44 protein-coding genes and 1 pseudogene are annotated in these 57,671 nt (G+C 41.2%); 18 read left to right on the forward strand and 27 right to left on the reverse strand.

What is annotated here, in order from left to right:
- Nucleotides 1-86 precede the first annotated feature (86 nt).
- From L2748_RS09925 to L2748_RS09950, 6 genes are all read right to left on the reverse strand, one after another.
- Nucleotides 87-521 (reverse strand): hypothetical protein, encoded by a 435-nt coding sequence (locus tag L2748_RS09925; RefSeq protein WP_248957691.1) that lies wholly within the window; start codon nucleotides 519-521, stop codon nucleotides 87-89.
- A 129-nt stretch (nucleotides 522-650) separates the two neighbouring features.
- The gene (locus L2748_RS09930) at nucleotides 651-1,520 is read right to left on the reverse strand and encodes a phosphorothioated DNA-binding restriction endonuclease (protein WP_220782642.1); all 870 of its coding nucleotides are present in this window, start codon (nucleotides 1,518-1,520) and stop codon (nucleotides 651-653) included.
- 224 nt (nucleotides 1,521-1,744) lie between these two features.
- Nucleotides 1,745-6,970: a DNA phosphorothioation-dependent restriction protein DptH gene (gene dptH, locus L2748_RS09935; protein WP_220782644.1), complete on the reverse strand. Its 5,226-nt coding sequence runs from the start codon at nucleotides 6,968-6,970 to the stop codon at nucleotides 1,745-1,747.
- The gene (gene dptG / locus L2748_RS09940) at nucleotides 6,951-8,300 is read right to left on the reverse strand and encodes a DNA phosphorothioation-dependent restriction protein DptG (RefSeq protein ID WP_220782645.1); all 1,350 of its coding nucleotides are present in this window, start codon (nucleotides 8,298-8,300) and stop codon (nucleotides 6,951-6,953) included. The genes dptH and dptG overlap by 20 nt, the downstream gene beginning before the upstream one ends.
- A gap of 2 nt (nucleotides 8,301-8,302) precedes the next feature.
- Nucleotides 8,303-9,898, reverse strand: a complete 1,596-nt coding sequence (dptF, locus tag L2748_RS09945; RefSeq protein ID WP_248957692.1) for a DNA phosphorothioation-dependent restriction protein DptF — start codon at nucleotides 9,896-9,898, stop codon at nucleotides 8,303-8,305.
- Nucleotides 9,899-10,510: 612 nt separating this feature from the next.
- A complete protein-coding gene (locus L2748_RS09950) occupies nucleotides 10,511-10,813 on the reverse strand; it encodes a YkgJ family cysteine cluster protein (protein ID WP_220782648.1) in 303 nt (100 codons plus the stop codon).
- A gap of 348 nt (nucleotides 10,814-11,161) precedes the next feature.
- On the opposite strand from L2748_RS09950, the gene L2748_RS09955 reads away from it, so the two are divergent.
- From L2748_RS09955 to L2748_RS09965, 3 genes are all read left to right on the forward strand, one after another.
- Nucleotides 11,162-11,545 carry a VOC family protein gene (locus L2748_RS09955; RefSeq protein ID WP_220782649.1) on the forward strand — a complete coding sequence of 128 codons (384 nt, stop codon included), beginning with the start codon at nucleotides 11,162-11,164 and terminating at the stop codon, nucleotides 11,543-11,545.
- A gap of 216 nt (nucleotides 11,546-11,761) precedes the next feature.
- The gene (locus L2748_RS09960) at nucleotides 11,762-12,238 is read left to right on the forward strand and encodes a GyrI-like domain-containing protein (protein WP_220782651.1); all 477 of its coding nucleotides are present in this window, start codon (nucleotides 11,762-11,764) and stop codon (nucleotides 12,236-12,238) included.
- 179 nt (nucleotides 12,239-12,417) lie between these two features.
- Complete coding sequence (locus L2748_RS09965) at nucleotides 12,418-13,110, forward strand: helix-turn-helix transcriptional regulator (RefSeq protein WP_220782653.1); 693 nt, start codon at nucleotides 12,418-12,420, stop codon at nucleotides 13,108-13,110.
- Between the two features lie 240 nt (nucleotides 13,111-13,350).
- Here the strand turns inward: L2748_RS09965 and prpF are convergent, their stop codons facing one another.
- From prpF to L2748_RS09990, 5 genes are all read right to left on the reverse strand, one after another.
- Nucleotides 13,351-14,586, reverse strand: a complete 1,236-nt coding sequence (gene prpF, locus L2748_RS09970; RefSeq protein ID WP_220782655.1) for a 2-methylaconitate cis-trans isomerase PrpF — start codon at nucleotides 14,584-14,586, stop codon at nucleotides 13,351-13,353.
- Between the two features lie 322 nt (nucleotides 14,587-14,908).
- On the reverse strand, nucleotides 14,909-17,533 hold the full coding sequence (gene acnD, locus L2748_RS09975) for a Fe/S-dependent 2-methylisocitrate dehydratase AcnD (protein ID WP_220782657.1): 2,625 nt from the start codon (nucleotides 17,531-17,533) through the stop codon (nucleotides 14,909-14,911).
- Between the two features lie 166 nt (nucleotides 17,534-17,699).
- Entirely contained in the window at nucleotides 17,700-18,824 is a 1,125-nt protein-coding gene (gene prpC / locus L2748_RS09980) for a bifunctional 2-methylcitrate synthase/citrate synthase (RefSeq protein WP_220782659.1), read from the reverse strand.
- Nucleotides 18,825-19,032: 208 nt separating this feature from the next.
- Nucleotides 19,033-19,911, reverse strand: a complete 879-nt coding sequence (gene prpB, locus L2748_RS09985; RefSeq protein ID WP_220763063.1) for a methylisocitrate lyase — start codon at nucleotides 19,909-19,911, stop codon at nucleotides 19,033-19,035.
- A gap of 97 nt (nucleotides 19,912-20,008) precedes the next feature.
- The gene (locus L2748_RS09990; RefSeq protein ID WP_220782660.1) at nucleotides 20,009-20,671 is read right to left on the reverse strand and encodes a GntR family transcriptional regulator; all 663 of its coding nucleotides are present in this window, start codon (nucleotides 20,669-20,671) and stop codon (nucleotides 20,009-20,011) included.
- Between the two features lie 1,572 nt (nucleotides 20,672-22,243).
- Between L2748_RS09990 and L2748_RS09995 the strand changes: the two genes are divergently transcribed.
- From L2748_RS09995 to L2748_RS10005, 3 genes are all read left to right on the forward strand, one after another.
- A complete protein-coding gene (locus L2748_RS09995; protein WP_220783582.1) occupies nucleotides 22,244-23,041 on the forward strand; it encodes a hypothetical protein in 798 nt (265 codons plus the stop codon).
- A complete protein-coding gene (locus L2748_RS10000) occupies nucleotides 23,019-24,218 on the forward strand; it encodes an EAL domain-containing protein (RefSeq protein ID WP_248957693.1) in 1,200 nt (399 codons plus the stop codon). The genes L2748_RS09995 and L2748_RS10000 overlap by 23 nt, the downstream gene beginning before the upstream one ends.
- 252 nt (nucleotides 24,219-24,470) lie before the next feature.
- The gene (locus L2748_RS10005; protein ID WP_220783363.1) at nucleotides 24,471-27,176 is read left to right on the forward strand and encodes a bifunctional acetate--CoA ligase family protein/GNAT family N-acetyltransferase; all 2,706 of its coding nucleotides are present in this window, start codon (nucleotides 24,471-24,473) and stop codon (nucleotides 27,174-27,176) included.
- A gap of 148 nt (nucleotides 27,177-27,324) precedes the next feature.
- On the opposite strand, the gene L2748_RS10010 is transcribed toward L2748_RS10005, so the two are convergent.
- The 4 genes from L2748_RS10010 to dmeF all read right to left on the reverse strand — a co-directional run bounded on the left by L2748_RS10010 (nucleotide 27,325) and on the right by dmeF (nucleotide 31,841).
- A complete protein-coding gene (locus L2748_RS10010; protein ID WP_220783364.1) occupies nucleotides 27,325-28,377 on the reverse strand; it encodes a GGDEF domain-containing protein in 1,053 nt (350 codons plus the stop codon).
- 89 nt (nucleotides 28,378-28,466) lie between these two features.
- Nucleotides 28,467-30,092: a phosphoethanolamine transferase gene (locus L2748_RS10015; RefSeq protein WP_248957694.1), complete on the reverse strand. Its 1,626-nt coding sequence runs from the start codon at nucleotides 30,090-30,092 to the stop codon at nucleotides 28,467-28,469.
- A gap of 334 nt (nucleotides 30,093-30,426) precedes the next feature.
- Nucleotides 30,427-30,846: a MarR family winged helix-turn-helix transcriptional regulator gene (locus tag L2748_RS10020; protein WP_220782850.1), complete on the reverse strand. Its 420-nt coding sequence runs from the start codon at nucleotides 30,844-30,846 to the stop codon at nucleotides 30,427-30,429.
- 26 nt (nucleotides 30,847-30,872) lie between these two features.
- The gene (dmeF, locus tag L2748_RS10025) at nucleotides 30,873-31,841 is read right to left on the reverse strand and encodes a CDF family Co(II)/Ni(II) efflux transporter DmeF (RefSeq protein ID WP_220782852.1); all 969 of its coding nucleotides are present in this window, start codon (nucleotides 31,839-31,841) and stop codon (nucleotides 30,873-30,875) included.
- Nucleotides 31,842-32,418: 577 nt separating this feature from the next.
- Between dmeF and eco the strand changes: the two genes are divergently transcribed.
- From eco to L2748_RS10045, 4 genes are all read left to right on the forward strand, one after another.
- Nucleotides 32,419-33,000, forward strand: a complete 582-nt coding sequence (gene eco / locus L2748_RS10030; protein ID WP_220782849.1) for a serine protease inhibitor ecotin — start codon at nucleotides 32,419-32,421, stop codon at nucleotides 32,998-33,000.
- A gap of 675 nt (nucleotides 33,001-33,675) precedes the next feature.
- Complete coding sequence (locus tag L2748_RS10035; RefSeq protein ID WP_220782848.1) at nucleotides 33,676-35,610, forward strand: PrkA family serine protein kinase; 1,935 nt, start codon at nucleotides 33,676-33,678, stop codon at nucleotides 35,608-35,610.
- Between the two features lie 48 nt (nucleotides 35,611-35,658).
- Nucleotides 35,659-36,927, forward strand: coding sequence for a YeaH/YhbH family protein (locus L2748_RS10040; RefSeq protein WP_220782847.1), 1,269 nt, complete (start codon nucleotides 35,659-35,661; stop codon nucleotides 36,925-36,927).
- Between the two features lie 8 nt (nucleotides 36,928-36,935).
- Nucleotides 36,936-38,450 carry a SpoVR family protein gene (locus tag L2748_RS10045; RefSeq protein ID WP_220782846.1) on the forward strand — a complete coding sequence of 505 codons (1,515 nt, stop codon included), beginning with the start codon at nucleotides 36,936-36,938 and terminating at the stop codon, nucleotides 38,448-38,450.
- A 58-nt stretch (nucleotides 38,451-38,508) separates the two neighbouring features.
- Here the strand turns inward: L2748_RS10045 and rplY are convergent, their stop codons facing one another.
- From rplY to dapA, 6 genes are all read right to left on the reverse strand, one after another.
- On the reverse strand, nucleotides 38,509-38,796 hold the full coding sequence (rplY, locus tag L2748_RS10050) for a 50S ribosomal protein L25 (protein ID WP_220782845.1): 288 nt from the start codon (nucleotides 38,794-38,796) through the stop codon (nucleotides 38,509-38,511).
- Between the two features lie 153 nt (nucleotides 38,797-38,949).
- Nucleotides 38,950-39,498 carry a peptidoglycan L,D-endopeptidase MepK gene (gene mepK / locus L2748_RS10055; RefSeq protein WP_220782844.1) on the reverse strand — a complete coding sequence of 183 codons (549 nt, stop codon included), beginning with the start codon at nucleotides 39,496-39,498 and terminating at the stop codon, nucleotides 38,950-38,952.
- Between the two features lie 96 nt (nucleotides 39,499-39,594).
- Complete coding sequence (locus tag L2748_RS10060) at nucleotides 39,595-40,989, reverse strand: L,D-transpeptidase family protein (protein WP_220782843.1); 1,395 nt, start codon at nucleotides 40,987-40,989, stop codon at nucleotides 39,595-39,597.
- Nucleotides 40,990-41,149: 160 nt separating this feature from the next.
- Nucleotides 41,150-41,737 (reverse strand): type IV pilin protein, encoded by a 588-nt coding sequence (locus L2748_RS10065; RefSeq protein ID WP_220782842.1) that lies wholly within the window; start codon nucleotides 41,735-41,737, stop codon nucleotides 41,150-41,152.
- Nucleotides 41,738-42,107: 370 nt separating this feature from the next.
- Complete coding sequence (gene bamC / locus L2748_RS10070) at nucleotides 42,108-43,205, reverse strand: outer membrane protein assembly factor BamC (RefSeq protein ID WP_220782841.1); 1,098 nt, start codon at nucleotides 43,203-43,205, stop codon at nucleotides 42,108-42,110.
- 3 nt (nucleotides 43,206-43,208) lie between these two features.
- A complete protein-coding gene (gene dapA, locus L2748_RS10075) occupies nucleotides 43,209-44,093 on the reverse strand; it encodes a 4-hydroxy-tetrahydrodipicolinate synthase (RefSeq protein WP_220782840.1) in 885 nt (294 codons plus the stop codon).
- Between the two features lie 238 nt (nucleotides 44,094-44,331).
- On the opposite strand from dapA, the gene L2748_RS10080 reads away from it, so the two are divergent.
- Both L2748_RS10080 and bcp read left to right on the forward strand, forming a co-directional pair.
- Nucleotides 44,332-44,868: a glycine cleavage system transcriptional repressor gene (locus tag L2748_RS10080; RefSeq protein WP_220782839.1), complete on the forward strand. Its 537-nt coding sequence runs from the start codon at nucleotides 44,332-44,334 to the stop codon at nucleotides 44,866-44,868.
- Between the two features lie 21 nt (nucleotides 44,869-44,889).
- Entirely contained in the window at nucleotides 44,890-45,357 is a 468-nt protein-coding gene (gene bcp, locus L2748_RS10085) for a thioredoxin-dependent thiol peroxidase (RefSeq protein ID WP_220782838.1), read from the forward strand.
- 75 nt (nucleotides 45,358-45,432) lie between these two features.
- On the opposite strand, the gene L2748_RS10090 is transcribed toward bcp, so the two are convergent.
- Nucleotides 45,433-46,047, reverse strand: a complete 615-nt coding sequence (locus tag L2748_RS10090; RefSeq protein ID WP_220782851.1) for a LysE/ArgO family amino acid transporter — start codon at nucleotides 46,045-46,047, stop codon at nucleotides 45,433-45,435.
- Nucleotides 46,048-46,192: 145 nt separating this feature from the next.
- Between L2748_RS10090 and L2748_RS10095 the strand changes: the two genes are divergently transcribed.
- Nucleotides 46,193-47,080, forward strand: a complete 888-nt coding sequence (locus L2748_RS10095) for a LysR family transcriptional regulator ArgP (protein ID WP_220783232.1) — start codon at nucleotides 46,193-46,195, stop codon at nucleotides 47,078-47,080.
- 88 nt (nucleotides 47,081-47,168) lie between these two features.
- On the opposite strand, the gene L2748_RS10100 is transcribed toward L2748_RS10095, so the two are convergent.
- Nucleotides 47,169-48,269, reverse strand: a complete 1,101-nt coding sequence (locus L2748_RS10100; protein ID WP_220783230.1) for an AI-2E family transporter — start codon at nucleotides 48,267-48,269, stop codon at nucleotides 47,169-47,171.
- Between the two features lie 90 nt (nucleotides 48,270-48,359).
- A complete protein-coding gene (locus tag L2748_RS10105) occupies nucleotides 48,360-48,575 on the reverse strand; it encodes a sulfurtransferase TusA family protein (protein ID WP_220783229.1) in 216 nt (71 codons plus the stop codon).
- A gap of 110 nt (nucleotides 48,576-48,685) precedes the next feature.
- On the opposite strand from L2748_RS10105, the gene bepA reads away from it, so the two are divergent.
- From bepA to L2748_RS10125, 4 genes and pseudogenes are all read left to right on the forward strand, one after another.
- Nucleotides 48,686-50,146, forward strand: a complete 1,461-nt coding sequence (gene bepA, locus L2748_RS10110; protein WP_220783228.1) for a beta-barrel assembly-enhancing protease — start codon at nucleotides 48,686-48,688, stop codon at nucleotides 50,144-50,146.
- A 73-nt stretch (nucleotides 50,147-50,219) separates the two neighbouring features.
- Nucleotides 50,220-50,570: an arsenate reductase (glutaredoxin) gene (arsC, locus tag L2748_RS10115; protein WP_220783227.1), complete on the forward strand. Its 351-nt coding sequence runs from the start codon at nucleotides 50,220-50,222 to the stop codon at nucleotides 50,568-50,570.
- 13 nt (nucleotides 50,571-50,583) lie between these two features.
- Nucleotides 50,584-50,952 carry a DUF2069 domain-containing protein gene (locus tag L2748_RS10120; protein ID WP_220783226.1) on the forward strand — a complete coding sequence of 123 codons (369 nt, stop codon included), beginning with the start codon at nucleotides 50,584-50,586 and terminating at the stop codon, nucleotides 50,950-50,952.
- A gap of 168 nt (nucleotides 50,953-51,120) precedes the next feature.
- Nucleotides 51,121-53,073 (forward strand): annotated as a pseudogene (locus tag L2748_RS10125) (PKD domain-containing protein).
- 376 nt (nucleotides 53,074-53,449) lie between these two features.
- Here L2748_RS10125 and hda read toward each other — a convergent pair.
- On the reverse strand, nucleotides 53,450-54,160 hold the full coding sequence (gene hda / locus L2748_RS10130; RefSeq protein WP_220783225.1) for a DnaA inactivator Hda: 711 nt from the start codon (nucleotides 54,158-54,160) through the stop codon (nucleotides 53,450-53,452).
- A gap of 74 nt (nucleotides 54,161-54,234) precedes the next feature.
- Nucleotides 54,235-55,347: a DUF2066 domain-containing protein gene (locus L2748_RS10135; RefSeq protein WP_220783231.1), complete on the reverse strand. Its 1,113-nt coding sequence runs from the start codon at nucleotides 55,345-55,347 to the stop codon at nucleotides 54,235-54,237.
- A 174-nt stretch (nucleotides 55,348-55,521) separates the two neighbouring features.
- Here L2748_RS10135 and L2748_RS10140 point away from each other — a divergent pair, with 174 nt between their 5' ends.
- Nucleotides 55,522-56,778 (forward strand): uracil-xanthine permease family protein, encoded by a 1,257-nt coding sequence (locus tag L2748_RS10140; RefSeq protein ID WP_220782186.1) that lies wholly within the window; start codon nucleotides 55,522-55,524, stop codon nucleotides 56,776-56,778.
- A gap of 98 nt (nucleotides 56,779-56,876) precedes the next feature.
- Here L2748_RS10140 and L2748_RS10145 read toward each other — a convergent pair whose 3' ends face one another.
- Nucleotides 56,877-57,221 carry a Grx4 family monothiol glutaredoxin gene (locus tag L2748_RS10145; protein ID WP_220782185.1) on the reverse strand — a complete coding sequence of 115 codons (345 nt, stop codon included), beginning with the start codon at nucleotides 57,219-57,221 and terminating at the stop codon, nucleotides 56,877-56,879.
- Between the last annotated feature and the right edge of the window lie 450 nt (nucleotides 57,222-57,671).

Raw genomic sequence — 57,671 nt, forward strand, 5'->3', positions numbered from 1 at the left:
ATAGTTATAATGGCGGCTTGACCCCAAATGAATCTGAACGAAGATTTTGGAATACGTACAAGTCCGTGTCCAGTTTTACTTGACCACTACATTAACACGGAAAAAGACCATAAAAAAAACATACCATGCCGACTTAGGACTCCTGATAGCTCTTCATTTGAATTTTGATTAGCTGCAATATTTTTTTCTTCAAAAAAATAATCTGCTGCAATTCCACCAAGTGTAGCTATACAAAAAGTAAAAACAGATAAATTATCCAAAGTTTGCTCTGATTTTACATCGCTACCAGGAAAAAAACCTATCCATATCCCCATTGTACCTAGGCCTAGAGCAATAACTGAAAACATTATAAAACTTGGATTTCTTATAATATCAAACAAACTTGAAAGCATGACTCTTAATAGTTCAAACCAAGCATTCATAGGCATCAGTACTTTTCTAAAAAGCTTATACACCATATTTATCATCCTTATAACCCTTACCACTATCTTATCAAAAGTAATTTTGATTTTATTGAACATTAAACATTCCCTACAACTCTAAATTTATTCACTTGCATCACTTTAATAATATTAATATGAATACTTCTCATCAGTTTACTAGTTCATACCTATCATCATTACATCCTGATAAGTACTCGATTCCCATACCTACTTCAGTACCTCTTTCTGATGCCAACTCAAGTAGTCAACGTTTGGAAACCAGTTGACCTTCTTCGGTAAATTAATTAACTTACCATCAAAGTCAAAAAACAAACGTTGTGCTTGCTCCCCACCATTAAGGCTATCTGATAGCTTTACTTTATAATCTTCAGTAATTGAAAATGCACCTTTATCAAAGGCTTTATGGTGAACAGCACATAAGGTTAAACCATTGGTTACATCGCACGGCCCATGGAACTGCTTCCATTTGATATGAGCTGCTTCTAAGCCTACAGAGATATCGTCCATTCGCATATCAAAACCACAAACCGCACACTGGTAGTTATAGGCGCGTAATACCTCTTTCCTAAATCTAGGGTCTCGCTTCTGAACCTGCTTAAAGCTGAATTCAAGGCCTAGGTGACGCGTAATATCATCAACAATACTCTGTGGAAAACTATCTTGTAGAATTGTTTCTAGAAGCTCTAGGGTTAAGTTAGAGTCTTGTTTAATCAATTTATAAGCAGCAGCGTTAAAACCACCGCTTACCTGGTGTTTAATTAGTTCACGTTTGCTGGGGTCTGTATTACTCTTACGAGGAATGCAGTTTTCAGCATTATTTAGCGTCCAAATATTATCGTTTATTAATCGCCAAAATGGGTACTCAGCATGATAAATTGACCGAGCTGGACCAAATCGTTTAAGCAACTCAGTGACCTCTTCGTCAACTTCAGTTTCATAATCAAAATATTGACCATGACCTTGGAGATACTTCGAGAGTGCATAGGCCATCATTAATGGTTTGTTAGGTGCACGCTGATCACTTCGAGACCATCGTTTTACAGCTAAGACTGCAGCCCTAAGTTCATTTGGCGTCATTTAAATGCTCCATTTCAGCTAAAAGCATTAATATTGGCTTCGTGACACTAGAATTGATCAAACTTAAGAAGTGATTGATATCTTGGTTTTTGAGATTTAAATCCATTTAATTGACTCAGTTATCTGTATTTATTTGATTATATACATTTATTTGGTGCTAATAATATGCGCTATCGCAAAAAACACCCCGAAAGGTGTTTTTTATCAGTCTGTTAGGTAACTCGTTAACCAAGCAGCTCCCAAAACGCTTTATCTTTGATCTTCTGCACCTTCTTATCGCCATCGACATACAAGCTGTAGTGCTTATCTAGCTCACGTATGCTCTTCATCAAGTTCTCTTGATCAGCCTTATCATCCTTGTTGAAGATTGACTTGATGTCCTGATTCTTAATCTGCGATACTCGATGCACAATCCAGCTTAAGATGTAAGACGAATAATCATTTTCGCTAGTCTTAAAATGGGTGATATCTTGAGTCGACAAAATCACCCCCACTCCGTATTCACGGCCTTCCTTTAGGATATTACGAAGACTAATAAAGTTTTGCGACATAAAATTATCTGCTTCATCAACCAAAATGAGCTTAGATACTTGCCTCAAATCGCCTTTTACTTCTGGTTTGCCTTCTTTCTGCATTTGCGAATAAAAAAGGTCCAAAGTTAAAGCAACGACTAAACTTTGTACTTCCCTAGGGTTTTTCGCCACCTCTATAACTGTAACCCCATTTATTAATTCATATAGACTCACCATTTTCTCTGGGTCTGTTTCGAATATTTTTAAACGAGCCAGTTTTGACAATGCAGCATATAATGAGTCTTCCTCTACTTTTTCTTGTGCTAGAAAAAGATCCCAAATATTTTCAATGGTTGGCGCAGGTCGTTTCCAAGTTTCAGGTTTTTCAGAATTGATACCTGCTAAGTCATAAGCTTCTAAAATAATATTCTCTAGCTTCAATTGCTGTTTAGGACCTAGCTTGTATGCTTTTGTCATCGTTTCAGCAAAACTTGTTGCAGTGTGGATTGGCAACATAGGTGTATCGCCAAATAAGCTTAAGGGGTTGTAGGGCAATTTAAATAATTTGTACTTCTTTCCATTAGTTGCAGTTAAGAACTTCTCGTCGACATAATCTGACTTGTAATCGAAGATCAAAATACCAATGGGTTTGCCATCAACATTGCGGTCTTGCTGGCGATACAACTGTGTGACTACTGACTTGGTACACTGCGTTTTACCTGTGCCCATGGTACCGATAATGCCAGAGTTGGTATTCATAAATTTGGCGGTATTAGTTGGCTCCCAATACACTTCAGCACTGTCACGCACGTCATGACCCACTAGAATCTTTATCGGCTCATTATCTAGCTCAGGTTGATTAACTGGAGTTGGCTCCGCTGTATTGGAAGGTACATTCAAATCGCTAACTGCTGTATCAGGCTCTTTATTTGCAAGCTTGCTATCTTTTACTGGGTCTTTATTTGGTAAAAAATCACTGAGCTCGATAGCGCGACTTGAAATCGCAGGAGTATCCACACTTGTGCTTTCTTGAGCAGCTGTATGTGATTCAGGCAAAATCAGCTCTGGTTGTTTTCTCGTTTCACTTGAATGATCAGCACCAAGCAAATATTTTTCTGGGATATGACAAAGGTGCTCGGGACGAACATCGGTCATTAACTGTTGCAGCGGTGTACTCACCAGTTGTTTCAAATAACTAATAGGCAGCTGAATTTTTAAGATGTTGTCGACTTCATTAAAATCTGCTTCAAAAAAGGTATCGTTTTCAACATGAGATAGCATAAAACCGTCTGGATAGTTTGCTAGCTCAGCAATACTGTAGTCACCTTGTAACCACCATTCTCGATCAGCTAAGAACCCGTCAAAGTAAGTATCTGAATAAAGATTATATAGCTCATACTTGTCTATCTGCATCAACACCTGTCGGATGAACAGGCCACGATATAACATGCCTGGAAAATCATTACGGCCCAGTATATCTTCACACAAATAGCGTTTAAGCTCTTTAGCTTGCTGCACACCTTTACTGTGGGTTTGTTTGATGCCGGTTTTCACTTCAAGTGGTAACACGTACAACTGTTTATCTTTAAAGCCGACAAACAGCACATCATCAGAGATGAGGCCAGACTTGTAACCTTGGACGTTACGCGAGAAGTCACTATCAGACATCTTAAGACCGATGTTACCTGTTACACGGATCATCTCAGCAACCGAGAGCGGTACCCAAGTAATGTCAGATTGAGACAATAAGCAGTTGACGAATTTATACGCCCCAATAATGCCCTTTTTCTCTTTACGCTCGTTTGCATTAGCAGTGATCATTTTAAGCAACCACTCACCATTAAAGGCATTAAACTCTTCAGTTATCCCGCCTTCGTCCTGCTCGAGCACTTTCTTATAAAGCTCAGTTTGGCGAGTAACGGTAATTGCGTCGTAATTCGCCGAGTTGGTGTAGTTATCCGAATAATGGATCAACACCATGTCTTTTGCGTTCTCGAAAAAGTCTAAGGTCACCTTAGGGTCAATAATGGTCGTCCAGATTGAGCTGACATAAGAACGCTCTAGTAAGGTTTTAAAGTTATCACTCACCACCAGCGCCATAGACTTTGAGTTACCCGTCGGCTCGCTTGATAGACGGGCGGGCTTGATGAGGCCTCCAAGCTTTTGGGCGATTTGTAGATGTGGTTGCCCTGCGGTGTCCACATTCTTAAGGCCGAATGCAGTAAAGTAGCTGTCTTGCTTATTGGCAGCGGCTTCGCCTGCCATTAGACCATGACAAACTACTCCACTTAGCTGTTTATCTACATTGACATCTCTTGGCTCTACCTTGCTGTTATTTCTAAAAAAGCTAAGGTGTGAATAAGCTTGTTTGCCATCAATTTTGCCATTTTCAAACTTACTATAGGTAAGTCGAGTGCGTAGCAAATCGATAATCATATCCGCTTGCTCACGTACCGCGCCTTTATCGAGTTCATATAAGTTTTTAAGCTCATCGTAACTCGCCGTCTCGGCGAAGCGATCGAATTCGCTATAGACGAGTTTATCGTCATACAGATTCACATGAACTTGGCAGACCTTGTCTTTATTGGCCTTAACAAAATCAACCAGCCCCATAAAAATTTCGTGGTTTGATTTGTTATTAACTGAGTTAATAATCAATGTCGCTTTCGGGCCTGCATTAAACAGCGCCGAGAAGGCATTTTTAAATTCACCGACTTTATCTTTTACTAGCTTACGTACATAAGAAAAGCTCGTATCTTGTTGTGGTACGAGTTCTAACCAAAAGCTATTTTCTTTCTCTAACTGACTGAAGGCAAAACCATGAATAGGGTCGTAGATAAAGGGTAATAGTCCACGGGCATTTAGCCTATCAAGGGTCACTTTTGGCAGTGTCTTAAAACTATGGCTTTGATCTTGGGTTACATGCTCAGCTAATGATAAATAGTAAGCAATGACCATAGGGTGGAATGGCGTAATATATTCTTGGCCACCAAAGGTCGCAAATCCGATATTAATCAGCTGTTTTTGCTCTGCTGTAAGCAAAATATCATCACCAATAGCGCTAATCGCATCATTGTATTGTTTTACAACCTGCCCGGCTAAAACACGATACTCCGGCCCCCAACTACAGAGGCTCGGTAATGTACGGTGTTCATGGTAATAGTCAAATAATGCTCGATAAGCAACAAACAGCGACGGATATGTTGCCTCAATATCGTTGAGAGCTAACGGATTTTTTTGCTCATCGCGCCTTGTGAGTAGTAAGCCGTCAACTATTTCAGCTTCCCACTGCAATAGGGTTAAGCGTTTGCCTTTGGGTGAAAGCTCTTTGTTATCGAGTAAGACTTTATTTTTTGCGCGATTAAAACTACCAAGATAGTCATCTTGGTATAGCCGCGTAAATCTGTCTTTATCTAAGATCAGTGGCAGTGTTAGTGAGTCAGTTGCGATTGCGCCTTCAACATTGAACGTTAGCCATGAGTCTTGACCTTTAACCACAAAATGTAGCTCATCAGACTCGTTCGCTATCTGCTCGAAATTAATCTCGCTAGTCGTTTCATTGTCGAACACCTGACCAATCTCATCGAGTACCGCTTTAGCGCCTTCTTTACCACCGTCTATGCCAATCACAAAACTGCTGTCTTCTGTTTGCAGTGTGATCCGCGCGGTCTTCTTGGATGAAGTTGGTGGTTCGATTAGGAAGTTATTTCTAAAGGCATCGATATAGAAGTCACCGCTTTTAATGACTAACACTTTAAACTTATAGCGTTCTGCTGTTTTCTCTCGTTTTAGGTCAAGAGTGAAGAACATCGCTTTACCTGTATAGGCACCAGTAACCGTAACTCGGCTACGCTTTCCGCCTGAGTTCACTGGATTTGCGATTTCAATTAAGTCCGTTTTATTGTGCAGAATTGAGCACTGCTTACGTTCGATTTTACCGCCAATAAACGTCAACTCGAAGCCAAAGTCTTGTTGGTCTTCCTCTACAACCAAAATCAAATGGCGCTCTCTGCGACCCGCCTTAGTTTCTGACTTGTTCTTTGCTATTAGCTCTCCTTGCAGGATCACCTCACTTTCGAGCTCTAATAGGTTTTTTCTGTTTGCTTCCTGCTCTTGCTTACATGCACTAAATTCTAATTCGGTTTTCCAACTTTCAAGGCCTTCGCCGCCAAAATTTCGCTCAACAAACTTAGAACCGAAATCTTTTTCAGCAAGCTTTTCTTCTAATTCATTAGGGAAATGATGAGTAATACGTTCAATATCTTCATATAGCCGTTTGTTCTCATCAAGTCGTTTATTGATTTGTTCTGGTTTACCATCCCACGTCAGAATTGCAGGGTCATTTAATAAGCCCAGCTCGCTAAACTTGAGGTCACCATCGAGTAGTGCATTGTAAAGTTTTTCAAAACCAAACATGGTTGCGCCATCATCTACGATTTGATTAAACCTATGCTCAAGTAAACATTCTGAGACTTTGCGAGTCCCGTTAACGTCATCGATTAACTTGTACATTGCTTGTTTAATCTGCTCTGGGTGCCAGATACTTGCAGGCTGTGCCACATTTTCAGCAGAATTAATCAGCGTGTCTAGCATACTATTGTGGATAACTAGCAATGCACAGTCTTCAAACTCACCGAATTGCCCAGCAACTTCATCGCGCAAGTGTGAGATGAAGTTCTCTGTAAAACCAGGTGCCGTATTCGAGTCTTCGCTATGTAATACCGGCAAAAGACGAGAGTGACCACATGTGACTATTGATAACTTTGTGCCTTTAACATCAATCGTGCCATCGGCTTTTGATACAATCGATTCAAACAGTTTCAAGCTATTTTCATTATCAGGAGACTGGAACTGATATCGATAGCCAGGCTTAATGGAATGCTGTCCCCAATTTAGGAATTGTTCCGCTAGAAAATCATTAAATTGTTTTAAAGACATATACTGCATCTCCACTGTCACTCATACGCTCAACATTGCCGATGCGTTCGTAAAATTCGATTAAAGCCTGTTGGCTTTGCTTGTCAAAAAAGACACCTCTTGCTTCGAAAGCTAAGATAAGTTCATGGAATCGCAGCTTATCTTTTTCACCCACTGCAATATTGGTCAATAGAATAAGGTAGTCTTGATTAAACACCATTACTCGCCCTGCACGCCCCCTACTCTGAATAAAGTGAGAGCAAAGCTCAGCTTCTGCTGATTTGACGTATTGCAAATTGATATCGTATCGGGATTCACCACGACCGAATTGCGCTGCACCTAGCTTTAATAAGTTGTCGAGTTGATCTAGAGGGTCTCTAGAATCCGATAGGCTGGTATTAAGTTGTCTGGTTTCTTTAAATTCAGCTGCGTAGTTTTCAAGTGCATCTACACATGTTGGGTGTTCTGCTAAGTTTTGCGCAAACGCCCAGATGGGCATAATCTGATTTTTGCTATTTTGTAAGCTTTCATTCATCGATAAGTAAGGAAAGATACTCCAAAGCGCTGTAGACAATTGCTTATGCCCATAGTCCTTTACCAATTTGCGCTCATCACTTGCTTTTTCGGTATCTAAAATGAAGTAATGTAACTTAGGGCATGGCTCACCTGAGCGCCAATCTTTTAAATTTAGTGCCAATTGCGCAGTATACAAGTGTGCGTATAGTCGAAGAAAATCTTTGAAAATAGACAGTAAATATTTAGGCCGCTTACTTAAAAATGTAAGATCTTGTTGAAAATGGTTAGCCATAAATGGCAAATATGGCGCCTCTTTAGTCACTACATCACCCTCTTCAGGATCCTGAGTTTTAAGGTGAAGGCTGAGTACGTCATATAGCTGCTGCTCGAGAAAGTTTAGCTTTGCATTTGGTTTTTCTGTAAAAGAAAAATCTTGTAGTAAGCTAGCAAACATATTGCCTAACCGGCTGTTTGGCGTATTACCCACAGCCTTATTCGTTTTGAACAATAAGAATTCTGGTGCAATCTTAAACAGTTCATCACCTTGAAAATACATTTTATCGAGGATCGGCCAAAAATCAGCTTCATCTAACTTACGCAAGAATGTCTTTTGGCTCGCTTCTTTGAAGTCTGTTAGTTCAAATTGCTTTTTCTTTTTACCCGCTAGGTCTGTAGGATCTTTAACCAGAATAAATTCTTTTCTATACGCGTGTTTTACCACGTGGCCTAGTGCACTGTCCCAGTCAAAAACGTCATATCTATCTTTTGTTCGGATAGGAAAGTAACTGTTTAACGTATTGTTTTTTACCTGCAACTCAGATTTTAATCGCAACATAATTATAGGCCACTCACTTCAAATTCATCAAAATCGTCGTTTGCAATTTTGTATCGGTCATTTTTGTAAAGTATGTGCAAAGTACTCGTTTCATTAGCTACTTCAGCTATCTCTTCAACAAGCTCATCTAAGAGCACAACGGTATTTTTATCGTGCTTATTAGGGCGATATCCTTCAACAATACGCAGCATCAGACTTAATAAGTTGATGTTTGTCGGTAATTTCACGATACGTTTACCCACTTTAAAATAGGTATTGAAGTGTGATGTTTTAGTCTCTTTATCTTCGGCTATCTGGGGCACATGAACTTTAAGCTCTAAATCTGCAGCTAACTGGAAACCATTGTGTTCAGAAATAAAGAACTCGCCTTTGCCTAGCCTTGGCGCATTACGATTGTTGTATTTATGGACAGCAGCAATTGCGACATCTTTATAATATTGGCGTAATGCCAACTTATGCTCATCGGAACCATCAAAGTGACAATGTAAGTGCCAAACCTCAGAATATTTCTTAATCAGGTCTTGTTGAAAATCACCACAAAATGAAAGGTGATAGTTGTTAGCAAACTCTGAATTTTTTAACAAATAGAACAGTCTTAGATAAGATTCAGGCGCTAGGGAGCGAGTAAAGCCCTTTAATAGAAGGGCTTCTACAAATACCTCGTAGTTATGATCAGGTAAGCCTAAGCTTCTCGATAAAATGAATTTATCTATATGCTGCGTTCGGATATTAGCAGGATCAAAATCTACAATTTTACTGGCTAATTCGTTATCAGTGCCTGTGAACAAGTTATCAAATAAATAACCAGGTCCTGCTAATAAATGAAACACAAAATCAAGTAATGCACGTGCGGTTAGGAACTGGTCCTTAACTAATCTAGCTTTAAATAAAAGCTCAATAATTGTTTGCTGTACCGCTTCATCGCTTAAGAGCTCATAATTGGCACACAACTTCTTGTCTACTGCTTGCGTTAGTGTTTTTTCGTGATCAAAATGGTCGCGGATGATGTTATTAGTCGGCGCTGTGAGCTTTTGAAACAGCTCTTTTACAAACTCAGCCGTATAACCATTTTTCCCTAATACAAACTTGGGAAACTTTTCAAAGTCTAAAAACTGGTGATTGGACTCAGTTGGTGAGTCATCGAGGAAGCTCTTTATCGATGATTTAATATCATCGTGCAGCTCTGCGCCTTCTTGCGCATAGTTGCCAAGCATACCGACGTTAATACCAACTACGAGCGTTTTATTAGAAGTACGGTTTTCTTCAAATAAGGTATCAAGTGTTTGAATTGCATTAGACGTTGGTGAAAAGCTATGGGTCGCATCTAAGTGAAACTTATAGCGGTCTTTAAACATCGCCATTTCACAATAACGCGTTAAGATTTCAGACTTACCGTCGCCACTACTGCCACATAGAAAGATAATGTCATCTTCCGTTGCATTAATCAGTGCTTCTTTAAAAGCCTGTTCAATGTTGGTCGTAATGAATAAATAATTTTTTATCTGATCTTCGATAGAGTTATCATTTTGATGCAGAGTACGCACCGCATACGGGGATGATTTTGATAAAACAGATAACGCAGATTTAAACCTTAACATAACACTCCAAGCAACATAGCGTTAGCGTGGTAAGTACTTATAAATGTATGGCAAGGCAGACTTGGATTGAGTATCAAATATAGAGCTCACTTATTGTGTGAACCGCACTTTGATTTAGACTCATCTTGAAGCGTCTCTTCCTTAAGCACTTACTCCTTTAATATATGCCCATACAATACGTGTTTGTATAAAAAATACAAGTGAGCCTATTCTTAAAAATCATATAGATGTCTCATTTTTAGCATGAACATCGACTACGAAATTGAATCGTAAATAATTTACTGAAGATAACTAGGCATGGGTGATAGTAACATAGTGTCAAACACAAGGTACACAACTGTATAATCACATGACATAATAGAAGTACCTAAGCAAGCGTTCATTATGTTTCAATCCCGGTGCAGCTTTGCTTTATAAAAAAGCAGACAAGTTCTAACACGACTAATTTAATTGCTGAATTTCGCTACCGGCAGCTGTTCAAGAATACCGAAAAACGGATCAACAGCTTAATTTTATCTGCAGCCTGCAGATATGAGGCAAAGCGTTATCAACGACATAACTCATACACAAAAGAAATGCCGTCATGCTTTGTTAGAAAGGGAATAAAAAAATTTAAAGCAGCTCTTTACGCTCGCTGATGCACTCGTACGAGCCCATTTCAAACAAACGGCAGATCCATGGTCGGTTTTCATAAATCGTACACATTAGGGTGTCTCTATCGACTGCAGAGCACCAGCCGTCATCTAGGCGCAACATGGTTTCGGCGCCATATTCGTCAATACTGATGTGTTCATCGGGAACGCCGGTATCTGTCACGATCATCACTTCTAAACGGCAGCAACAGGCTTGGCAGTTTGAGCAGGTGATCTCTGCGTTGAGTACCGGTTCGGATATGTCTTTTACGTCAATGTTCATAAACAGCAGTATTAAATTTAATGGCCGCTAGGATACGCTAAAAGCCAACATTTCTCGACCTCTTTGCGGCTTTGAGGGCCTGATCTAGCCTAATTAGCCATAGATTTAGCCGCTTTTCGATTTATTGCACACGACACCATCGATAAACGCTCATTTTTACAGCGCGATTGCTTATGAGATGCGACTTCTCTGCTAATAAGAGCTAACCCTTAACCCTACAAATCAAATATGCAAAACACTACTGACACTATGCTGTCAGTAGCCCTCATTTATGCTTGTTTCAACGCTAACCGATGGCACTTATATCAAGTGCCACTTAGCCGGTATTAATCTTAAAAGGAGTTAATTATGTTGGAACAAGCACCGTTAGTTTGGGGCGAGATTGCAGTCGCAGATATGGACAGAGCCGTGGCTTTTTATAGCAAGCATTTTGATGTTTGCTTTCACCGTGAAACCATGAACGATATGGAGATGGCCGTTCTAGAAACTGCTGATAAAGAAGCGGCGAGCATAGGCTTGGTGAAACACGAAATGATGCAGCCGTCTGCTCACGGCAGCGTACTTTATCTGCATTTAGGCCCGCAACTCACGCCATTAGTTGAGCGCATTAGCCAGGCCGGCGTAAAAGTCTTACTTCCTGTGATGCCAATTAAAGACGGCGAATGTGGCTTTATTGCATTGTTTGAAGATAGTGAAGGTAATACGGTCGGGCTTTGGTCCAAGGAAAAATAGAACTAACGTTAGTGTTAGCACGGGGACTAAGAAATAGCCCAATAAAGCTAATGTTTGAAACAAGAAAGGCGCTTTTAGCGTAAACAACACAGTGCGCTTGCTGCCATAGCGGCAAGCAACTGATTATTTATAAGAATTGCTCTGTTTGTATTGGCCTGCTTATTTGGGCAACTTATTTAGACGGCTTATATGGGCGAAGCAAGAAAGGAACATGGAATGAGTAAAAATAGTAATGAAACCCTATCGCCACAATTAGTTAATCAGCCTGCTATTGAGGTCTTTGGGCTCGCGGTCACTACTTCAAACGAGGCAGAGCAACACCAAGCGACGCAAAAGATTATGCCACTGTGGCAAGCGTTTATGCAGCGCCCTGAAGTCAGTAGTAATACCACCTCGCCTATCTACGGTTGTTACTACCACTATGAGTCTGACCATAATGGGCAATATTCTATTCTGGCTGGGTTAACACTTAACGAACCCGCTAGCGCAGATTTAACTGAGGTTGATTTAGTTGCAGGCAAATACCTAAAATTTAGTGCCACTGGCGAAATGCCAGCGGTGATAATCGCGCTTTGGCAACAAATATGGCATTATTTTGAAGCAAAAGATTGCCCATTTGAACGCAGCTTTGACACAGATTACGAGTGTTACACCTCCACTGCCGGAGTCGATATTTATATTGGTGTTAACTAATAGCTGTTATAGATTGCTATCTATATACCGCTACTATTTATAACTACTCTTTATAACGGCTAGCTACAGCCACTGTGTTTGCTATCCGTGTACTGTCACTGGGTAACATCAGTAAAATATTCAGTGCCTTTTAAAAAGGCCTAACCAAAGAAAACCTAACCCTAGCTTGCAGGAACCCTATGCGCCGCGCAGACCGATTATTTCAACTTGTACAAATACTCCGTAGTCGGCGTTTAACCACGGCCCAGCAATTGGCCGAGCGGCTTGAAGTATCGACCCGAACCGTATATCGCGATATTCAAGATTTATGTTTAAGCGGCATTCCTATCGAGGGCGAAGCTGGCGTGGGTTACCTGCTTAGGCAAGAAGTCAGTGTGCCACCGCTGATGTTTAACGAGGCTGAGCTTGAAGCGATTCAAGTGGGGATGCGCATGGTGCAAGCCTGGGGCGGCAGCGAGTTATCGAGTGCGGCTAAACAGGCGATGATTAAAGTCGAATCAGTTTTACCCGAGCGCTTAAAGGAATATCAGTCGTTGATGTTTGCCCCCGACTTTTACATCGATAATGACGAATTTAAATTTTTGGATGCACTGCGTAAAGCTTCTCGCCTGCGAGAATACTTATTAATGGATTACCGCGATGCAAAAGATGATTGCACTCAACGAGAATTGCGGCCACTCGCGATCTACTTTTGGAAAGGCACATGGACGTTACTCGCTTGGTGTGAGTTACGTAATGACTTTAGAAATTTCAGAGTCGATAGAATCGTTAATATCACCAATCTAGGCCGCTACTTTGCCGTTACTGCCGGGCAAGAGATGCATGATTACATTAAGTTGATGGAAGCTGAATACGGCGGGACTTATTCGTAAGTGTTGTTATTGCCGCTCTGATTGTAAAAGTGATTGTAAGAGTGACTGATGCTGTTGTTCGCGCTGTTAACAAAGTACTCAATAAATTTGTGAATCAAGTTTCTAATACATAGCCCCAAATACATCGCCCCTTAAAAAAGCTATGACCGTAATTTTCCAAGCACGTACCACATAAAAAAAGCAGGCATTCATTATCGAATCGCCTGCTTTGTTGTTTTTAGCGCTAGATTTTTAAAGGCGCTAAATGGCAGTGGCAGGTACGCGAACCCAACCTTCCATTAATACCCTTGCGCTGCGGCTCATCACAACTTTATTCACCTGCCAGTTACCGTCGACTTCAGTCGCTTCAGCGCCTACTTTTAGGGTACCTGATGGATGACCAAAGGTGACAGAGTCCGAACTAGCACTATTGCTCAGACTCAGGCTCTGACTGGCAGCTAAGTGCACTAAGGTGCCCGGTATTGCCGCTGCGGTACCAATAGCCACTGCAGCTGTGCCCATCATGGCGTGATGCAGTTTGCCCATAGACAAGGCGCGCACGTTTAAATCGATATCGGTTTTGGCAATCTGTTTACCGCTTGATGAAGTGTAATCTATCGGCGGCGCTACAATTGCTACTTTGGGCGTGTGCTGACGGGTCGCCGCTTCGTCGATATGTTTGATTAGCCCCATTTGCACTGCGCCATAAGCACGGATGGTTTCAAACATGGCAAGCGCCTTTGCATCACCGTTAATGGCGTCTTGCAATTCTGCGCCGCTGTAACCTAATTCGCTGGCGTTAATAAACACGGTTGGAATACCTGCGTTGATCATGGTGGCTTGCAATACCCCACTTTCTACAACATCAGTAGGCACTTTCAAGTCATCAATTAAATTACCGGTTGGGAACATCGCGCCCTCACCGTCTGCTGGGGCTAAAAACTCAACTTGGACCTCAGCTGCAGCGAACGTGACGCCATCTAACTCGAAAGCTCCGGTTTCTTGCACTTCACCATTTGTCATAGGTACATGGGCAACAATGGTTTTTTGGATGTTTTTTTGCCAAATTCGCACAAAAGCAATGCCATTTTCTGGTACACGGCAGCTATCGACTAAACCGTTACTAATGGCAAACGAGCCAACCGCTGCAGTTAAGTTGCCGCAATTACCGCTCCAATCCACAAACGGTTTGTCGATGGCTACTTGACCAAATAGGTAGTCAACGTCGTGATCGGCTTTATCGCTTTTAGCTAAGATAACCGTTTTACTGGTACTGGATGTTGCTCCGCCCATGCCATCGGTTTGTTTACCGTAAGGATCTGGGCTGCCAATGACTCTTAGTAACAAGGCATCACGCGCAGCGCCAGGTTCCTGTGCCTCAATAGGTAAATCGGTTAAATTAAAAAACACCCCTTTACTGGTACCGCCGCGCATATAGGTCGCAGGCACTTTGATTTGTGGTGCAAATTTTGGTTTTGGATCTGTTGATGTGGTCATGTGTTTTACCTTGTCAATCCCTACTGCCTAGTCATTTCAACGTTAAATGAGTCCGAGAACAATGATAATGTGCTCGGTAGCTTCTTTAATTTGCTGCCGCACAGACTCTCGTTGCCAAAATATAAAGTGTGAAATTGAGTTGACGATATTGCTGACTATATGAGCTTTGGTGGCATGGATGCCACCGCAGAGCCTACAAGGATGTACTTGCGGCGTCTCATATAGATTGCAATATCGTCTTATAACGTTTGTAGCTCAATATTCCTTCAAATCTGGCATTGCGACTCTTTATCCGCTGAAGGCTCATGTTGAAGACTCTTCATTACGTTGAAGACTCTAAAAAATCTTGGGCGAAGCGCTGGAGGATGCCACCCGCTTCATAGATAGAGACTTCATCTAGAGTGTCGAGTCGACACTTAACTGGGATCTCAAGGGTTTCACCATTACTACGGGTCATGATGACCGTGAGCATTGCGCCCGGTGTACGTTCACCGAGTACATCAAAGGTTTCCGTACCATCAATTTGATAGGTATGGCGGTTATCGCCGTTAGTGAACTCAAGCGGCAATACGCCCATACCAACTAAGTTAGTACGGTGAATACGCTCAAACCCTTCAGCCACAATCACTTCAACACCAGCAAGACGCACACCTTTTGCTGCCCAATCGCGGCTTGAACCTTGACCGTAATCGGCGCCAGCAATAATGATCAGCGGCTGTTTACGCTCCATGTAGGTTTCAATCGCTTCCCACATGCGTGATTCAACACCTTCAGGCTCAATACGGGCGTAAGAGCCCTGTTTCACCTCAACTTCGCCATTGCGGCCAATTTGCGTCACCATTTCGTTAAACAACTTAGGATTTGCAAAGGTGGCACGCTGCGCCGTTAAGTGGTCGCCGCGGTGCGTTGCGTATGAGTTGAAATCAACTTCTGGTAAGCCCATTTTATCCAAATAAGCACCAGCAGCACTGTCGAGCATAATCGCGTTTGATGGCGATAGATGGTCGGTGGTGATGTTGTCACCGAGTACCGCTAATGGACGCATGCCTTTCATGGTGCGCTCGCCTGCTAATGCCCCCTCCCAATAAGGTGGGCGACGAATATAGGTACTTTGTGGACGCCAATCGTATTGCGGATCATTTTGGCTGCCATATTCCACTTTTATGTCAAACATTGGCTCGTATACTTTGCGGAACTGCTCAGGCTTAACGCTTTGGGCGATTACCGCGTCAATTTCTTCATCAGACGGCCATAGATCTTTAAGTAAAATGTCGTTGCCATGATCATCTTGCCCTAAGGCATCTTTTTCAATATCAAAACGTATGGTGCCCGCAATAGCATAAGCCACAACTAATGGCGGCGACGCTAAAAAGGCTTGTTTAGCATATGGGTGAATTCGACCATCAAAATTACGGTTACCACTTAATACCGCTGTTGAGTATAAATCGCGTTCAATCACTTCTTGTTGAATTTTAGGATCCAGCGCGCCGCTCATGCCATTACAAGTAGTACAGGCAAAACCGACAATACCAAAGCCTAATGCTTCAAGCTCAGTTAACAGATTGGCGTCTTCTAAATACAGCTGCACCGCTTTTGAACCTGGTGCAAGTGATGTCTTAACCCAAGGCTTACGCGTTAGACCTTTAGCATTGGCGTTACGGGCAAGCAGACCGGCGGCTATCACGTTGCGTGGATTTGAAGTGTTAGTACAACTGGTAATGGCGGCAATAATACACGCACCATCAGGCATTAAGCCTGCTTTGTCACCGCTCATATCTTCAACTTCACCACTAATGCCTTTTGCGGCAAGTTCGCTGGTTGATACACGGCGATGTGGGTTTGACGGGCCAGCAATGTTGCGGCCTACACTTGATAAATCAAAACGCAGTACCCGCTCATACTCGGCATCTTGCAAGCTATCTGCCCACAAGCCTGTTTGCTTGGCATAGGTTTCAACTAGCTTAACTTGGCTTTCGTCTCGGCCTGTCAGTTTTAGGTAATCAATGGTTTTGTCGTCGATATAAAACATGGCAGCAGTGGCGCCAAATTCTGGGGTCATATTCGAGATGGTTGCTCGGTCGCCTAAGGTTAGGTTGCTTGCCCCTTCGCCAAAGAACTCAAGGTAAGTCGACACCACCTTTTCATTACGCAAGAACTCGGTAATTGCCAGTACTATATCCGTTGCAGTAATACCGCTTTGACGCTCGCCCACCAGCTCTACACCGACAATATCCGGTAGACGCATATAAGATGGACGCCCTAGCATCACGCTTTCGGCTTCAAGACCACCAACACCAATGGCGATAACGCCTAAGGCATCAACGTGTGGTGTGTGGCTGTCGGTACCAACTAAGGTGTCAGGAAAGGCAACGCCTTCGCGCGCTTGAATAACAGGCGACATCTTCTCTAAATTGATTTGATGCATAATGCCGTTACCCGGCTGGATCACATCAATGTTTTCAAAGGCTGTTTTAGTCCAGTTGATAAAATGGAATCTGTCGTCGTTTCGTCTGTCTTCAATGGCGCGGTTTTTCTCAAACGCGTCTTTTTCAAAGCCCGCATGCTCCACTGCTAACGAATGATCCACAATCAGCTGAGTTGGCACAACAGGGTTCACTTTTGATGGGTCGCCACCTTTATCAGCAATCGCATCACGCAAACCGGCCAAATCCACTAATGCGGTTTGACCAAGAATGTCGTGGCACACAACTCGGGCTGGGTACCAAGGAAAGTCTAAATCGCGCTTACGCTCAATGATCTGTTTGAGGCTTGCGGTTAATGTTTCTGGCGTGCAGCGACGTACTAAGTTTTCGGCGTAAACACGTGAGCAATATGGCAGCTTGCGATATGCATCAGGGCTGATGGCATTAACGGCCGCTTCTGTGTCGAAATAATCAAGATCTGTTCCAGCTAACGCTTTGCGGTATTGGGTATTTAATTGGGTCATAACGCGTTCCATTTAAGGCATGGTGACAAATGGAAAACTCAAACTCTTTATTATGTTTATCGCTATCGATTAGCGTTGAATATTTTTGATAGAGATTGAGCAATAAATAGTTATACAACTACCCCTTAGTAGCAAAACCGCACTACTAAGGGTTATTTAACTATGATTATCTTTCACTTATAGGGTTAACTTTGCGTGGCTCGCTACCTGTGTAGTCAGCACTTGGGCGGATAATGCGGTTGTTTGAGCGTTGCTCCATCACGTGCGCCGCCCAACCCGTTAGGCGTGAACAAACAAATATTGGGGTAAACAGCTTAGTTGGAATGCCCATGAAATGGTAAGCCGATGCATGGAAGAAATCAGCGTTACAGAATAGCTTCTTGGTGTCCCACATAAACTCTTCACAGGCGACTGAGATATCGTAAAGTGAGGTGTCACCAAACTCATTTGCCAACTTTTCAGACCAAGCTTTGATGATCACGTTACGAGGATCTGACGTGCGATAAATCGCATGACCAAAGCCCATGATCTTTTCTTTGCGCTCAAGCATGCCAGCCATTTGGATTTTTGCATCTTCAGGTGAGCTAAACTGCTGGATCATATCCATTGCCGCTTCGTTCGCGCCGCCATGCAATGGGCCGCGCAGTGTGCCGATTGCGCCAGTAATACACGAGAACATATCTGATAAGGTTGATGCACATACACGAGCGGTAAAGGTTGATGCGTTAAACTCATGCTCTGCGTATAAAATCAGCGACACATCCATTACGCGGCGGTGCTGCTCTGATGGTGCTTTGCCATTAAGTAGGTGCAAGAAGTGACCACCAATTGAGTCTTCATCGGTTACGCAGTCAATCTCTACACCTTCATGAGAGAACTTGTACCAGTAACACATGATGGCCGGAAACGCGGCTAATAAGCGGTTTGCCGCTTGGTTTTGCTCGCTAAAGTCATTTTCTGGCTCAAGATTACCCAAGAATGAACAACCAGTGCGCATGACGTCCATTGGGTGGGCGTCTGCTGGAATGCGTTGCAGCACCTCTTTTAGTGCCTGTGGAAGATCGCGCTGGGCAAAGAGTTCGGTTTTATAATGATCAAGCTGGGTTTGATTAGGTAGCTCGCCGTTAAATAGCAAGTAAGCCACTTCTTCAAATGAAGCGTTATCAGCAAGATCTGATACGTCATAACCACAATAGGTTAAGCCAGAGCCTGACTTACCTACAGTACATAAAGATGTTTCACCTGCGCTTTGACCACGTAGACCTGCGCCACCAATCTTTTTATCAACCATTGCTCTCTTCCTTTTATTTGTTTACCCGTCAGCCGTAGCTGCAGGTTATTTTTATATTTATTACGTTTGCGCTTATCCATCATGCAAACGTTTGTAAGGTTTTATCGAATAGGTACTTCTCAATATTTGGCAGCTTAGCGAATGGCAAACATATGCTTTACTGCCGTTTTACTTAATTCATTTATTGCCTATTACCGCTAGTCAGCAGTTACAGGTTCTTTCCTTCAGCAAATAGCTTATCTAACTTTTGTTCGTAATCGTGGTAACCCAAGTAATCGTATAGATCCATACGTGTTTGCATTGAATCTACTACTGCTTTTTGGTCGCCATTTTCTAAAATTGAGCTGTACACCATCTCAGCCGCTTTATTCATGGCTCTAAAGGCACTTAATGGATATAACACCATTGATGCGCCCCACTCGCCTAGTTGCTCTTTATTCCACAATTCGGTTTGGCCAAATTCAGTAATATTGGCAAGGATAGGTACATCGAGGGCATCAGAAAATGCGCGGTAGTGCTCTTCCGTTTTCACCGCTTCGGCAAAAATACCGTCAGCGCCTGCAGCCACATAGGCTTTAGCACGGGCAATTGCCGCTTCTAAGCCTTCTTGAGCGAACGAGTCTGTACGCGCCATAATGAAAAAGTCTGGGTCTGTGCGCGCATCTACCGCCGCTTTAATGCGATCGACCATCTCTTCTGTTGACACAATCTCTTTATTTGGGCGGTGACCACAGCGCTTTTGCGCGACTTGGTCTTCCATGTGCACTGCGGCAGCGCCGGCTTTTTCCATATCACGAATGGTTTTAGCAATGTTAAACGCGCCGCCCCAACCAGTGTCGATATCAACCATTAACGGCAAGTCACAAGCTGAAGTGATGCGCTGCACATCAACAATCACATCGTTAAGCGATGTCATGCCAAGATCCGGTAAACCGTATGATGCATTTGCGACTCCGCCGCCCGATAAGTAGATCGCCTGATGACCAATCTTTTTCGCCATCATGGCCGAGTAAGCATTGATGGTACCCACGATTTGTAGGGGCTTATTGGCCGCGAGTGCTTCGCGAAACTTCTTTCCTGCGCTCATGTTGATTCCTTTTGTTTATCGCTCGCTGTACATAAAGTTCAGCATGGCAATATTGATAATGATGTTATAACGGTCAATTGTTGAATTTTTATGCTGCTTAATCATTCGCTAACTTATTTTCGATACTCGATTTTGAGTACAAAATATGGCGACGCATTAGCATTTCAGCTAACTCGGCATCGCGATTACAAATCGCTTGAACGATATGTTTATGCTCATCAAAGGCGGTAGTCACTCGCGAGCCAGTCATGCCCAGTTGCACGCGGTACATGCGTACGAGGTGATAAATGCCATCAATAAGCATAGAGATTAAATGCTTATTCTTACTGCCTTGAATGATCCGATAATGAAAATCCACATCGCCTGCTTCTTGATAATAACTGCCCGCTGACTGTACGGTCTCAAAATGGCTGTTGAGTAGCGTTTGTAAATTATCAATTTCTTGATCGGTCATATTTATTGCCGCAAGCCTTGCCGCCATGCCCTCAAGAGATTCACGCACTTGATAAAGCTCAAGTAATCCTGCTGGCGTTAAACTTACCACTCGTGCGCCAACATTGGCTTTGCGCTCTACCAGGTGGCTTGCTTCTAAACGATTAATCGCTTCGCGAATAACTGCGCGGCTTACGCTGTATTTTGTCGACAACTCGGTTTCACTCAGCTTGGAGCCCTGCTCGATCTCGCCTTCCACTATCGCTTTGCGTAGCTGAAAGAAGGTTTTATCTGCGCTGGTAACCGGCTGTTCGTTAAAGAATGTCATTGGCAAAATAGAATATTAGCTCTTAATGGATTGTCGACAATCTAGCCATTATTATAATTATAGTCAACAGTAAACCAACAAATTGTCGACAAAGTAAGAGTAAAGTCTAAGGGACAGGTTTTAACCAGTTGGCGAATTAAGGCACAAAAATTTTACAGTTTTTCATCGAAATGAGATGGGTTAGTTCAAGGTGATTAATAGTATTTGAATGATGAATTAGTTAGGTAGTACAGCTTTAACAACTGACTGCTTTGGGGATTAAAGCTGTGATGCTCGGATCATTAAATAAGCTCAAGCTAGCGGCTTGATATAAAAATGCAGCACCTAAGCACTGCATTTCTTGTGAAGCCTTGGTTCGGTATTTTAGCCCTAAGCCAATTGCCTACTTTAATAAAAATTTCGCTTTATTGACCGCTTTCGTGGTTTCAGCCTCAACTTCAGTAACTCCCCTTACAAACTCTTAGCTATAACTGTAACCTTCAACAATGCCAAAGGTGCAAATGTCATCAGCTTATGAAGCTGCAAGGTATTAACTCATTAAACTTGACCAGTCGCCATAAAAGCAATTAATAGCAATTCGGCTATAATTTGCCAAGATAAAAAGGCTGCCTGACTTTACAGTGTTGTTAAGCAATTTTGCCCCTTTTTTGTTTCAAATTAGACAGAAAACAAAGCTTCATAACTACAACTGTAATAATTTCGTTACAGTCAGCACTGTTATGATGAAATAATCTTGAATACATAACCTGCAGTAGATTGTTTTTATTAAACTTTGACAAGAATAAGAATAAGAATATGCATAGGCGAATTAATATTGCCGCTGTGAATATTCGTGTACTTATAGAAATTAACCCCCTATTTACTCAAACTTACTCTAGGATAAAAGTAAAATAGAACCTACAAGCAAATCGATAATTTTCCATAATAAGTCCCCAAAATATAACTATCTAAGTCTTATAGTCACTAGCTTCAGTAATAACTCATCTTTAAATTTAAACCAGCAATCTTCAACAAGGTAGCGACTCTTTTTCATCGAATAACTTATATCAAGTTATGAATAGTATTTTTACCAACACTATCAAGAAGAACCCTTACATACTAACCCTAGGCATTCTAATTTAAACAACAAAAACGACTTGCCGTGTTATTAGTGCTATATGCAATTTAAAATTACACACTACAAACAAGCAACAACTGGTAACACCAATGGGAAACTGATGAATAATGAAAGAGTTACAGCACTCCATTTTAACGAAGAGAGCCATAAAATGTGGGTTACATATACGACATCACTTCCAGAGGAAATAAATGGCGTTAATAACCAACTATATTTAGGAATATTAATTTATCTAAAAAAAAACAACGGAACACGTTATGACCTGTACAAATTACTGTTACACAAAAAACAACTGTTACACAAAAAACAAGCGACGCCATGTTTTTTCAACATTCCTGAGAAATGTACGAGAAAATAATCTAATTTCTCAGGAACAGCTTTGTTTAGAACTTAGAGATCATAGCAGTTTGTTTTATAATTTAGATTCCATTACTGTAAGTAGATGGGAAAGGGGGGTGAATATCCCCTCTCTTGCCAAACAAGCTAAAATCGTTGAATTATATGACAATGAATTGACTTGTATTTATGCATGTGACCAGAAGTTCCTTCAAGAGTCGACTCATTTAATTAAATGTCATTCTAATCAGCAGAAATCCATCCACCCCTACTATAAGAATGATGAATATAATATACAAACAATAGACATTAAAGATGATAGTTTTTATCTCGTATTGAGAATGATCCTGCGATATGAGGGCAATCCTACTTTAATGTTACAGCCACCATTACAAGAGTTTGATAGCTTAAACGATTTAAAGATTTCTGTGGCAACTGCGGTTAATGGCCAAATTGTTGGGCATTGCCTTTTTCTTACAACAACTGAAAATGTACTAACCGAGATAATAGATACAAGTAAAGACTTAAGCGCAATTATAAACAGTAACAATGATAATGAACATGATGCAATGCTGGTATTTTCATCTTCAGGTGCAACAAAACAAGTTGAGAATAGCATCATGTCGACCTATCTTCACCATTTTTCACAACAGAGGAAAATGCGTTGCCTTTGCTTTTATACATGCGATGGTAATTTAGCAAAGACATTAAACCTCGCAAAATTAAAGACATACAGAGTTACAAAAGTAAAGTTTCAGGGAAGAATCATAAATATAAGATCCTATTTATTAAAGAGATCAGAGTTAATGGCTAATCGTTTTTTACTAAAGTTGGCAATAATCACACCGAAGCAACTAGGTTGCCTGTTAGGAGCAAATACAAAGGAACAAGTTCATGAATGTACTCATTGTCGATAAATGCAAATTCGCGAGGAGTATAACAAGAGCAAAGTTTTCTGAAGTCTTTAAGGGGCTAGACGTCGTGTTTGAAAACGCTGAAAACAGTAAATCTGCAATTAGTTCGCTAGATAATACACAAACAATAGGTTGCTCCAGAATAAACCTGCTCATTATAGATTTGAGCATCATGCTCGATGATAAGTTTACTCTTATAAACTATATGGTTGGGGTTAAGGACTATTTTAAGCCAGTCATCATTATTGGACTTGCCGACAATTGTTTATTTGAGTTTGTTTCGAATAATGCTTTAGAGTTGAATTTGAATTTGGCTGACATAATTAAAACACCTTTAAAACATGCCGATATTTATAATATTGTAACAAACAAAAAATGTAAACTCAGCTCAAATAAACCGTCTGACAATATTGGTTTTATTTTTGGCGCTACATGTATAAAAGAAGATTTCAACAAGAAAAACCTATGTCTTTACTATCAACCCAAAGTAGATATTAAAACAAAAAAAGTTGTCGGATTTGAAGTGCTATCCAGAATAAAAACAAATAACAACACCATATATCCAGATGAATTCATCCCTTTATTAGAAAAAGAAAAGCAAAGCTATAAGCTAACAAAATTCGTTTTTAAAAAAGCACTTAACCATTGGGAAAGCATACCTAGTCTTAAAGATTACAATCTATCGATAAACATAAGTGCTGACGATCTACGCCGAGAAGGTTTTGTCGAGGAAATAATTAATCACTATGGAAAGCATAGAGATATTGATATGACATTTGAACTAACGGAGTATGCTCCAATAGAAAATGAATTTCTAACCTTTGAATCAATCAACAAGATTATTGCTAGTGGAATAAGATTTTCTCTAGATGATTTTGGTAAAAGTTACTCGAATTTAAAGAGGTTAGATTCCATTCCATTTGACGAAATCAAAATAGATAAAGCTTTCGTGTTTGACATAGATGTGAATCGTCAACATCAAGCCATTGTGGAAGCTATAATCGAACTTGGAAGTAAATTGAATATTAAGGTTACTGCAGAAGGCGTCGAAACTCACCTTGTTTTAGATATGTTATATAAAATGAATTGCCAGTATGTGCAAGGGTACTACTATAGTAGACCATTATCAGCATCAGAGTTATTACCTTGGATTGAAAATTACAATAAAAAATTCCAATAACTGCTATAACATTACTGCTAATCAACTTGAATATTACGAGTACAATACAAAGCCAAGGGGAATAATACTTTAACCGTACTCTCACCATCAGCTAGAAATCACATACAGCCTTTCTTAAGTATTACGTTGTTAATAGTTCATCTAACTTTGAGTATCCACATCACTACTCACTTGGAAATTTCGACTATTCTACTATGGTAAAACTTAACCGCTCATGTAAACTCATAACATACTGACTTATCGGATAAGTTCATGAGCCAACGTACCCTTCATACCCTGTTTAAGCCTAAATCTGTTGCCATTATTGGCGCCTCTAATAAACCTAAACGTGCCGGCAACGTGTTGATGAAAAACCTGCTATCGGGTGGGTTTTCTGGGCCGATTATGCCAGTGACACCAAAATATGAAGCGGTGATGGGCGTACTCGCTTATCCCAATATTGAAGCGCTGCCGTTAAAACCCGATTTAGCGATTGTTTGCACCGCTGCAGCCAGTGTGCCGGCAATCATCGAAACCCTGGCGCAGTTTGGCTGTAAAGTGGCGATTGTCATGGCCTCTGGCCTTGCGGATGAAGTCACCGAAGATGGCACTAGTTTATTAACCCAAACTCAAGAAAATGCCCACCGTTACGGTATGCGTATTTTAGGTCCAAATAGCTTAGGCATGATCTTGCCTAATTTAGGTTTGAACGCCAGTTTGGCTCACACCGCCGCCCTCCCCGGTAGAATCGCTTTTGTGTCGCAATCAGCCGCTATTTGCACCACAGTACTCGACTGGGCCAATAATAAAGGCATTGGCTTTTCCTCGTTTATTTCACTTGGTGATGCCAACGACATTAACTTTGATGAACTCCTCGATTACTTAGGCCGAGATTCTAAAACCGATGCCATTTTACTTTATATCGACTCAGTAAATGAAAAACGTCATTTTCTCTCAGCAGCGCGCGCAGCCTCGCGTAACAAGCCTATTTTAGTGATTAAGTCTGGTCGGAGTATTGAGGGGACCAGTGCGGCTAAGCTGCATACCGGAGGCCTCACAGGTAATGATGCGGTTTATGAAGCCGCTTTTAGACGAGCCGGTATGCTAAGAGTTAACGATCTAATTGAGCTGTTTGCTGCTGTAGAAACCTTAGCCCACTCTAGACCACTGCAAGGTGAGCGACTCGGGATCATCAGTAACGGCGGCGGCCCCGCGGTACTTGCACTTGATGAACTTATTTTAGGCGGTGGCAAGCTACCGCTATTGTCTGCAGAGATCTACCAGCGACTCAATGCACTGCTGCCAAAAAGCTGGTCTGGACAAAACCCGGTTGATATCGGTGGCGATGCCAATTCCGTTCGTTATGCCAAAGCACTTGAAATCATGATGGATAGCGAAGATATCGATGCCATATTGGTATTGCACTCACCTTCGGCGCTCGGTGAAAGTATTGAGATAGCTGAAGCGATTGCAAAGACCATTGCTAGCCACCCAAACCGCAACCGCATTAACGTTTTAACCAACTGGAGCGGCGAGGATTCAGCTTATGAAGCTCGTAAGCTGTTTTCTAAGTCTAGAATTCCAACTTATCGCACGCCAGAAGGCGCAGTTGGTGCCTTTATGCACATGGTTGAGTACCGCCGCAACCAAAAGTTACTGCAAGAAGTACCACAATCGATTCCAGTTAATATTCCCGCTGATGCGACATTTGCACGAGAAAAACTGCAACAAGCGCTGGCGCAAGGAAAAACGATTTTAGAAACCCACGAGTCACGTAATATTCTTAATGCATACGGCCTTAAAACCATAGACACTTGGTTTACTAATGATGCTAAGCAAGCTGTGGCATTCGCCAATCAAGCCGGCTATCCCGTTGCTTTAAAAGTGCAATCACCGGATATTCATCATAAGTCAGATGTGCATGGGGTGGTACTAAACCTAACGTCAGATTTAGAAGTAGAGCAAGCTGCAAAAGCCATGATTGAGCGTGTTATGTCGATTAACCCTGACGCCCGCATTGAAGGCTTGATAGTACAGAAAATGGCACTAACAGCTGGGGCACAAGAGATAAGAGTTGCCGTTGCTAATGACCCAGTATTTGGCCCAGCTATATTGCTCGGTGAAGGCGGCTCTGAGTGGGAGCCGACTAAAGATGCGGTTGTTGCCTTGCCGCCGCTGAATATGACGCTAGCGCGTTATATGGTGATCCAAGCGCTTAAAACCCAAAAGCTACGTGATAGACACTTACCTTTAGGGCTAAACATGCATGCGCTGTGTGTCATGCTAACTCAAATTTCTCACCTTATTATTGATTGCCCAGAAATTGCGACTCTCGATTTAAATCCTGTGCTGTGCGCAGGGGAAGACATCACGCTGCTGGATGTCAATATTGGACTGCATACTGAACCCGTTGATAATGCATCGCGACTTGCTATTTCACCTTATCCAAAAGAGCTTGAACAGATCGCCACATTAAAAAATGGCAACCAAGTTATGTTACGTCCTATCCTACCTGAGGATGAGCCTAAGCATCTCGCTTTTGATAATTCACTGTCAGATGAGGACAGATACAAACGCTACTTTGGTGTTCGCTCTAAAATGACCCATGAGGAAATGGCGGTTTTAACCCAAATTGACTACGCTCGCGAAATGGCTTTTATCGCAACAGCGATTGGTGAAGATGGAGAAGAAACCACTTTAGGCGCCATTAGGGCGTCAATTGATCCTGATAATACCGAGGCTGAGTTTGCCATGGCCGTACGCAGTAACTATCAAGGCCAAGGCTTAGGTAAGCTATTGCTTGAAAAACTCGTTAAGTATTATAAAGACAATGATACTCAGGTACTTACAGGGTTCACTATGTTTGAAAATAGGAACATGGCAAGCCTCGCTAAACACTTGGGCTTTACGGTGACTTTTGATATGGAAGAGCGTTTAATCAATATGCATATGGACTTAAAAGCATCTGCCAGTGAGTAAAGCGTGATTAATAGATGAGTTGATGTTAAATAGATGAGATCGGTTAGATATTGTCGGGCTAAAGCCCGACCTACAGCTTAATAGCCGAAGATCATTCGGCGATTATTGCTAGCCTTTATTCAGCCTATCACGTTGATAAAATCATGAGTTATATCAAGGTTTCAACGACTGCTTCACCAATTACACAGTTGCGACCGGAGGACTTCGCTCGATATAGCGCTTCATCACCTCTGATAAAGTAACTGTCTTTATCGTCTGTTGGCCTTAATGTTGATACACCAACAGAAATGGTGACGTTACCCAGAGGAAGGCGTTTTTCTTTACCTATCGTCAGGTTCTGGCTAGCAATTTTGCGGCGTAAGTTTTCACCCACCTTATGGGCATCTTCATGACTTGTATTTGGCAAGAGAACAACAAACTCTTCACCGCCATAGCGAGCGACAAAATCGTCTCCTTTCACACCGTTTTTCAGTGCTTGGGCGACATAAGTCAGTACCTTGTCACCAATAAGGTGACCATGGTTATCATTAAACTTTTTAAAATAATCAATATCCACAACCAATAAACTACTTTGCATATTGGATTGATTAAAACTTTGAATATGGCTGATTACTTCTTTATCGAAGGCGCGTCGATTGTTGAGTGAGGTTAACTGATCTGTCATGACTTCCGACTTGAGTTCATGCATTTCAGTTTTGAGTGCACCCACTTCTTCGTTGATAATAGTCAAGCTCTTATCCATCTCAGTATTGGCTGCGATAATCTCATCTAGCTCATTGCTAACTTCATCAACTAAAGTCTGGATTACCGTAGGATCAGGCTTACCTTTTAACGCCTTATCAAAGTCGCTCAATGATACAGAAAATCGTGTGGTCCCTTTGCTCATGCTCGCTATTTTAGCCAGTAAAGTATTGATGAGTGCTTGGGTTTCAATCTGAACATTTTCAATGACTTCAGGATATTGGATCTGAATATAGGTCTTATATAGGCTATGACAAACTTCTGGCGTGAACTCAAGTTTTTTGTCTAGCAGGCCATCAATCGCCAGCTTTAACTCCCGATTCATACCTTTAAAATATTCATACCAAACAGCATAGTTGTCAGGCGTGACGGGAATATTTAACTCCGACATTTTTGGTACTGCATGACGTAATATTTTTGCTGACAACTCAGTTTCAGACAAATGCTGTGCCATATCCATAAATTAGTTATCCCTTAAGCAAATCTATACTTATCATACCTTTATATAAAACAGGATACCTTAATTCTTGTATAAAATATTTTCACTTTTTAGTTATTTTTTCGGCAACGTGCAAAAATATCAGCCGTTGGTCGATAGACCTCACTTGTCACATTTAATAACCCCAGTAAGCTATCAAATAGATTGTCATGGGAAAAACCGCCTTTGGTAGCCTCTTGATTTAAACACGCTAAATCTAGGTGATTTTGGCTAGCAAAGTCTTTTGAAAACCAACCTAAGAACGGAATGTGAGTCTGCTCTCTAGGTGCGAATGCGTAAGGGGCACCGTGTAAATACAAGCCACTTTCACCTAATGACTCACCATGATCTGACATATACAGCATTGCAGTATCAAATCGAGATTGCTGTGATTTTAGCTGCTCAACGACCTGAGAAATAATAAAGTCTGTGTACAAAATGGTATTGTCATAGGTATTTAACAACTCTTGTTTACTGCAGTTTTGGATATCACTACGTTGGCAGTCTGGCACAAATTTTCGATGATTTTCCGGATAGCGTTGGTAATAAGTTGGTCCATGGGAGCCAATAAGGTGCAATACAATAAGCGTGTTTTCAGATTTGATATGAGCTAAACGCTTTGATAACTCTTCAACGAGCACTTCATCATAACAAGACTCACCGTTACACCATTTTGGATTAGTGTCATGATCTATGATGATATGTTCAATATGCTGACAAGTCCCCTTACAGCCGCTATCGTTGTCTAACCATTGCAGCTGAACCCCTGCATGATTTAACACATCGATAAGGCCATCTTGGGATTTTGCGCGGCGCTCATCATAATTTTCTCTGTCCATTCTTGAAAACATACAAGGTAAAGAAACTGCGGTGGCCGTGCCGCATGATGTCGTTTGCTTAAATACCACTAAACCTTGCTGCTGGGTATGACTGTTAGTGGGTTTGTTATAACCATAATAGCTATAGTTCATTGCTCTAGCAGTTTCCCCCACCAGCAGTACCACTAAATTAGGCTTATCTTTAATGTGAGTTTGCTTTGCATCTAACCCCAACTGTTTATATTCGAGTGGCGACTGTAGGTAGTTAATATTAAGGTATTTAGCAGTAGAACCTATAAAGTAGGTAGGCACAATTGAACGTTTAATCAGATTGTTATTGCGGCCAAATGCCAAATAATTTTCATAGTAAAAGGCTGCAATAATCAATATACCAATAAGCATTGTCAGCATAAAAAGTGCTTTGTGTATTAACTCTTTTGCAAACGGTTTATAAGTAATATTAACTTTGTAAATCAATACTGCTGGCACAACACCTGTTAACAACAAGTTGGCAATTGAAACCCAATTTAAGTAAGTTGCTGCCTCGGCCTGATTGGTTTGCATCATGTTTTCTATCATGCCGTAATCAAAGATCACGCCATATTGAAGCTCGGCAAAAAACACACCTGAAGATAATAATGTCACTAGAATGAAAAATGGCTTAGCCAGATATTTCACACTAAACAGGCTAAATAGAAAGGATAAAACAAATACGAGGAAAAATGGAATAGTGGCGATGAACATCATATTCACATCGGCTTGCTTTTCAATACCGTGCTTTACCACATTAAAAAATGGGATGTTGAATACACACGTATAATAAAGTGCTAAGACAAAAGTAAATTGAATGCTGGATAGGCTTTTAAGACGTGATAGCACAAGTATTGCTCACTTTAATTGATTTGAAGGTAAAGGCGGATGATAGCCTTCCTAGCCAATCGCCTTTTGTCGGCATTTCCTCCGTAATTTTAGCACTACAGCTATTATCTACAAAGCATCTCACTGAATTTTAGATACAATCACTTTAAATATGTATCATTTTGCAACAGGCTGAAGTTCAAGTGCCATGAAAACAGCAGCTTTGATTGAATAAGTAGCACGCTCAAAGAGAGCGAAAGGATATAGATGGTTAACAATGAATGTAAAGCGAGGGAATAGGAAGCAAACAAAATAGAGACTCACCAGCATCAGGTGAGCCATCAATTTTATACCGTTAGAATTCTTTATTTATTCTTTCAAAAAATGCCAGTAACTGCCCGCGTTCACTATCATCAAACTTAGCGGTTAGATCTTGGGTTAGTTGCATATGCAACTTATCGTGCTCGATAAACATAGCATGACCACTTGCTGTTAGTTCGATTAAAATTGAACGTCTGTCGTTAGCATGAGGAACCCGGTTAACTAAACCTGCATCTACCATTTTGTCGACTTGAACAGTAAGCGTCCCCGTGGTCACCCCTATTTTTTGCGCTAATTCTTTCATTCGCATTGGGCCATTAAGACCCAAAATCTCAACCGTGTGCACTTGAGGCAAACTAAAGCCTTTATCTTTAACCACAGCCATTTCCCAAGATGATAACTTCTCGTAAAATTCGATCATTGCATGACTTAGGTTATCATCTTGGTTTTTCATTTGGTTTACTCTTATTGATAAGACAGCTATTGTGCCTCAGTCATTGGATTAACTTCAATAGTGACATGGGATAAGCGTTTAAAATATGAAAGCTTATCTTTAAAATAATCAACTCCCAGCCCATCTACACTTTCAATGACAAAGCTAGCAGCATAGTGATCGGCGCTCACTTTCCAGATATGTAGATCGATGACTCGCGCTTTATCTTGCTCAATGCTTGTGGTTATCTGGTCAATATAAGCTTGTTCAATACTCGCATCTAATAACACTGGACTTGTTTGCTTTAGTAATCCCCATGCCCAGCGACTAATGATAATACCACCGACGATTCCCATTAATGGGTCTAACCAAGTTAATCCAAAATATTTGCCCATTAATAGCGCAGCGATTGCCAGTACAGAGGTAAGCGCATCGGCAAGAACATGGAAATACGCCGCACGTAAATTGTGATCATGTCCGTGATGCTCTTCATGGTGGCTATGATGATCGTCATGTTTATGACCGTGAGAATGTCCATCGCCGTGTGAGTGACCATGATGATCTTTAAGTAAAAATGCGCTTGCTATGTTTACAGCAAGTCCAATAAAGGCAACCCAAATGGCCTGATCGAATTGAATTTCATGGGGCTTAAATATTCTAATACCAGATTCAACCAACATCACCAGTGCCACGACCCCAAGCGCAATCGCACTTGTATAGCCGCCAAGAACACTCACCTTTCCCGTACCATATGAAAACTCAGCAGAATTGGCATTATTGCGCGCATAACGATAAGCAAAAAGAGTAATCATAAATGCCGCAGCATGCGTCCCCATATGCCAGCCGTCAGCCAGCAAAGCCATCGAACCATAAACCGTTCCAGCTATAATTTCAGCTAACATAGTTACTATCGTCAGCAACAAGACATATGCAGTATTGCGTTCACCCTCGCTGTTTAAATTGGAAAACCCATGTTTGTGCTGACAGTTACTTTGCACTTGCTCACCCTTAAGCATAAAAATACCTTCTTCTTTAGTTCTATTTATGTACCACATTACAAAAGATTCGCGCCTCATAACGATTGACTCATTAGCCGTTTTGCTGCGATTTTAATGAATAATTCAAACTACATGGCTTCAAGCTCAACAAAGAAGCTAACCATATTCTGTATTGCAACATGATTAGTTTGAGAGACATATAGTTTGAAAATAATTTACTTTGACGCTAGATTAATTTGAAAATCAAACTAAGTTTGTACCTATGTTTTCAACAATACAAGGGGCATGAGACTTTATGTGATCAAGATCGCTTTGCGAGCACCACCAGAATTAGCTAATTTTGTTGAATAAGTTTAGGGGTAAACTCAGTGATTATTGGAGAAGAACGGCTCAAGACCTAAAGTGTGATGCTAACGCTGGAATAGTCACCCCAGAACATAACACTAGTAACCAACTGATAATAAATAAAAATAATTAAAACCCGCCAAAGGTGAGCAAACAATACAAAATTTTTTAAATAAATTTAACCCCTTTTAGAATCTAGGCCGTTTATATGGGTATTGAACAGCAATCCACTTTGTATTTTGGAGAATATATGACCTTATTGACTAACAGCAGCAAATTGTTCAGCCGCTCTCTCGTTGCCACATCATTAGTATTTTGTGCTTTTTCATTTGACGTGAATGCGACCAGCCCTGCCCATCCATCGGGAATGAATCAAAATATGCTAACAGCGCAAATGTATAGCTCAAATAATTATGTCTCAAATAATGAAACCAAAATGTATCCAAGACCTGAATCAGGTCAAGAGCAGCATATTTTAACGCTACCGAAACTCGATAATGAAGCTGACTACATGGTAGAAATTGAAATTGGACAAACACAAATGGTCGATTGCAATAAACGCGGCCTGATTGGCGAGCTTAAACAGCTATCTGTTGAGGGCTGGGGCTATAATTATTATCAAGTCGACAAAATTGTTGATGGTCCTAGTACCATGATGGCGTGTTTCGACCAGGCTAAAACCGAAAAATTTTTAAAGATTAATGCCGATCTTTTGCTTAAATACGATAGCCGTTTACCTAAGGTGTTTTATTTACCAGAAAACAGCGAGCTGCGTTACCGTATCTGGAAAGTAGACAGTGATTATGGCTATTCGACACACGCTAACAAGTAAGTCGTTCATACAGAGTAAAAGCGCGTAAATCCATCCCCACAAGGCCAAGTAACTCTTACTTGGCTTTCGCTTAGAGTCAGTGCCATCAGTCTATGCTTAAGCACACTTTTATTACTCAAAAAAACCAGAGAGATTAATGGCAACAACTTCAATTGAGGCAATTAATACCAATCAGTATAAACATTTAGTCGCTCAGCGAGAGTTTAGCGGTTTTGAGGCAAGGCAACGAGCGAAGGGCATAGTTATTCTACGTTCAAGTTCGTTAACACAGCATCAGAATCGCTAAAACTCGCCAGTCTGGAACGTTTTTGGCTGCCTACTTCTGCGTTGAATAGATTTATAAGGGAATAACCATTATTACAGCTATTCGCCTTGAATTAGTTTGCCAAAAATCGTTCTGAGCTGATCAAATTCTTATACTGATTGGTATAAAACCTCAACCAAACCTAGGCTTACGATTACATTGATAGTCACTTGTAAGAAGTCGCTTATTAATTCCAAACCTCTAAGCGATAGCTAAACCTATCAACTGCAACTATTGCATTTGCAACTATTTCTCTTTGTTTTTATTTACTTTTTTACTACAAGGCTCTCATTTTACGACTAACATTAAAGATAGGAGGCAAAGTGTTTTTACCTCTCATCTTATCATTTGTGCGTTTTAGGGGGTCGGTTATGAGTATATTTGAGCATTACCAACAGCGCTATGAACAAAAACTCGACGAAGAGTATTCATTAGAAGACTTTTTACAGATCTGTAAACAAGACCGCAGTGCTTATGCATCTGCAGCCGAACGATTATTGATGGCTATTGGTGAACCAGAAGTGATTGATACTTCTAAAGACCCAGTACTTAGTCGCCTATTTTCTAATAGACTAATCTCACGTTATCCTGCATTTAAAGATTTTTACGGTATGGAGGAAGCCATTGAACAAATTGTGGCTTACCTTAAGCATTCAGCTCAAGGTCTAGAGGAATCAAAGCAGATCCTTTACTTACTGGGTCCTGTAGGTGGTGGTAAATCATCGCTCGCTGAAAAGTTAAAAGCCCTAATGCAAAATGTACCCATTTATGTACTCACCGCTGATGGCGTGCGTAGCCCAGTCAATGATCACCCATTTTGTCTATTTAATTTAGACGAAGATGGTGACATTCTTAAGCAAGAATACAATATTCCCGACCGCTATTTAAAAACCATTATGTCTCCTTGGGCTGTTAAGCGTTTACATGATTTTGGAGGTGATATCTCCAAGTTTAAAGTCGTTAAAGTCTACCCTTCTATTTTAGATCAGCTTGCCATTGCCAAAACTGAGCCTGGCGACGAAAACAACCAAGATATTTCATCTCTTGTCGGTAAAGTGGATATTCGTCAGCTAGAGCATTTTGCTCAACATGATGCCGATGCCTACTCATACTCAGGTGCATTATGCCGGGCAAACCAAGGCTTGATGGAGTTTGTGGAGATGTTTAAGGCACCGATTAAGGTGTTACACCCATTATTAACCGCGACACAGGAAGGTAACTATAATGGTACTGAGGGGTTATCAGCCCTACCTTATAGCGGCATTATTTTAGCTCACTCCAATGAGTCTGAGTGGACAACCTTCAGAAACAATAAAACCAATGAAGCTTTTTTAGACCGTGTTTATATTGTTAAAGTGCCGTATTGCCTAAGAATCTCTGAAGAAGTTCGTATTTACGAAAAACTACTGAGTAATTCTGAGTTAGCTAACACCCCATGTGCCCCTGGCACATTAGAAACCTTGGCGCAGTTCACTGTATTATCAAGGGTGGTCGCGCCAGAAAACTCGTCTATCTATTCAAAGATGCGTGTCTACGATGGTGAAAGCCTTAAAGACACCGACCCGAAAGCCAAGTCTTATCAAGAATACCGCGACTACGCTGGCGTGGACGAAGGGATGCTCGGTCTTTCTACACGTTTTGCCTTTAAGATCTTATCCCGGGTATTTAACTTCGACCATACCGAAATTGCAGCAAACCCAGTTCACCTATTCTATGTATTAGAGCGTCAAATCGAGCAAGAGCAGTTTCCAACAGAGATGGCTGAGCGTTACTTAGAGTTTTTAAAAGGTTACCTGATTCCAAAATATGTTGAGTTTATTGGTAAGGAAATCCAAACCGCATACTTAGAATCTTACTCTGAATATGGTCAGAATATTTTTGATAGGTATGTCACCTATGCAGACTTTTGGATCCAAGACCAAGAATATCGTGACCCAGAAACCGGACAACTATTTGATCGAGCCGCACTCAATGCTGAGCTAGAAAAAATAGAAAAACCTGCAGGAATTAGCAATCCTAAGGACTTTAGGAATGAGATTGTTAACTTTGTGCTACGTGCACGAGCTAACAATGAAGGCACTAATCCGCTTTGGACTAGCTATGAAAAACTTAGAACGGTAATTGAGAAAAAGATGTTTTCAAATACCGAAGATCTACTGCCAGTTATTTCTTTCAATGGCAAAACCTCTACCGATGACCAACGTAAGCATGATGACTTTGTGAATCGTATGATGGAAAAAGGCTACACCCAAAAACAAGTAAGGCTACTTTCTGAGTGGTATTTGAGAGTGAGAAAGTCTTCTTAAAAAGCCCTAGGGGGAGCGTGCTCCCCCACTTTAGGCTAGGAGGTGCGCATGACAAGTTTTATTGATAGAAGGCTTAATGCTAAAGGTAAAAGTACCGTTAATAGACAACGGTTTATCAATCGTTATAAGAAACAAATCAAAAAAGCCGTTAGCGATGCAGTTACACGCCGCAGTGTGACTGATGTTGATAAGGGCGAAAAGATCAGTATCCCCACTCGGGATATTAGCGAGCCTACATTTCATCAAGGAAATGGCGGCGTTAGAGAACGCGTTCATCCTGGTAATGACAAGTTTGCTAAAGGCGATCAAATTGAGCGCCCGCCATCAGGACAGGGGCAAGGTGCTGGACAAGGTGAAGCATCGGACTCAGGTGAAGGCCAAGACGATTTTGTATTTGAAATCTCTAAAGATGAGTATTTAGAGCTGTTATTTGAAGATCTAGAACTGCCCAATCTACAAAACAACCGCTTAAATAAACTCGTCGAGTATCAGGTATATCGTGCAGGCTTTACCAACGACGGCGTGCCAGCCAATATCAATATTGTTCGTTCGTTGCGTTCATCGCTTGCACGCAGAACAGCAATGACATCCACAAAAAAATCTAAACTCGTTGCACTAGAACAAGAGTTAGCCGAATTAGAGAACACCCCAGGTTCTGAAGCTGAACGCATTATGGCGCTAAAAGCTGAAATCGCCGATCTAAAGCAACGGATCAAGAAAGTCCCGTTTATTGATACGTTCGATTTACGCTACAACAATTATGCTAAGCGTGAAGTACCTTCAAGTCAGGCGGTCATGTTTTGTTTAATGGACGTATCTGGCTCAATGGATCAAGCCACAAAAGATATGGCTAAGCGTTTTTATATTTTGCTGTACCTGTTTCTGACTCGAACCTATAAGAATCTTGAAGTGGTTTATATTCGTCACCACACCCAAGCTAAAGAGGTGGATGAACACGAATTCTTTTACTCGCAAGAAACCGGTGGCACCATTGTATCGAGTGCGCTGAAACTCATGCATGAGATCCAGCAAAAACGCTACCCAGAAAATGAATGGAATATCTATGCAGCACAAGCATCGGATGGTGACAACTGGGCAGACGACTCTCCTTCTTGTCATGAATTGTTAGAGAAAAAATTATTACCTGTGGTTCGCTACTTCAGCTATATCGAGATAACAAATCGTGCCCATCAGACACTATGGCGTGAATATGAGGCTCTGCAAAAAACACATGACAATATTGCCGTGCAACATATTAAGCAAGCTGAAGACATCTATCCCGTGTTTAGGGAATTATTTAAAAAGCAGGCTGTTTAGGAGGCGCTATGGATACTCCAAATAAAAGAACACCACTAGACGATGGTCCGGATTGGACTTTCGATCTACTGCAGACCTATTTAACCGAGATTGAACGGGTAGCTGACTTCTATCGTTTAGACGCCTACCCAAACCAAATTGAAGTCATTACTGCCGAGCAGATGATGGACGCTTATGCCGGGATAGGTATGCCTATTGGGTATACCCATTGGTCATTTGGCAAACGTTTTATTGAAACTGAAAGAGGATATAAACGCGGTCAAATGGGCTTAGCTTATGAAATCGTGATTAATTCCGATCCCTGTATTGCATACTTGATGGAAGAAAACACCATTACGATGCAAGCTCTAGTGATGGCGCACGCCAGTTTTGGTCACAATAGCTTTTTTAAAGGTAATTATCTTTTTAAAACCTGGACCGATGCGAGCTCAATCATAGATTACTTGGTTTTCGCTCGTAACTATATTAGTGAATGTGAGGAGCTATACGGCATTGAGAAGGTAGAAAGTATTATCGACTCTTGTCATGCACTAATGAGCTACGGTGTTGACAGATACAAGCGACCAAGCGAAATCTCTTTTAAAGAAGAAAAAATGCGCCAAAAAGACAGAGAAGCCTACTTACAAAGTCAGGTGAATGAGCTTTGGCGTACTATTCCCGATTTACCTCAGGAAGAAGCAAAACAAGAAAAAGTTAACTTTCCTGCTGAGCCCCAAGAAAACATCCTGTACTTTATTGAAAAACATGCGCCGCTGCTTGAACCTTGGCAACGTGAGATAGTCAGAATCGTTCGAAAAATGGGCCAATATTTCTATCCGCAAAAACAAACCCAGGTGATGAATGAAGGCTGGGCGACATTTTGGCACTACACCATTCTCAATCACCTTTATGATGAGGGCTTAGTCACCGACCGCTTTATGCTGGAGTTTTTGCAAAGCCATACCAATGTTGTTGCCCAACCAAGTTACAACAGCCCCCATTACAGTGGAATCAACCCCTATGCTCTGGGGTTTAACATGTTTGTTGATATCCGCCGTATTTGTGAAAACCCAACAGAAGAAGACAAGCAGTGGTTTCCTGACATTGCAGGCAGTGATTGGTTAACCACCCTGCACTTTGCGATGGAAAATTTTAAAGATGAAAGCTTTATTAGCCAATATCTCTCACCCAATATCATTAGGCAATTTAAGCTGTTTTCGATCCTTGATGATGACAGACGTAATCATATTAGCGTATCAGCCATTCATGACGATGAGGGGTATAAAGAGATAAGAGAAAAACTGTCTCAACAGTATAATTTGTCTAACCTTGAACCTAACATTCAAGTTCAGAATGTCGAAGTCAGCGGTGATAGATCCATTAGCTTGCGATATATACCAAACCAACGGATCCCGTTAGCAGACACCTGTCATGAGGTGGTTAAACACCTACACCGTTTATGGGGGTTCGATGTCAGGCTAGAGCTATGTGATGAGGAAAAAATAAGCCTTATCGCGGCCTGCCCTGAAAAGAAAGAGGAATAGTATTCGATTTAGGCATAAAAAAAGCGCCCTAGAGGCGCTTTTTTCAAATCAGCTTAGATTAAGCGAATTTGAAGTCAACGTGTTCGATCATTGGCTTGAACGCGTGGCGTTGCATGTCTTGAACGCGAACTTTAACATCTTTACCTTCTAGAGCGATAGTTAGCTCAGAAGTGTAGAAATCTTGGTTCTCTTGAATGTTGATGATATCTTTGTGTTCAAAAACAATAGAGATAGCTTCTTTACCTGGACCGTAGATAACACCAGGAACTTTGCTAGCGTGACGTAGGCGGCGGCTCGAACCTTTCCCGATTTCTGTACGAACTTCTGCAGCGATAGTATAAGACATAGTAAACTCACTTAATAAAAATAATAATATAATAAAGTCACGATTTTCGACCAACCATGACTTTGCTTAAAGCGGGCGGATTCTAACACAGAATATTTTTACGCACAAAAGATATAAGCAGTGATTTAAATATATATTAAGTGTCAAATTGCACTACCAGCTTCTTATGGGTCCTGTATCGATGTGGATAAACCCTGAGTTAGGGTAATACCCTACTCCGCCGAGCTTAAGCTCGATTGCGGCTTCTCTGATATGAGCAAGCTTTACGCCTGGAAGCGCTAGGTCTAACGCCATGCCCTTCATGTGGTAACTTTTCTTAGCCACACCATTACTATTTTTAGCCAACATAGCGTTAGTTTTGGGTGAACGATAACCCGAGATAACATGCAACTCATCTTCAAAACTTAATGATTCTGTCAGTTTAAACGCAAAGTCAAAAAGACGTTTGTCCATAGGTGCAGATTCATTCTGGCGATGATCCCTAAGTACCTTGCTAAAATCGGTTAAAATCTCACTTTGATAATCGCCGTCTATCCAGTAGCTTCCTTGCCCACGCTCACCTGTATGGCGGTTATAGAAGCCTAAACTTCTCACTCCCTTAGTTGAACGACTGGCTTGTGCTTTTGATGGCAACATTGAAAACATTGCCACTCCACCTAAGCCTAATAATAATTGTCTACGCGAGCTACATACTACTGACACACTGCCACCACTGACTACTTTTCCTACAACTGGCAGGCAAATTAACCTGTAAAAAAACAGAAATCAAGCAATCATGCTAAATTAGCAACAACTGCTTTATAAGTCGTTGATTTGAGCACTGGCGGGTGCTGTGAGCTGATTAGTTGCGTTCATCTGATAGATATCATTTCTAAATTGCACCTGATTAGCATCATCAATCCATGCGGTCCAATAAACGAGGTGTACATTGAGTGTTGAATTTAACGAAAACCACTGGGTACGTTTTCTATCTCTGTGTCTATCAACCCATGTTTGTTTATCTTTCACTAAATGGGCAGCCATCCAATTGGCTAAACCTTCAACATTTTCAACTCGGATGCATCCTGAAGACAGGGCGCGATCACTACGCTCGAACAGTTCAGGATCTACTGTGTCATGCAAATAAACACTGTGATCATTTGGGAAGTAGAATTTATAACGGCCTAAAGTGTTATTGATACCGGGCCGTTGTACAAACCGATAAGGGAACGGGCCTCTTGCTAAATCACTCCATTGTTCAGCAGTTCTTATGACTTGCTTATCTTGACGATCAAACACATCGAAATTTCTGTCATTAATGTAATGACCATCTTTTCTCACTTGGGGAAGTAAATCGTTATATAAAATCTTTTTAGGGACTCGCCAGCTAGGGTTGATCACCACATTAGAAATTGAACTGCTCAATAATGGTGTTGGCCGGTAAGGTTTACCCACTATCACTCTAGATGCTAGCTCCACTCTGCCTTGATTAAATAGCTCCATCTCAAATGCCGGTATATTAATCACTAAAAACCGTTCTGAGCGCTGCGACATAAACTCAGCTCTTTGTACAAAGTTATTGGCCAACATCCGTGCTCTTGCCTGAGGCGATACGTTTAGCCATTTAACTGTTTCAGGGCCGATAATGCCGTCAGCCGTTAACCCATGACGTCGCTGAAACCGCTTAATAGCTATGACAACATCATCATCTAATATAACAGAATCACTCGTCGTATGTTTCGCGTCCCCAAGTAACCATAACCGTTTAACTATAACAGGAATTAGTTGGCTTTTATCGCCTGGCCTAACTAAGACTTCTAAACTGATGGGTTGCCACCAATCTTGTTCTGACAGCCACAGTAAATGGCGGATGCGGTTTTGTAACTGTAAAAAGCCTTCTATTTGTGGCTCTAACGCCATAGCCCTGAGAAAAGGGTCCTTTTCGGCTTGCACAGTATTAGCACGAATAGGGATCTGGTGATCTTGCCAATACTGTGCAATATCAAGCTCAATGGCTGTTAGGCTTTTTTGAGTAAGTGTACCTGCGGCGAGTGTTTTCTTATGCTCAATAAAACGCTCGTCATCACTCACTAGCACAATAATTGCTAGTTGCTGGCGCAACATTTTCTCAGCGCGTAATTGACGATCGTCAGCATAGATAGAAAAACTACCGGCAAATATCATCAAGCAGCACAGATGACTACATAATCGCATTGAGCCTCCTATTAACATCCCTATTTCAAGTATGGCAAACTATTATGTTTTGTATATGACGATTTTGGCTATTACGAAAGCAAATTTTTGACATAAAAAAGCTCCTGTTCAAAGGAGCGCTTCATAAAATATATAGCTTTAAGGGCTGTTAGCCATTTGACTAAGGTTGAGGGAAGCTCAATGCCCCTTTGCCTACGCTCGTCTCACCAGTCCCAGGAAAATACTTAAGCTGCCAATTTTCACTGCCTTTTTGGTGATCGTCAGCAATATAATTGTAATAACAATAGGTATCAGGGTCGCTTATGTTACCGCCTGAATACCAGTAAAGGATGTCGTTGCCTTTAACAAACGGGTCTTGTGCCCCATCGGTAGTATGCATAGCTAAAGTAAACTCTTCATCAAGTAAGCCTTGCCAGACTTGTTTACAGTAAGAGCCGTGAAGTTTAGTTCCGTTTTCACTCGTTGCAGTATCTGTACCGAGCGGGTAGCCCGTAGCCGATGAATCAATATCGCCTTCGCCGTAACAACTCAGATCTTTTACGTAACCACTATTACCCGATGCCAGCCAACAGCTATGGTATAAGCTAACACCAGTCTTAAAGCTACTAAAAGCCGTTTTGGCAGTGGCATCATGAGCATCTTGGCTTAGGTTGATAAATTTGGGTATGGCAATAACGGCTAATATACCGAGAACGATAATCACCACCACGAGTTCGATTAAGGTAAAACCTTTAGCACGTATTTTCATCTACTCTTCCAAACTTCTAGTTCGACAACGGCACAATTTTATATAATATTACATATTGTTACCAGTAACGGCTAACTAGGATAAATCCGTCGCTGGCAAAAACTTGAATCTAGTTCACAATTTGACAAAACTTGCTTTGTTTATACGAGTTTAAAAGCAACTATCAGTCAAATTATCTATTTATTCGCATTAATACGCTCTAATTGACTACTGTACTTTTTAAGGTTCCACTGTCATTTATCAGTATACGCACTCTGCTCGTATAAATGGGGCATGTCGGTAACACTAAAAGTCACAATACTCAGTAATAATTTTAGACCAAAACGCAAAAAGGAGCCCTAAGGCTCCTTTTTTACGATACGTTAGTCAGTTAACGTGTCTTACGATCTTCTTGCATTAACTCTGCAAAACCTTCATAAACAGCTGTAACGACTTCGTTAGAAAGCGGTGCATTTTCAGCGTTCAGCAAGTGAATCTCGGTCTTGTCATCTACGCCATCTTTTAGCTCTAAGCGATAAGAACCCGCTTCAATAGGCAGCTCTTTGTCGCTCCATAATGAGCTCCAGAATCCTGAATCATCGGTAATATTGATATATAGCAAACCTTTGTTGCTATCCATGTCGACAATTTCAAAGCCCATTTCAGGTAAGACAATGCGTAAGCGATCCCAAGTACGTTTAAATTTGGCATCAGCCAACCAGTACGCCTGCTCTTCTGCTTCAGCAATCAGATTTACATCGATACCTAAGCTTTGCTTTAAGCGTTTAGCTTTCAGTGCTTTAGCACGTTCGATACTAATATAACTTACTGAGTCATTTAATCTATCAATGGTGTAGCGACGCTTGTCTTCACCGCTTAACAGGATATCTTGTAGATCGCCATCATAGCTTTCTTCATGCTCAACTAAATCAATAGTTAAGTTACCACTACGCCCATGTGGACGAACATCTACCGTGTATAAGTAACGTTGCTTTAACTGATAAACTTTATCGCTACCCCATAGGCTAGATTCAATCACTTGCTCACTGCTAATCCAGTCGGTTTCAAGTGTACCTTTTTCAAAGTTTTCACTTATTAAAGAGATTGACTTACTAGCGAAGTATTCTTTAAGAACATCAAATATCTCTTGCTTAAGGTCAATTTCATTGTCGATCGACTCAACAACAATCTTAATGTTATCACTTCCCTCTTCTACTCGTGTTCCTTCCGCCATTGGCAACACTTGTAAAGGTGGACGAATATCGAGACGGTTACCAACAAGAGTTGTATCCACCTTGGCGCCCACTTCCGGAATATCAAATTCTTTGCTGTACGTTGGTTGTTTCAATCCACTTGGGATCACTAACTGTGGCGCCACTGCTAAATCTTGATAATTTTGATCTGTATCATTTGCCTGTCTTCTATCAACGGGCGTACTGCAAGCCGTAACGGCTGCAACTAAAATAAGTGGAGATATTTGCTTTAGCATTTATTATTTGACCTCTATTCGGGCATTTTTCATCGCTTCTAGCAACAGACCATGAAACTCGGTGGAAAGTTCAGTTAATGGTAAACGAATTTCACCATTACTCATTAATCCCATACGATGAGCGGCCCATTTAACAGGGATAGGGTTGGCTTCGCAAAACAACACGCTAAATAAATCTTTAATGGTTTCTTCCGCGCTGTTTGCCGCAACTAAATTACCAGATAAAGCAGCATCACACATAGCTTTAAACTGTTTAGGAACTATGTTATTTGCAACAGAAATAACACCATTACCACCTAACATTAGAAACTCTTTTGCTGTTGCGTCATCACCACTATAAAGTAAAAAGTCATCACCGCATAAACGACGTAACTCTGTAACACGTGATAAATCACCAGTTGCTTCTTTTACACCAATGATGTTTTTTACATCAACTAGTTGTGCGACAGTCTCTGGTTTCATATCAACCGCAGTACGACCTGGCACATTATATAAAATTTGCGGTACGTCAGTGCTTTGTGCAACGGCAGTATAGTGAGCAATAAGCCCTTTGGGAGTCGGCTTATTATAATATGGCGTAACGCCTAGCATCGCCGCGACACCAGTCTTTGATAGCGCTTTAGTTAATTCGATTGCTTCAGCTGTAGCATTGGCACCATTGCCGCCGATAATCGGCAAGCGCCCGGCTGCAAATTTTACAGTTTGTTCAACAACACTTACGTGTTCTTTAGGTGGCAGCGTTGCTGACTCGCCTGTTGTGCCAACAGCTACAATGGCGTCAGTACCCTGGGCAATGTGGTATTCAACTAAACTTTCAAGACTTTTATAATCTACTGTGCCATCACAATTCATTGGTGTGACTAAGGCTACGATGCTTCCGTATATCATTTGTATTCCCCAAGGGTTCAGGACAGGCTATGGTACTGATGCAATCCATTAAAAACAAGCACTACTACGTAAGACTTGAGCATATTCATCATCAAGTTGAAACATATTAAATAAGTGGCGGGATCACCACGACAAGGATCGCAAATTGATCAAGTTGTGATAGCATTACTGACCGCAATTAAAGCGCGTTAATTATTTGGCGTTTTTTTAGACTAAAAAAAATAATATGGGGTATTGAATGTCCAATCACTTAGTCGTTACTGCAATGGGGGCCGATCGCCCAGGTATTGTGAGTAAGTTTGCACGGCTCGCGAGTGAGTGTGACTGCGATATTGTTGATAGTCGCATGGCACTATTTGGTAACGAATTTACCTTAATCATGATGCTTGCGGGATCTTGGCCTGCTATAACCAAAATGGAAACTTCATTACCGAGTTTAAGTGTTGAACTTGAGCTACTTACGGTTATGAAGCGTACTTCTAAACATACGCCGCAGAACTATATTTCTCGCTTGAATATTGCTTTCAGTGGGCGCGACCAACGCGGCACCATGAAAAAAATCACTCAGTTTATGGCAGAAAGATCGCTGGATATTGCAGCAGTAAAATCACATGCTGAAGAAGATGAATCAGGAAACCCGACACAAAACATTCAGTTGACTATCAATGTCCCTGAAAAAGTTGATGTAGATAAACTGGAAGTGGGTATATCTGAATTGGCAACTGAGTTAACCCTTGAGTGTACCATTGAGCGTATGCAAGGCGTTGAAAGTTAACCTAAAGGAATGAATAACAGAATGAATACCTTAAGCGCTGGCGATAATTCGCCACTTTTTACTCTACAAAATCAACATAACGAAACAATCAGCCTAGAAGCAGAATTAAAAAAAGGCCCTGTTTTAGTTTATTTTTATCCAAAAGCATCAACACCGGGGTGCACTGTTCAAGCTTGTGGCTTAAGAGACAGTAAAGAAGATCTTAATGACCTTTCAGTTACCGTACTCGGTTTAAGCCCAGATCCTGTCGCCAAGCTAGCTAAGTTCTCAGATAAACAGTCTCTTAATTTTTCACTTTTAAGCGATGAAGATCATGCGATTGCCGATGCTTTCGGCGTTTGGGGCGAGAAGAAGTTTATGGGCAAAATTTATGACGGCATCCACCGTTTAAGCTTTTTAATCGGTCAAGATGGAAAGGTCGCGCACGTATTTAATAAGTTTAAAACCAAAGACCACCACGAAGTTGTCCTTGCGCACCTAAAAGGCTAACAAAGCCTTAAAATAGTAAGTGTATAAAACAGAAAATGGAGCCTATGGCTCCATTTTTTATTGTGTGGATCTGATTTAGGCGAGATATGGATAAACAAGTGCAGCTGCAATAGACCACATAGTCACACAAATAAAACGATCTAAATAGCACCAGGCTTTTGGCTTTTTAAATATAGGGCTTAAGTACTTAGCACCTAAACTCAAGCTAAAGAACCACACAAAAGAAGCCAACACTGCGCCAGCACCAAACCACTGCTTTTCTGCCCCCTCAAATTGCACGCTGATACTACCAAGTAACACCACTGTATCTAAATAAAGATGCGGGTTTAATAAGCTTATCGCTAACGTGGTTAGCACCGCTTTTTTTAGGCTATCAGCAGCGAGTTCGCCATCACTGTCCATGCGGTTATCTGAAAATGATGATTTTAACGCTCCATAACCATAAATAAGCAAAAATAACGCGCCACCAAAACTGGCGATATCTTTGATTAATGGAAATGCCATAATTAAATGACCTAAACCAGCAACACCGGCGGTAATCATGATTGCATCGATAAATGAACAAATAGCTGCGATAGGTAATGAATGAGAACGTTTAAGCCCCTGCTTTAATACAAAAGCATTTTGTGCTCCCACTGCCATTATGAGGCTTCCGCCTATTCCCATACCTTGAATAAATGCTGTTTGCATGATGCCCCCTAAAGCCATTTTGTTTGTTGGGCGCAAGAATAATGTTAAGCTAAAAATTAGTACAACTAATAAAATTAATATTGCATTAGTATTACTTATAAACCTAAGTGTAAGTGCCTACCTACCGTCAATTGAGGTTAAAACTATGTTTGACTACGCCCATCTCAAAGCGCTCTCTGTTGTTGTTTCCCATGGCGGGTTTGACAAAGCAGCTAAACATTTATTTATTAGCCAGTCAGCCGTATCTCAACGGATTAAACAGTTAGAAGATAAAGTGGGCCAATCCTTGTTAGTTAGAACCAACCCTGTTCGAGCAACTGAAACCGGCAAAAGATTGTTAAGGCATTACGCTCAAGTCCAGCTACTCGAAAGTGAATTACGCTCAGAAATGGATGTCGACGATCCATCACTGCCAACTATTGTAAAAATTGCCGTCAATGCGGACAGTTTAGCGACTTGGTTTTTGCCCGCATTAGTGGAGATATTTAAGCAACATAAATGGTTATTAGAACTGATTGTCGATGATGAAGCCTATACGCATAACTTGCTTAAAAATGGCGAGGCTGTTGGATGTGTTACCACTTCACAAATTGCCCTGTCAGGCTGCAGCAGCGAGTTTCTTGGTAACATGGAGTATCTATGCGTTGCTACGCCCGAGTTTGCAGATAAATACTTTCGCAGTAACAATCCTGTTGATGAGGTCGTTCACGCTCCAGCGGTTGTCTTTTCAACAAAGGATAAGCTGCACGATAAGTTTCTTAATTTTTATTTCGGGATAAATGATAAAAGTTGGCGTGAGCATAAAATCCCCTCCTCTGAAAGTTTTTTAGAAGCGATAAAAATGGGTTTAGGCTATGGCTTAGTTGGACACCTTCAAGCACAAGACTTACTTGATTCAGGTGAACTTATTGAAATATTTCCCAATAAAAGGATGCAAGTTCCCTTGTATTGGCAGCACTGGAATATCAAAGCAAAACAAACCAGTGTGATATATCGCTCGCTCGCAGCCAGTGCACAAGTCGCGTTGGTATAAAACTAATACATCCAATAAATGAGCAACAAAAAAGCAGCCCATTTGGCTGCTCTCTTAATAAATTCAATCTTCGGTTTGAGCTTTGCGCTTATACTTTACTTTTAGCTACGGCTTCATTGTTCAGAGCAAGCTGTTCAGTTTCAGGTACAGGCCAGGCATTAATCACAGCTTTCACTAATGATGCCAAAGGAATAGCAAAGAAGACTCCCCATACTCCCCATAAACCACCAAAAATCAACACTGCAGCAATAATGAATACCGGATGCAAATCAACGGCATCCGAAAACAGTAACGGGACTAATACGTTACCATCCAGTGCTTGGATAATCCCATAACCTATCATGAGATAACCAAATTCAGGACTCACGCCCCACTGGAAAAAAGCCACCAAGGCGATGGGTAAGGTCACTAATGTCGCACCAACATAAGGAATTAGCACCGACAGTCCAGTCAGCACTCCCAATAACGCCGCATATCTAAGGTCCATAAAGGCAAAGAAGATATAACTCACCACACCAATAATTACGATCTCAATCACTTTGCCTCTAATGTAATTGAAGATCTGTTGGTGCATTTCATTCCATACTTTACGCGCTAAATCACGGTTTGTGGGGAAGAAACGTTTACTGCCTCGGATCAGTTGATCTTTATCCTTTAAAAAGAAGAAAACCAATAATGGGATTAAAATCGCGTACACCATCACCACAAGTAACGAAGCCGAATAACCAAGCAGTTGTTTACCAATATCGAGTAAATGCTGGGTATCAAGCATCTTTTTAATCTCTTCAACCATGTTATCTAACTGGCTTGGATTAACGAATTGCGGATATTGATTAATATAGCTTTGTGCTGTGATTAATCCTTTATCTATCATGCTGGGTAAATCGGCAATTAAACTGACGCCCTGTTTCCAAATACTTGGCACTAAACCAAAAGTGATTAACAACATTAGTCCAATAAATAGCACTAACACTAAAGACGCTGCAGCCGTGCGGTTAATCCCTACTCTAGCCATCTGAGCTACGGGCCATTCGAGCAAAAAGGCTAACACTAACGCGATTAATAATGGGGCAAGCAGACCGCCAGCAAAATATATTGCTAAGGCAAAACCTGCAAGAATAAGGACTAGAGTAACAGCTTGCGGATCACTAAAACGTTCTTTATACCAACGGCTTAAAACAGATAACATTCATACTCCCTAGTTTGACGACTTATAATAGTCCTTTGCAGCCATCGTAATAATGAAATTTTTCCTGTGTAAAATTGTATAAATAAGCTTCTACATTTTGATTACTAACGACAATATTGACTCTGTACTTTCAGTAATCGAGTGACAAATTCCTACTTTTTTTAAATAACGGGGAACATCTTGCCTGGAACCGGGGTCGGATAATAAAACACGAACACTTTCCCCCGATGAAAGCTGCTTTAATGCTAGTTTGACTTTTACAAGTGGCAACGGGCAACGATAAGAAGTTAAATCAATAATAACCATAATGATCTTGCTATAAACAATCTAAGGCTATTATCCTAATAGCGACGCAAATCACAAGCAAGCATTGTGACTGAATGATAATCATAGCATAGCCCAAATTAAGGATCCGCTTGAGTAAATTAACATTTTCAAAGTCCGTTATCGCAGGTGCCTTATCTTTTATTCTATGCACTAGCTCGCCGGTAAGTTATGCAAATAACGATTTGCCAGATTTAGGTACTGCGGCGGTTAATACATTTAGTCTGGAAAAAGAGAACGAAGTCGGCGATGCTTACATGCGAGTGATCCGCGGCTCTGCCCCTATGCTTAACGACCCTGTACTCAACCAGTACCTGACAGAGCTTGGAAATAAATTAGTCGCACATGCAACCGGCGTAAAAACACCGTTTTATTTCTTCTTGTTAAGAAATGACGAGATTAACGCCTTTGCATTTTTCGGCGGTCATGTCGGTGTCCACACAGGGCTATTTTTAAATGCGGATACTGAAAGTGAGCTTGCCTCTGTTATTGGTCACGAAATTACCCACGTTACTCAACGTCATTTGGCTCGCTCTATTGAGGCCCAGCAAAAAACGTCCCCAGCAACCATCGCCGGAATGCTTGGCGCTATCTTATTAACTATTGCCTCCCCACAAGCGGGGATGGCAGCTTTAGCGACCACTCAAGCACTCGCGACTCAATCAAAGATTAACTACACTCGGTTACATGAAAAAGAAGCTGACCGCATTGGTATGCAAGTTATGGTTGATGCCGGTTTTGACCCAAATGGCGCAGCTGACTTTTTTGGTAAACTGGCAACGCGCTATCGCTTTACCACTAAACCTCCACAAATGTTGCTCACTCACCCCTTACCAGAATCGCGTATATCTGAAGCAAGAGTGAGAGCCGAGCGCTATCCGTTTCGATATGTACCCGACAATTTAGACTTCCAATTAGCAAAATCTCGGATACAAGTTCGTTTCTCTGGTTATAGCGAACAAGCGGCGTTATCAATTTTTGAAACCCAACTTAAGCACAACCGTTACGCATTTAAGAGTGCGGCTGAATATGGCAAAGCACTTGCGCTATTTAGGTTGAAAAAATTTACTGAATCAGAACAAATTATTGATGCATTATTGGCTACAAGCCCCAATAACTTGTTCTATATCGATACCAAAACGGATCTGCTCCACGAGAGAGGCGCGAATAAAGAAGCTATTGAGCTTTTGCTTGCGCAAAAACAATTAAAGCCAACATCGCCAGTTGTTAATACCAACTTAGCCAATATCTATATTGAAGATAACCAAATCGATAAAGCCATTCCTTTATTAGAAGATTTAATATTTTTAGATAAACAAGATCAGCTAGCTTATATCCTGCTAACAGAAGCATATAAAAAACAAGGTAATAAAGCGATGCAGTACTTTGTTAAAGCAGAAACATTAGCATTAGTCGCTGATTACAAAACAGCTATTGATCAGCTCAATTTTGCTTACCGTGAATCTAAAGGTGATGCACTGCAATTAGCACGTATTGAAGCAAGAATTAGGCAGTTTAGACAAGCAGATAAAGCGCTCGAACAGCTTCAATAACATCAGTTTAACTGTGACTATCGTCACAAATTGAAGTATCATAAACACAACTTTTAATAACAATAATATTACTATGACTAACGTTAGTATTTATCACAATCCAAGATGTTCAAAAAGCCGTCAAACCTTGGCGTTACTCGAAGAGCACAACTGCAATATTGAAGTTATAGAATACTTAAAAGTACCTGTGTCTCAGGCTGCACTAGAAGATATCTTGAGCAAACTAAACGTTGAACCAAGAGCGATGATGCGTACCAAAGAAACTGAGTACAAAGAGCAAGGGTTAGGTGATCTTTCATTAACTGACGCTCAGCTGATCAAAGCGATGATAGATACACCTAAATTGATTGAACGCCCTATCGTGCTTGCTAACAACAAAGCGGCAATTGGCCGCCCTCCTGAAAGTGTATTAGCCATTTTATAAACGGAGACATTCAATGAACTCGATCACCCTATTTAAGCTTTGCCGCGCAGGATACGTAGCATTAGTCATGTTGTTAGGGGCATGGTTCATACGTCAGGGATTCACTGGCGAATATTCAATGTTATTTAGCTTACTTTGGTTAATTCCTTTATTATTGCCACTAAAAGGCATATTAACTGGCAAACCTTATACCTATGCTTGGGCAAGTTTCATTTTGTGCCTGTACATGCTGCACGCACTTACCCTTGTTTACGTTACTGAAACAGCCACTCTTTTTGCAGTTGTAGAGTCCTTGCTAATCGCAAGCTTGCTTATCGGGTTTCCATTTTATGCCAGGATCCGCGGACGCGAGCTCGGATTAGGATTAAAAAAGAAAAAATAACCTACGCTCAAACGTAACTATCAAAAGGCGAAATTTTATTTCGCCTTTCGTTTTTTCATTATACAAAAACCTTTTTAAATACCTTTCAGCATCAATATTTTCACATTGTGTTTTCATGCTATATTCAAACAAGCATCGAATAGCATCAACTAAAGATAGGATATTGATATGAAAAAGTCCTTAGGCTACGTAGTTATCAGCCTGTTCTGGCTTACAGCCTGCGGAGGCAGTAGCGACGACGAGAGTGGCGCGCCTGATATTTCCCCACCACCCGTTACACCTGAGGGCTTAACCCGATGTGACCAACAAGTCGAACTCGAAACAGTGACGACGGATTCTGCTATTAGGTTTTATTTAGAACGCGACTATGCCGTAGGCAAGCCCGGCTCAATAGCTGCTAAGCTCAACAATCAAAATGTTTCTGATTATCAATTTACGTGGTCGCAAACTGCTGGTCAGCCACTCACATTAACGACGGTGAAAAGCCCAATACTTGCTTTTACTGCAAGCCAAGCAGGCAGTTACAGTTTTTCTTTATCAGTAACCAATAATAATGTTACCTCGACTGAATCAATCACGATAAACGTTGACGCCTCACAGACAGCGCAACTCCCAGTGAGAGTTGATCATCAATCGAGCGAAGGAAGCGCCGTCAGCTTTAGAATCGATTCATCGGACTCTTCAGTGCCTTCAGATATAAATTGGTGCATAGCCAGCGGCCCCGCGCTCAATGTCGATATCAGTTCACCGGAACAAGCGCTATTTACCGCCCCAAACATTAATGAAGACACCATTAGTATTTTAACCGCATCAGCAATCATCAACGGAACAGCTGTCACCGACAATGTACAATTACTAATCACTAACGAACCAGACATCAGCTCTCCCTATTTTGAACAAAGGTTAGCGAATACCTTTGCCTATCAAGCTAATTCTGCTTATGCGGATGTTTTACAAGACTGTGTTTACTCAAATCAATTGCAACAGAGCTGCGCCATTTCTCAATTGCCTTTGATAGGTCAAGCGTCAGAGGTCAATACACAGGCGATCCTAGATAGAGTGCTGGTTTCTCATCAATGGATGGGAGAAAACTTCGAGTACTTCTTAAAAAACCTCGACCCAAATAGTGACTTTGCAACCTTACTTGAGTCCGTAACAGCTGTAGTCATTAGCTATGACGTTCGCCCCTCTTTTTATTGGGTCGTAACCGGTGCTATTTATCTTGATCCTAATGATCTTTGGTTACTGGCAGCAGAGCGTGACACCATTATTGAAGCGCCTGACTTTAGAAGCGGTTTTGGTAACGATCTTGATTTTCTTATGCCTTGGCGTTACGTAAAAAATAACAGTTACACCTCTTACACAACACCTAGAAGTATTAGGACCGATCGTACCCCACAACAAATGATGCCGGATCTGGCCTCTCTTCTGTACCATGAGCTCGCCCATGCCAATGACTTTTTCCCAAGGAGTAGCCATTCAAGTCTAATTGGCCCAACATTACTTGATGACTATCAGCGAAGAAGCTCTGCTTCTGAATTAGTGTCAGATCAACTGGTTAATTTTGAACCGTTAACCAGTCAATAAATGGCAAGTCTCGCGCAAGTCAGCTTTGGCGGCGAAACAGCGAATGAAACACAAAAGAGCTATGTAGCGAATGATATCACCAGCTTTTTCTCGCCAGATAGAGCAAGCGATTATTACGCTTATTCAACGAGAAGAGAAGATACTGCTATGCTCTTTGAAGAGGCTTTAATGAGTCATCGCTATGGTATTTTACGCGATGTTGCCATTACTGATAAACCCGATAATCCGACAGCAAGTAGTATTACTGTTGATTGGGGGCAAAGGGGACGCATTGGCGATGAAAAGCTTCAACGTCGTGCCGCTTTTGTCATTGACCAAATGATGCCAGAGCTCAATGGACTTTCTTTAGTCAGCGGCTTACCAAACCCTATTGAAATGAATCAAGGTCAATCTTGGAGTGATAACTTGGCTATTAGTCCAAATATCAGCCCTAGTAACAGTAGGGTTCAAACTTTGCAGCAAAGCGCTAAGTTCCGCTCTTCTTTTCCAGACCTTAGATTTAGTGGTGACAGGCATAAACAAGCTGTCGAATAATAATTTATATTGTTAGTCACATCACTGTAGAAAATAAAAAGCCCAGATAATATCTGGGCTTCTTCACTTTTATCAAAGTAAAACTGAGTGAGACTTATACTGACTGGTATTATACCAATCAGTATAAGAATTTGATCAGCTCAGAACGATTTTTGGCAAACTAATTCAAGGCGAATAGCTGTAATAATGGCTATTCCCTTATAAATCTATTCAACGCAGAAGTAGGCAGCCAAAAACGTTCCAGACTGGCGAGTTTTAGCGATTCTGATGCTGTGTTAACGAACTTGAACGTAGAACAACTATGCCCTTCGCTCGTTGCCTTGCCTCAAAACCGCTAAACTCTCGCTGAGCGACTAAATGTTTATACTGATTGGTATTACAGTCTCAACATCTCTTTAACGAAAGGAATCGTGAGTTTTCTTTGATGCACCATTGAGGCTTTATCTAACCTATCAAGTACATCAAATAAGGTTCGTAAATCACGAGCCAGTCGATTTAATAAAAAGCGACCGACGTCTTCCGGCAACTGCAATCCTCTCATCGCGGCGCGACGCTGTAAGGCTGCTAACTTTTCATCATCTGCCATAGGTTGCAGCTGGTAATTTAGTCCCCACTGCATTCTTGAAACTAAGTCTGGTAACGAAAAACCACTGTCACTTGGAGATACACTGGCGCTAACCACTAGCGCGCAGGTTTTTTGCTCTGCTATTCGATTGTATAAATCAAATATCGCCTCTTCCCAAAGAGGGTGGCCAGCAATCGCATCAACATCATCGATGCAAACTAAGTCTAATTTTTCTAAGCCTTCTAACAACGCTGTAGAAATGCTCGCATGGATCCCTAAAGGGATATAAAAGCTACTTCTGCCGAGGTCATTAGCGTGGGCACAAGCTGCGTGCATTAGATGAGTACGCCCCGATTTTTCAGGCCCCCATAAAAATACCGCACCGTCAGAACGACCTTCAGCACAATCTTGTAAACTTTTGATTAACTCGTCATTGCCCGCTGCAGGGTAATAACTATTAAAAGTTTCATCATCAGGTAGATGAACGGGTAATGATAACTGTAAAGGAGAGTTTGACTTCACTCAGGAGATTCTCAACAACGCAATAATTTCTACGATAGGCACACATACTAGCATGTGTGCCACTAGATTGGGAGCTATTGCCCTTTCCAATAATAGATCTGTGTCTCTTTCTGAGACGCTTCTATTGGTTCAAATGATGAATAGTCTAAACTTGATTCAGTTATTGGATTCAAAATCCCTATCCTTGGATCAAGCGCCATCAATCTATGTAGATCTGCTTCATCACCAAATAAGTTTACATTAAACTCAACAGTTTCACCCTGTATTTTGCCTATGCTAGCATGTTTGATAGCACTCAGCTGAGCAAGGTAACGTTCAACTGCTACTAACTGGCGTATATCAGTCACCTCACTAAAAGTAAGCTTAGTGGTATTACGTTCACCTGAATCAGCGACTGCATACTGCTCAACGTAATACTGACTAATTGCACCTACCATTGCAGCAACAGCTTCATCTGCCGAGGCAGACTCGCCACTATGATTAACTAAAGAGGTCATTTGTAATGCTTGGGCATCCTTCTCACGTGGGTAAAGTGCCATTTGATATTGATAGCCACTGCCTTGAGGTGCGATTGTTGCCATAACAAAATAGTTGGCCTGATACCTTAATGAAGCATTGGCAACATTTTCTGTAAACTGACCTCGAATATCATTGACGCCTACTTTCATAGCATCATCAAGGTCCATCAATGGAAATAATAAAGGTACGCCGCGGGCTGCTGATTCACGATTAAATACATTGCGGTCTTCAACAGTTGACGCATCATTTAAAATATCACGCTCACCATTGTGTTCATTAACCAACCAAACCAATGTTAAAGGCCTTTGTTTGCCCCACACTGGCAGCCCAGCTTCCCGTAACAAATTAATAATACGCTTATGATCGAAGTTAACCTTTAGAAATAACTGACTATCTTGTTCAAAATAACCATATTGCGTCATTAATGAACTAGCACTGTTTAACTGTTGCTTAATCTTCTCATTAGATAGTGCACTCTGGGTTCCTGAATTCTTTAAGATAACGTCTTCAAAAGCCTGTTTAATGCCTTGGCTACGAAGTGCAGTAGATCTTGAGTCTACGGCGACGACACCTTCATCTAACTGAGTCACTTCAGCAGCGTTCACGCTATTGAATAATGCAAAGGTAAAAGAAAAGCTAATAAGAATACGTAAGATTATTTTCAACATGCTTTAGATTCTAAGACGGTCAATACCTAAAATTGTATCACATATTTAAATTTTTTTGCCGAGATAAAGCCCACGACACCAGTTTGATTATTTTTATTAATTTTGAATTAATTCACACACATTCAAAAGAAAATCTAATAAGCTTGATAGGTTTACTTAAAATAAGAGAAAAATATGAAAAACCTGACAATGCCGTTGCAGGGAGCACAAATGCTGTTCGTTGCTTTTGGCTCCTTGGTGCTGATGCCACTATTAACAGGGCTAGACACTAACGTGGCACTTTTTACCGCTGGTATCGGTACGCTACTGTTCCAATTAATTACTAAGCGCCAGATCCCCATTTTTTTAGCCTCTTCTTTCGCATTTATCGCACCAATAATGTACGGAGTCCAAACTTGGGGGATCCCATCCACTATGGGTGGCTTAATGGCTGCAGGTGTGGTTTACGTTATTCTAGCAGCAGTGATAAAAGTCAGAGGTGGCGGCTTTATTAAGCGCCTATTACCGCCAGTTGTAGTCGGCCCTGTAATTATCGTTATTGGTTTAGGCTTGGCCCCTGTTGCAGTTAATATGGCTGTCGGTAAAAGTGGCGATGGTAGCTTAGTACTAATAGACCAAAACACAGCGCTGCTTATCTCTCTTGCATCATTGTTTACCACTATTGCAGTGGCTATTTTTGCAAAAGGCATATTAAAACTCATGCCGATTTTAGCCGGGATAACCGTTGGTTATAGCATGAGTTTGGCGTTTGGTATTGTCGACTTTACACCCGTTCAAAACGCTCCTTGGTTAGCATTACCCAATTTCGTTGCGCCAGAATTTAACTGGCATGCGATTTTATTTATGATCCCTGTAGCGATTGCGCCTGCAGTTGAGCATATTGGCGACATTTTAGCGATTTCCAATGTAACAGGTAAAGATTATCTGAAAAAACCAGGCCTACACCGTACATTGGCAGGCGACGGCGTCGCCACGATTGCAGCGTCTGCATTTGGCGGACCACCTAATACGACATACTCAGAGGTAACAGGCGCAGTAACCCTGACCAAGAACTTTAACCCTGCTGTAATGACTTGGACGGCAATTACTGCCATTTTATTCTCATTTGTCGGCAAACTAGGCGCATTACTGCAAACCATCCCAGTTCCAGTTATGGGCGGGATCATGTGTTTACTATTTGGTTCCATCGCTGCCGTCGGTCTTAATTCGCTAATTAAAAATCATGTTGATATGAATGAGCCGAGAAATTTAAGCATTGTCGGTGTGACATTAGTATTTGGTATTGGTGGCATGGCCTTCGGTATTGGTTCTTTCAGCCTAACCGGCATTAGTCTTTGTGGTATTGTCGCGATTATGATGAATTTAATCCTACCGGATAATGCAGCTTCCCATGCAAAAATTGTCAGTGACGAAATTAACCGTCCTTCATAACGTGATAGTAAATATCGTTAGCGCTACCGATAATAGCTAATAAAAAGCCCCTAAAGGACTTCTCCATTAGGGGCCTTTTTAACAGTTAAAAACCAGACTTATGCTTGCTCGTCTTCTTCTGTTTTGTATTTAGCTGCAGTTTCTTTGATAAGCGTTTGTAGCTCACCTTTTTGGTACATTTCAGTCAGGATATCACAACCGCCAATTAGCTCACCTTCAACCCAAAGTTGAGGGAAAGTCGGCCAGTTAGCATACTTAGGTAGTTCAGCGCGGATATCTGGATGCTGGAGGATATCAACGAATGCAAATTGCGCTTCACAATTAATCATGATTTGAGCAACTTGAGAAGAAAAACCGCAGCTTGGTAACTTTGGTGAACCCTTCATATAAACGATAATTGGATTTTCGGCAATTTGCTGCTTGATCTTTTCTACTGTTTCCATTTTTCTTTCCTGGTTAGAACTTCATTACAATCTCCCCATTGTACGCCAGTCTTCGACAGAACAAAAACCTACTTTTTACAGGGATAATATCAATACCAATTACATTAGTAATTTAATCAATTCAGAAGCGCTCAAGCTTTTCAATTCAAGGCGCATGGACGACAGAATGGTTATTCCCTTGTGAGACCATGCAAAGCAGAAGTGGAATGCTTGAGCACTTCCCTCTGGGTGGGCTTCAAAGCACTGCATGCTGCGCCAGAAACTCTCGATATAGAATAACTATTAGCTTCAAGTTCCCGACTTGCCTTCAGTGCTTTGAATTCCCACTGAATGAACAGATTATTAATGCAATTGGTATAATAGAAATAAACGATTAAGATAATCGCTCAATTGGAAGAAACAATGATACACTTCACAAGTTTATTAGGTAAAATGTTCCGCAGTGAGCAA

Origin of the sequence: Shewanella sairae, assembly GCF_023283535.1 — a bacterium.
In the GTDB taxonomy this organism is placed as follows: domain Bacteria; phylum Pseudomonadota; class Gammaproteobacteria; order Enterobacterales; family Shewanellaceae; genus Shewanella; species Shewanella sairae.

Excerpts from the sequence above, each read along its gene's own strand:
- L2748_RS10145 (WP_220782185.1), bottom strand. The coding sequence starts at position 57,221 with ATGGAAACAGTAGAAAAGATCAAGCAGCAAATTGCCGAAAATCCAATT.
- L2748_RS09950 (WP_220782648.1), bottom strand. The coding sequence starts at position 10,813 with ATGAACATTGACGTAAAAGACATATCCGAACCGGTACTCAACGCAGAG.
- L2748_RS10005 (WP_220783363.1), top strand. The coding sequence starts at position 24,471 with ATGAGCCAACGTACCCTTCATACCCTGTTTAAGCCTAAATCTGTTGCC.
- L2748_RS10120 (WP_220783226.1), top strand. The coding sequence starts at position 50,584 with ATGAACTCGATCACCCTATTTAAGCTTTGCCGCGCAGGATACGTAGCA.
- dmeF (WP_220782852.1), bottom strand. The coding sequence starts at position 31,841 with ATGCTTAAGGGTGAGCAAGTGCAAAGTAACTGTCAGCACAAACATGGG.
- L2748_RS10105 (WP_220783229.1), bottom strand. The coding sequence starts at position 48,575 with ATGGTTATTATTGATTTAACTTCTTATCGTTGCCCGTTGCCACTTGTA.
- dptH (WP_220782644.1), bottom strand. The coding sequence starts at position 6,970 with ATGTCTTTAAAACAATTTAATGATTTTCTAGCGGAACAATTCCTAAAT.
- prpB (WP_220763063.1), bottom strand. The coding sequence starts at position 19,911 with ATGAGCGCAGGAAAGAAGTTTCGCGAAGCACTCGCGGCCAATAAGCCC.
- L2748_RS10065 (WP_220782842.1), bottom strand. The coding sequence starts at position 41,737 with ATGAAAATACGTGCTAAAGGTTTTACCTTAATCGAACTCGTGGTGGTG.
- L2748_RS10020 (WP_220782850.1), bottom strand. The coding sequence starts at position 30,846 with ATGAAAAACCAAGATGATAACCTAAGTCATGCAATGATCGAATTTTAC.
- arsC (WP_220783227.1), top strand. The coding sequence starts at position 50,220 with ATGACTAACGTTAGTATTTATCACAATCCAAGATGTTCAAAAAGCCGT.
- L2748_RS10035 (WP_220782848.1), top strand. The coding sequence starts at position 33,676 with ATGAGTATATTTGAGCATTACCAACAGCGCTATGAACAAAAACTCGAC.
- L2748_RS09990 (WP_220782660.1), bottom strand. The coding sequence starts at position 20,671 with ATGACATTCTTTAACGAACAGCCGGTTACCAGCGCAGATAAAACCTTC.
- L2748_RS10135 (WP_220783231.1), bottom strand. The coding sequence starts at position 55,347 with ATGTTGAAAATAATCTTACGTATTCTTATTAGCTTTTCTTTTACCTTT.
- dptG (WP_220782645.1), bottom strand. The coding sequence starts at position 8,300 with ATGTTGCGATTAAAATCTGAGTTGCAGGTAAAAAACAATACGTTAAAC.
- bamC (WP_220782841.1), bottom strand. The coding sequence starts at position 43,205 with ATGCTAAAGCAAATATCTCCACTTATTTTAGTTGCAGCCGTTACGGCT.
- L2748_RS10090 (WP_220782851.1), bottom strand. The coding sequence starts at position 46,047 with ATGCAAACAGCATTTATTCAAGGTATGGGAATAGGCGGAAGCCTCATA.
- prpC (WP_220782659.1), bottom strand. The coding sequence starts at position 18,824 with ATGGTTGATAAAAAGATTGGTGGCGCAGGTCTACGTGGTCAAAGCGCA.
- L2748_RS10080 (WP_220782839.1), top strand. The coding sequence starts at position 44,332 with ATGTCCAATCACTTAGTCGTTACTGCAATGGGGGCCGATCGCCCAGGT.
- L2748_RS09960 (WP_220782651.1), top strand. The coding sequence starts at position 11,762 with ATGAGTAAAAATAGTAATGAAACCCTATCGCCACAATTAGTTAATCAG.
- L2748_RS10040 (WP_220782847.1), top strand. The coding sequence starts at position 35,659 with ATGACAAGTTTTATTGATAGAAGGCTTAATGCTAAAGGTAAAAGTACC.
- L2748_RS10095 (WP_220783232.1), top strand. The coding sequence starts at position 46,193 with ATGTTTGACTACGCCCATCTCAAAGCGCTCTCTGTTGTTGTTTCCCAT.
- L2748_RS10100 (WP_220783230.1), bottom strand. The coding sequence starts at position 48,269 with ATGTTATCTGTTTTAAGCCGTTGGTATAAAGAACGTTTTAGTGATCCG.
- eco (WP_220782849.1), top strand. The coding sequence starts at position 32,419 with ATGACCTTATTGACTAACAGCAGCAAATTGTTCAGCCGCTCTCTCGTT.
- L2748_RS10010 (WP_220783364.1), bottom strand. The coding sequence starts at position 28,377 with ATGGATATGGCACAGCATTTGTCTGAAACTGAGTTGTCAGCAAAAATA.
- acnD (WP_220782657.1), bottom strand. The coding sequence starts at position 17,533 with ATGACCCAATTAAATACCCAATACCGCAAAGCGTTAGCTGGAACAGAT.
- L2748_RS09955 (WP_220782649.1), top strand. The coding sequence starts at position 11,162 with ATGTTGGAACAAGCACCGTTAGTTTGGGGCGAGATTGCAGTCGCAGAT.
- L2748_RS10140 (WP_220782186.1), top strand. The coding sequence starts at position 55,522 with ATGAAAAACCTGACAATGCCGTTGCAGGGAGCACAAATGCTGTTCGTT.
- rplY (WP_220782845.1), bottom strand. The coding sequence starts at position 38,796 with ATGTCTTATACTATCGCTGCAGAAGTTCGTACAGAAATCGGGAAAGGT.
- L2748_RS10045 (WP_220782846.1), top strand. The coding sequence starts at position 36,936 with ATGGATACTCCAAATAAAAGAACACCACTAGACGATGGTCCGGATTGG.
- L2748_RS10000 (WP_248957693.1), top strand. The coding sequence starts at position 23,019 with ATGAATGTACTCATTGTCGATAAATGCAAATTCGCGAGGAGTATAACA.
- dapA (WP_220782840.1), bottom strand. The coding sequence starts at position 44,093 with ATGATATACGGAAGCATCGTAGCCTTAGTCACACCAATGAATTGTGAT.
- L2748_RS10060 (WP_220782843.1), bottom strand. The coding sequence starts at position 40,989 with ATGCGATTATGTAGTCATCTGTGCTGCTTGATGATATTTGCCGGTAGT.
- dptF (WP_248957692.1), bottom strand. The coding sequence starts at position 9,898 with ATGTTAAGGTTTAAATCTGCGTTATCTGTTTTATCAAAATCATCCCCG.
- L2748_RS09965 (WP_220782653.1), top strand. The coding sequence starts at position 12,418 with ATGCGCCGCGCAGACCGATTATTTCAACTTGTACAAATACTCCGTAGT.
- L2748_RS09930 (WP_220782642.1), bottom strand. The coding sequence starts at position 1,520 with ATGACGCCAAATGAACTTAGGGCTGCAGTCTTAGCTGTAAAACGATGG.
- bcp (WP_220782838.1), top strand. The coding sequence starts at position 44,890 with ATGAATACCTTAAGCGCTGGCGATAATTCGCCACTTTTTACTCTACAA.
- prpF (WP_220782655.1), bottom strand. The coding sequence starts at position 14,586 with ATGACCACATCAACAGATCCAAAACCAAAATTTGCACCACAAATCAAA.
- L2748_RS09925 (WP_248957691.1), bottom strand. The coding sequence starts at position 521 with ATGTTCAATAAAATCAAAATTACTTTTGATAAGATAGTGGTAAGGGTT.